Annotated in this window: 38 protein-coding genes and 1 pseudogene; 18 read left to right on the plus strand and 21 right to left on the minus strand. The window is 60.2% G+C overall.

All coding sequences use genetic code 11. The features are described from left to right. Positions 1-211: 211 nt before the first annotated feature. Together OKC30_RS03770 and OKC30_RS03775 are read left to right on the plus strand one after the other, a co-directional pair. The gene (locus OKC30_RS03770) at positions 212-772 is read left to right on the plus strand and encodes a recombinase family protein (RefSeq protein WP_001161490.1); all 561 of its coding nucleotides are present in this window, start codon (positions 212-214) and stop codon (positions 770-772) included. Positions 773-775: 3 nt separating this feature from the next. After that, positions 776-3,742, plus strand: coding sequence for a Tn3-like element TnAs1 family transposase (locus tag OKC30_RS03775; protein WP_001138014.1), 2,967 nt, complete (start codon positions 776-778; stop codon positions 3,740-3,742). A 241-nt stretch (positions 3,743-3,983) separates the two neighbouring features. On the opposite strand, the gene rsmF is transcribed toward OKC30_RS03775, so the two are convergent. The 4 genes from rsmF to OKC30_RS03795 form a co-directional block, all read right to left on the minus strand. Continuing rightward, positions 3,984-5,414 (minus strand): 16S rRNA (cytosine(1407)-C(5))-methyltransferase RsmF, encoded by a 1,431-nt coding sequence (rsmF, locus tag OKC30_RS03780; RefSeq protein ID WP_041205785.1) that lies wholly within the window; start codon positions 5,412-5,414, stop codon positions 3,984-3,986. Between the two features lie 129 nt (positions 5,415-5,543). After that, on the minus strand, positions 5,544-8,096 hold the full coding sequence (locus OKC30_RS03785; protein ID WP_270663942.1) for an MlaD family protein: 2,553 nt from the start codon (positions 8,094-8,096) through the stop codon (positions 5,544-5,546). 51 nt (positions 8,097-8,147) lie between these two features. Next, positions 8,148-8,756: a paraquat-inducible protein A gene (locus OKC30_RS03790; protein ID WP_041205789.1), complete on the minus strand. Its 609-nt coding sequence runs from the start codon at positions 8,754-8,756 to the stop codon at positions 8,148-8,150. Next, entirely contained in the window at positions 8,734-9,378 is a 645-nt protein-coding gene (locus OKC30_RS03795) for a paraquat-inducible protein A (protein ID WP_010674754.1), read from the minus strand. Before OKC30_RS03795 ends, OKC30_RS03790 begins: the two co-directional genes overlap by 23 nt. A 220-nt stretch (positions 9,379-9,598) precedes the next feature. On the opposite strand from OKC30_RS03795, the gene OKC30_RS03800 reads away from it, so the two are divergent. From OKC30_RS03800 to fabA, 4 genes are all read left to right on the plus strand, one after another. Beyond that, the gene (locus OKC30_RS03800; RefSeq protein ID WP_005329584.1) at positions 9,599-9,904 is read left to right on the plus strand and encodes a YebG family protein; all 306 of its coding nucleotides are present in this window, start codon (positions 9,599-9,601) and stop codon (positions 9,902-9,904) included. A gap of 280 nt (positions 9,905-10,184) precedes the next feature. Next, positions 10,185-11,480 (plus strand): tyrosine-type recombinase/integrase, encoded by a 1,296-nt coding sequence (locus OKC30_RS03805; RefSeq protein WP_041205791.1) that lies wholly within the window; start codon positions 10,185-10,187, stop codon positions 11,478-11,480. A gap of 206 nt (positions 11,481-11,686) precedes the next feature. Continuing rightward, positions 11,687-13,666 carry a Lon protease family protein gene (locus OKC30_RS03810; RefSeq protein WP_102948504.1) on the plus strand — a complete coding sequence of 660 codons (1,980 nt, stop codon included), beginning with the start codon at positions 11,687-11,689 and terminating at the stop codon, positions 13,664-13,666. A 78-nt stretch (positions 13,667-13,744) separates the two neighbouring features. Further along, positions 13,745-14,305 carry a 3-hydroxyacyl-[acyl-carrier-protein] dehydratase FabA gene (fabA, locus tag OKC30_RS03815; RefSeq protein WP_010674758.1) on the plus strand — a complete coding sequence of 187 codons (561 nt, stop codon included), beginning with the start codon at positions 13,745-13,747 and terminating at the stop codon, positions 14,303-14,305. A gap of 80 nt (positions 14,306-14,385) precedes the next feature. Here fabA and rmf read toward each other — a convergent pair whose 3' ends face one another. From rmf to OKC30_RS03885, 14 genes are all read right to left on the minus strand, one after another. Beyond that, the gene (gene rmf, locus OKC30_RS03820; RefSeq protein WP_005315693.1) at positions 14,386-14,565 is read right to left on the minus strand and encodes a ribosome modulation factor; all 180 of its coding nucleotides are present in this window, start codon (positions 14,563-14,565) and stop codon (positions 14,386-14,388) included. Positions 14,566-14,722: 157 nt separating this feature from the next. Beyond that, positions 14,723-16,372: a DUF3466 family protein gene (locus OKC30_RS03825; protein WP_010674760.1), complete on the minus strand. Its 1,650-nt coding sequence runs from the start codon at positions 16,370-16,372 to the stop codon at positions 14,723-14,725. Between the two features lie 8 nt (positions 16,373-16,380). After that, positions 16,381-18,291, minus strand: a complete 1,911-nt coding sequence (uup, locus tag OKC30_RS03830; protein WP_270665178.1) for an ATP-binding cassette ATPase Uup — start codon at positions 18,289-18,291, stop codon at positions 16,381-16,383. Positions 18,292-18,363: 72 nt separating this feature from the next. Further along, on the minus strand, positions 18,364-18,591 hold the full coding sequence (locus OKC30_RS03835; RefSeq protein ID WP_102948506.1) for a glutaredoxin family protein: 228 nt from the start codon (positions 18,589-18,591) through the stop codon (positions 18,364-18,366). Beyond that, positions 18,591-20,762 (minus strand): bifunctional 23S rRNA (guanine(2069)-N(7))-methyltransferase RlmK/23S rRNA (guanine(2445)-N(2))-methyltransferase RlmL, encoded by a 2,172-nt coding sequence (rlmKL, locus tag OKC30_RS03840; RefSeq protein ID WP_052814621.1) that lies wholly within the window; start codon positions 20,760-20,762, stop codon positions 18,591-18,593. Before rlmKL ends, OKC30_RS03835 begins: the two co-directional genes overlap by 1 nt. Positions 20,763-21,070: 308 nt before the next feature. Then, positions 21,071-21,607 carry a cell division protein ZapC gene (locus OKC30_RS03845; protein ID WP_041211431.1) on the minus strand — a complete coding sequence of 179 codons (537 nt, stop codon included), beginning with the start codon at positions 21,605-21,607 and terminating at the stop codon, positions 21,071-21,073. 85 nt (positions 21,608-21,692) lie between these two features. Further along, on the minus strand, positions 21,693-22,703 hold the full coding sequence (pyrD, locus tag OKC30_RS03850; RefSeq protein ID WP_039040791.1) for a quinone-dependent dihydroorotate dehydrogenase: 1,011 nt from the start codon (positions 22,701-22,703) through the stop codon (positions 21,693-21,695). Positions 22,704-22,750: 47 nt separating this feature from the next. Next, complete coding sequence (locus OKC30_RS03855) at positions 22,751-27,592, minus strand: NAD-glutamate dehydrogenase (protein WP_270663745.1); 4,842 nt, start codon at positions 27,590-27,592, stop codon at positions 22,751-22,753. Positions 27,593-27,866: 274 nt separating this feature from the next. Further along, on the minus strand, positions 27,867-28,088 hold the full coding sequence (locus OKC30_RS03860) for a DUF2835 family protein (RefSeq protein WP_010674767.1): 222 nt from the start codon (positions 28,086-28,088) through the stop codon (positions 27,867-27,869). A gap of 67 nt (positions 28,089-28,155) precedes the next feature. Continuing rightward, positions 28,156-30,780 (minus strand): aminopeptidase N, encoded by a 2,625-nt coding sequence (gene pepN / locus OKC30_RS03865; protein WP_270663743.1) that lies wholly within the window; start codon positions 30,778-30,780, stop codon positions 28,156-28,158. Positions 30,781-30,909: 129 nt separating this feature from the next. Next, the gene (gene prc, locus OKC30_RS03870) at positions 30,910-32,925 is read right to left on the minus strand and encodes a carboxy terminal-processing peptidase (protein ID WP_270663741.1); all 2,016 of its coding nucleotides are present in this window, start codon (positions 32,923-32,925) and stop codon (positions 30,910-30,912) included. An 8-nt stretch (positions 32,926-32,933) separates the two neighbouring features. Continuing rightward, entirely contained in the window at positions 32,934-33,578 is a 645-nt protein-coding gene (gene proQ / locus OKC30_RS03875) for an RNA chaperone ProQ (RefSeq protein ID WP_010674770.1), read from the minus strand. Positions 33,579-33,679: 101 nt separating this feature from the next. Beyond that, the gene (locus tag OKC30_RS03880) at positions 33,680-34,138 is read right to left on the minus strand and encodes a GAF domain-containing protein (protein ID WP_010674771.1); all 459 of its coding nucleotides are present in this window, start codon (positions 34,136-34,138) and stop codon (positions 33,680-33,682) included. Positions 34,139-34,246: 108 nt separating this feature from the next. Further along, positions 34,247-34,705 (minus strand): hypothetical protein, encoded by a 459-nt coding sequence (locus OKC30_RS03885; RefSeq protein WP_270663739.1) that lies wholly within the window; start codon positions 34,703-34,705, stop codon positions 34,247-34,249. Between the two features lie 41 nt (positions 34,706-34,746). On the opposite strand from OKC30_RS03885, the gene OKC30_RS03890 reads away from it, so the two are divergent. The 12 genes from OKC30_RS03890 (at position 34,747) to ttcA (ending at position 45,152) form a co-directional block, all read left to right on the plus strand. Then, positions 34,747-35,010, plus strand: coding sequence for a hypothetical protein (locus tag OKC30_RS03890; protein ID WP_270663737.1), 264 nt, complete (start codon positions 34,747-34,749; stop codon positions 35,008-35,010). Beyond that, on the plus strand, positions 34,985-36,409 hold the full coding sequence (gene ccoN, locus OKC30_RS03895) for a cytochrome-c oxidase, cbb3-type subunit I (RefSeq protein ID WP_010674773.1): 1,425 nt from the start codon (positions 34,985-34,987) through the stop codon (positions 36,407-36,409). The genes OKC30_RS03890 and ccoN overlap by 26 nt, the downstream gene beginning before the upstream one ends. An 18-nt stretch (positions 36,410-36,427) precedes the next feature. Further along, positions 36,428-37,042: a cytochrome-c oxidase, cbb3-type subunit II gene (ccoO, locus tag OKC30_RS03900; protein WP_010674774.1), complete on the plus strand. Its 615-nt coding sequence runs from the start codon at positions 36,428-36,430 to the stop codon at positions 37,040-37,042. An 11-nt stretch (positions 37,043-37,053) separates the two neighbouring features. Further along, the gene (locus tag OKC30_RS03905; protein ID WP_010674775.1) at positions 37,054-37,233 is read left to right on the plus strand and encodes a CcoQ/FixQ family Cbb3-type cytochrome c oxidase assembly chaperone; all 180 of its coding nucleotides are present in this window, start codon (positions 37,054-37,056) and stop codon (positions 37,231-37,233) included. Then, positions 37,233-38,222, plus strand: coding sequence for a cytochrome-c oxidase, cbb3-type subunit III (ccoP, locus tag OKC30_RS03910; RefSeq protein ID WP_270663732.1), 990 nt, complete (start codon positions 37,233-37,235; stop codon positions 38,220-38,222). The genes OKC30_RS03905 and ccoP overlap by 1 nt, the downstream gene beginning before the upstream one ends. A gap of 113 nt (positions 38,223-38,335) precedes the next feature. After that, positions 38,336-38,824 carry a FixH family protein gene (locus tag OKC30_RS03915; RefSeq protein ID WP_010674777.1) on the plus strand — a complete coding sequence of 163 codons (489 nt, stop codon included), beginning with the start codon at positions 38,336-38,338 and terminating at the stop codon, positions 38,822-38,824. Between the two features lie 88 nt (positions 38,825-38,912). Further along, the gene (locus OKC30_RS03920) at positions 38,913-41,309 is read left to right on the plus strand and encodes a heavy metal translocating P-type ATPase (protein ID WP_270663731.1); all 2,397 of its coding nucleotides are present in this window, start codon (positions 38,913-38,915) and stop codon (positions 41,307-41,309) included. 82 nt (positions 41,310-41,391) lie between these two features. Then, positions 41,392-41,598, plus strand: a complete 207-nt coding sequence (ccoS, locus tag OKC30_RS03925) for a cbb3-type cytochrome oxidase assembly protein CcoS (RefSeq protein WP_041211434.1) — start codon at positions 41,392-41,394, stop codon at positions 41,596-41,598. Next, complete coding sequence (locus OKC30_RS03930) at positions 41,582-42,268, plus strand: sulfite exporter TauE/SafE family protein (protein ID WP_010674780.1); 687 nt, start codon at positions 41,582-41,584, stop codon at positions 42,266-42,268. Before ccoS ends, OKC30_RS03930 begins: the two co-directional genes overlap by 17 nt. Before the next feature lie 68 nt (positions 42,269-42,336). Further along, positions 42,337-43,092, plus strand: coding sequence for an FNR family transcription factor (locus OKC30_RS03935; RefSeq protein ID WP_010674781.1), 756 nt, complete (start codon positions 42,337-42,339; stop codon positions 43,090-43,092). 136 nt (positions 43,093-43,228) lie between these two features. Next, positions 43,229-44,176, plus strand: a complete 948-nt coding sequence (uspE, locus tag OKC30_RS03940) for a universal stress protein UspE (RefSeq protein ID WP_039040780.1) — start codon at positions 43,229-43,231, stop codon at positions 44,174-44,176. 67 nt (positions 44,177-44,243) lie between these two features. Beyond that, on the plus strand, positions 44,244-45,152 hold the full coding sequence (ttcA, locus tag OKC30_RS03945; RefSeq protein WP_052814627.1) for a tRNA 2-thiocytidine(32) synthetase TtcA: 909 nt from the start codon (positions 44,244-44,246) through the stop codon (positions 45,150-45,152). A 71-nt stretch (positions 45,153-45,223) separates the two neighbouring features. Here ttcA and OKC30_RS03950 read toward each other — a convergent pair whose 3' ends face one another. The 3 genes and pseudogenes from OKC30_RS03950 to OKC30_RS03960 all read right to left on the minus strand — a co-directional run. Further along, the gene (locus OKC30_RS03950) at positions 45,224-45,886 is read right to left on the minus strand and encodes a DUF2987 domain-containing protein (RefSeq protein ID WP_041211435.1); all 663 of its coding nucleotides are present in this window, start codon (positions 45,884-45,886) and stop codon (positions 45,224-45,226) included. A gap of 60 nt (positions 45,887-45,946) precedes the next feature. Then, entirely contained in the window at positions 45,947-46,702 is a 756-nt protein-coding gene (locus OKC30_RS03955; protein ID WP_052815447.1) for a hypothetical protein, read from the minus strand. A gap of 271 nt (positions 46,703-46,973) precedes the next feature. Further along, positions 46,974-47,297, minus strand: a pseudogene (locus OKC30_RS03960) (IS4 family transposase); the annotation flags it as partial.

Raw genomic sequence — 47,297 nt, forward strand, 5'->3', positions numbered from 1 at the left:
CTGATGGATCCAACCCCTCCGCTGCTATAGTGCAGTCGGCTTCTGACGTTCAGTGCAGCCGTCTTCTGAAAACGACAGTCAGAATAGAGTCTGCTTTCCCATTTTTTGACACATGCCCGCGAAGGTTATAGATTTCAGCCTGACAGAAATGGGCTTTGAGGCACAACGGAACAGAAAGTGCACTTAAGCCGCCTTCAACCAAGGAGACATCGTGCAGGGGCACCGCATCGGCTACGTCCGGGTCAGCAGCTTTGACCAGAACCCGGAACGCCAGCTGGAACAAACCCAGGTGAGCAAGGTGTTCACCGACAAGGCATCGGGCAAGGACACCCAGCGCCCCCAGCTCGAAGCGCTGCTGAGCTTCGTCCGCGAAGGCGATACAGTGGTGGTGCACAGCATGGATCGGCTGGCCCGCAACCTCGATGACCTGCGTCGCTTGGTACAGAAGCTGACTCAGCGCGGCGTGCGCATCGAGTTCCTGAAGGAGGGCCTGGTGTTCACTGGCGAGGACTCGCCGATGGCCAACCTGATGCTGTCGGTGATGGGGGCCTTCGCTGAGTTCGAGCGCGCCCTGATCCGCGAGCGGCAGCGTGAGGGCATCGCCTTGGCCAAGCAGCGTGGCGCGTACCGGGGCCGCAAGAAAGCCCTGTCCGATGAGCAGGCTGCTACCCTGCGGCAGCGAGCGACGGCCGGCGAGCCCAAGGCGCAGCTTGCCCGCGAGTTCAACATCAGCCGGGAAACCCTCTACCAGTACCTCCGCACGGACGACTGACACATGCCGCGTCGCTTGATCCTCTCGGCCACGGAGCGGGACACCCTGCTTGCGCTGCCGGAAAGCCAGGATGACCTGATCCGCTACTACACCTTCAACGACTCCGACCTGTCGCTGATCCGCCAGCGACGCGGCGACGCCAACCGCCTCGGCTTCGCCGTGCAGCTCTGCCTGCTGCGCTACCCCGGTTACGCGCTGGGAACCGACAGCGAGCTGCCCGAGCCGGTCATCCTGTGGGTGGCGAAGCAAGTCCAGGCCGAGCCGGCGAGCTGGGCAAAGTACGGCGAGCGCGACGTGACCCGTCGCGAGCATGCCCAGGAACTGCGCACCTACCTGCAACTGGCCCCGTTCGGCCTGTCCGACTTCCGCGCCCTGGTGCGCGAGCTAACCGAGCTGGCCCAGCAGACCGACAAAGGCTTGCTGCTGGCCGGTCAGGCCCTGGAGAGCCTACGGCAGAAACGACGCATCCTGCCGGCGCTGAGCGTGATTGACCGGGCCTGCTCGGAAGCCATTGCGCGAGCCAATCGGCGGGTCTACCGCGCCCTGGTCGAACCACTCACGGACTCGCATCGGGCCAAGCTGGACGAGCTGTTGAAGCTCAAGGCCGGCAGCAGCATCACCTGGTTGACCTGGCTGCGCCAGGCACCGCTGAAACCCAACTCTCGGCACATGCTGGAACACATCGAGCGGCTGAAGACATTTCAGTTGGTGGACTTGCCCGAAGGCCTGGGCCGGCACATCCACCAGAACCGCCTGCTCAAGCTGGCCCGCGAGGGTGGGCAGATGACGCCCAAAGACCTCGGTAAGTTCGAGCCGCAGCGCCGCTACGCGACCCTGGCCGCCGTGGTGCTGGAGAGCACCGCGACCGTGATCGATGAGCTGGTCGATCTGCATGACCGCATCCTGGTCAAGCTGTTCAGCGGCGCGAAGCACAAGCATCAGCAGCAGTTCCAGAAGCAGGGCAAGGCGATCAACGACAAGGTGCGCCTGTACTCCAGGATCGGCCAGGCGCTGCTGGAAGCGAAGGAAAGCGGCAGCGACCCCTATGCCGCCATCGAGGCGGTGATTCCCTGGGACGAGTTCACCGAGAGCGTCAGCGAGGCCGAGCTGCTGGCCCGGCCGGAAGGCTTCGACCACCTGCACCTGGTCGGCGAGAACTTCGCCACCCTGCGCCGTTACACGCCGGCCTTGCTGGAGGTGCTGGAACTGCGCGCCGCGCCGGCCGCGCAAGGCGTGCTGGCAGCCGTGCAGACCCTGCGTGAGATGAACGCCGACAACCTGCGCAAGGTGCCGGCCGATGCACCCACGGCCTTCATCAAGCCGCGCTGGAAGCCGCTGGTGATCACCCCGGAAGGCCTCGACCGGAAATTCTACGAAATCTGCGCCCTGTCCGAGCTGAAGAACGCCCTGCGCTCCGGCGACATCTGGGTCAAGGGCTCGCGGCAGTTCCGCGACTTCGACGACTACCTGCTGCCGGCCGAGAAGTTCGCCGCACTCAAGCGCGAGCAGGCCCTGCCCCTGGCGATCAACCCGAACAGCGACCAGTACCTGGAAGAGCGTTTGCAGCTGCTGGACGAGCAGTTGGCCACCGTCACCCGCCTGGCCAAGGACAACGAGCTGCCCGATGCCATCCTCACCGAGTCAGGGCTGAAAATCACCCCGCTGGATGCGGCGGTGCCGGATCGGGCGCAGGCGCTGATCGACCAAACCAGCCAGTTACTGCCGCGCATCAAGATCACCGAACTGCTGATGGACGTGGACGACTGGACGGGCTTCAGCCGCCACTTCACCCACTTGAAGGACGGGGCCGAGGCCAAAGACAGGACGTTGCTGCTGTCCGCAATCCTCGGTGATGCGATCAACCTCGGGCTGACCAAGATGGCCGAGTCGAGCCCCGGCCTGACCTACGCCAAGCTGTCCTGGCTGCAAGCCTGGCACATCCGCGACGAAACCTATTCGGCGGCCTTGGCCGAGCTGGTCAACCACCAGTATCGCCACGCCTTTGCCGCCCACTGGGGCGACGGCACGACCTCATCCTCCGATGGCCAGCGCTTCCGCGCGGGTGGCCGGGGCGAGAGCACCGGGCACGTCAACCCGAAGTACGGTAGCGAGCCGGGACGGCTGTTCTATACCCATATCTCCGACCAGTACGCGCCGTTCAGCACCCGCGTGGTGAATGTCGGCGTCCGCGATTCCACCTATGTGCTCGACGGCCTGCTGTACCACGAGTCCGACCTGCGGATCGAGGAGCACTACACCGACACGGCCGGCTTCACCGATCACGTCTTTGCCCTGATGCACCTGCTAGGCTTCCGCTTCGCGCCGCGCATCCGCGACCTCGGCGAAACCAAGCTGTACGTGCCGCAGGGCGTGCAAGCCTACCCGACGTTGCGCCCGCTGATCGGCGGCACCCTGAACATCAAGCACGTGCGTGCCCACTGGGACGACATCCTGCGCCTGGCCAGCTCGATCAAGCAGGGCACCGTCACCGCCTCGCTGATGCTGCGCAAGCTCGGCAGCTACCCGCGCCAGAACGGACTGGCCGTGGCCCTGCGCGAGCTGGGCCGGATCGAGCGCACGCTGTTCATCCTGGACTGGCTGCAAAGTGTTGAACTGCGCCGCCGCGTGCATGCCGGCCTGAACAAAGGTGAGGCGCGCAACTCGCTGGCCAGGGCGGTGTTCTTCAACCGCCTTGGGGAAATCAGGGATCGGAGCTTCGAGCAGCAGCGCTACCGGGCCAGCGGCCTCAACCTGGTGACGGCGGCTATCGTGCTGTGGAACACGGTGTACCTGGAACGCGCCACCCAGGGGTTGGTCGAGGCCGGCAAGCCGGTGGACGGCGAGCTGCTGCAATTCCTGTCGCCGCTGGGCTGGGAGCACATCAACCTAACCGGCGATTACGTCTGGCGGCAGAGCCGCAGACTGGAAGACGGGAAGTTTCGGCCCTTACGGATGCCCGGAAAACCTTAGCGTACGATTTTTTCCGAATTCTGCGGGCTCCCCAAAAAGGAAGACAAAAAAAGCCAGGTACGAATTCCTTGTACCTGGCATAGGGGAATTGGCTCCTTGCAGAGCCGTGCGCTAACTGGTATGCGGATAGCCTTAAGCTTAGACAAGGCTCTAGGCATTTCAAGAACCGGATAAAAGTTGAACCAGAGTGGGGGTTTTTCAGACTCGAACAGGCGCTGTTTTTGCTCGAGCGACCCCACTCTCACGCATTGAACAGGTTGTTATCCCGTACCAGCTCCCGGGGCAGGGCATTCTTGATGCGACTCCCCACCCATTTCCCCATGCCGAGCGGGTGCCCCTGGTAACGAACGATCACTTCCCCAGTCCCGGCATCCTGCTCTGGCCAGACATCTCGTCCCATCATGAATTCACGGGCATTGGAGGCATCCAGCTCGACGCATCCCTTACTCGCCTCATGGCCGTAAGCCAGAGCCCATTCATGGGTCAATCGATATCCCTTCTTGAAGGTCTCAGCCAGCTTGATGCCGATGCGATCGAAGCGCAGCTTCCCCTGTACCTGCTCGAAGGCGTGAGGGAAGAGCCAGATCTCGTCATTGCGGCCAAACAGTTGGCCATGGGGCACGATGCCAAAATTCCCTTCAATCTCCCGCAGCATGGGGCCAGCCTCTTTCTCTGGCAGCGGCGAGAAGGGGAACTTGCCGAGCTTGCCCGGTTTGAACATGGTGTTGGGCACGGAGTGATGCTTGCGCAACCGGGCGACGAAAAATCCTTCACTGTCGAAGATCTGGGGCCAAACGTGCAAGTATCCCTCCGGTGTACAGGCTTTCTCCGCTCCCGGAAAGAGATCGGCCAACGAGTCAAAGCTGAAGGCATCACCGAACTTCTCCTGCAACGACTGACAGACGGCCTGATTCTCTTGCAGGCTCAGGGTGCAGGTGGAGTAGACCAGTACGCCGCCGGGTTTGAGGGCGTGAAAAGCGCTCTCCAGCAGGCCACGCTGCACCGCGGCAATCTCGTCGATGCTCTCGAGACTCCAGTTGCGCAGCGCGTCTTCATCTTTTCGCACCGTCCCCTCGCCGGAGCAGGGGGCGTCGAGCAGGATGGCGTCGAAGGTTTCAGGCAGCCATTGGCCAAAGACCTTGGCATCGAAATGGGTCATGCCGACGTTGGTCACACCGCAGCGCTGGATATTGGCGCTCAGCACTTTCAACCTGCTGCTGGAAAACTCGTTGGCGATCAGCATGCCGCGGTTTTCCATCAGCGCCGCGATCTGGGTAGTCTTGGAGCCAGGGGCGGCGGCCGCGTCCAGCAACATGCCATCCCCTCGGGTTTGCTCACTGGCAAAGAGCGCCATCACCGGCAACATGGAGCTCGCTTCCTGGATATAGAAGAGGCCGCACAAATGCTCGGCCGTGTTGCCAAGGGGAACGCTCTCATCGCTGCGGGTGAGCCAGAAGCCGGCTGCACACCAGGGCACGGGATCCAGCTGCCAACCAAGCGGCGCCATACGGGCGACAAACTCGGATACCGTGATCTTGAGGGTGTTGACCCTGATGCTGCGCCGCAGCGGCTGCCGGCAACTCGCCACGAATGCCTCCATGGAGAGATGGGATGGCATGAACTCCGCAATGTGACGCAGGAAGTGATCGGGGAGGTAGGTGTTGTCGTGCACGGCGCAATCTCGCTGACCCAAAATAAGGGGCGACATCTTACCACAGTGCGCGGCCCTTCTTGATGGGGGAGTCCATGAGGCCATAAAAAAACCGGCACAAGGCCGGTTTTTGACGAACAGGGGAATAACTCAGGGCAAGATGCGGGGGCTCCACTCCAGCCACTCTTTCTCTGCATTGGCATGAAGCGGATAACGATGGCCCGCCTTGACGGTCGCGCCCATTTCCCGCTCCGGCGTATTGAAGGCAATCCCGCCTGCCAGCAGGCTTTGCACCGTTTCGACCTCGATGGTGCCACCGGTCAGCCCGATATCGGCCTTGACCCCGGAGACATTCCAGAAGCGGCTATTGGCGCGTATCAGATGGGCGTACTGTCCATCCACATTCACATCGATCAGTACCTCGCTGCCATCCCGGGCCAGGGTCACGCCGGTGACGCTGCCCACCACCATCTTGCGAAACAGCAGGGGGCTGCCCACGCTGATGCCATCGACGGAGGGGCTCTTGAGGGTCAGGGCAAGACCGGCGGGGCCACTCTGACTCAAGGGGAAGGTCTCCTTGCCAGCCCCCCGGCCCGGCGTCGCCTCCACAAAGGCCCCCTTGATCAGGGTATCGAGGTGGGCAACCCCCCCCAGCCCGACCTTGGCCTGCACCAGGGCATAGCGTGCCCCGGATTGCAGGAAACGCGCGGCATATTGCTCATTCAGCTCGGCCTTGAAGCTTACCTGGCCCAGGGTCGGGTCCAGTTCCACCTGCTCTACCTTGCCGATGTCCACTCCGCGATAGCGGATGGGGCTGCCAACCCCGAGACCCGGGTTGTGATCCGCCGTGAGCGTGAGGGTGCGCACCTGGGAGCTTGCCTGCTCCTTGCTGTCAAAGAGCTGATGACTGCTGCGACCTGTCCCCAGCTTGTCGAATTCGATGGCACCACGCAGCAGGGTGGCGAGGTTCCCCATCTTGACCTGCACGCCGTCGAGCCGGATCTTGCCGTCGATGGCGGCCTTCTTCCAGAACTGGGGTTGCTGCTTGAGCAAAGGAGCATAGATGGCATCGATCTCCAGGGTGATGGCCACCCCGCGATCATCGGCATCCAGCGCCTTGACCTTGCCCGCTTCCAGTCCTAGGTAGAGGACGGGGGAGCCCACACCGATACCATCAGCCTGAGCGGCACGCAGCGTCCAGCTGACCGCTTTGGCATGGCGGCTCCCAAGCAGGGCCAGCTCCTGGCTGGGGTAGAGGCGGTCAATCCTGTCACCCTTCGCAGCCTGTACCAGCTTGATGCCCCCCGCCAACCAGGCACTGGCCGGGCTGGTCTCCACCTTGATACCGCTGAGGTCCGCCTCCACCTGCAAGGGGGCGGCGCGATAGAAGCGAGCCCGTTGCAGCAGATGGCGATAACGCTCGTTCACCAGCAACTCGACACTGGCATTGCCGCCGGCATCCAGGGTCAGTGCCCCGAGCTGACCTATCTGCAACCCCTTGAACCAGAGCGGAGCCCCTTCGCTCAAACCGGCGAGATCCTCTGCCTGCAGGGTCAGCTTGATGCCGCCGCGCTGTGCCTGGCTCTCCAGGGTCATGGTGTTGACCCGTTTACCGGGTTCATAGTCCAGACGAATGGCGGGCCCGGCCAGCAGGCGATCCGCATGCTTGATCCCGGCAGGGGAGAGAGAGACCGTCTCCCACACCAGACGACTCTTGCCGGTCACCCGGAACGCCTGTTCGGGGTTGATGAGGGCCGTCACGCTCCGTCCCTGTTCGGTGAGGCGAATAGGGTCGACTCGTCCAATCTCGATGCCCTCATAGAGAATGGGCATCCCTTCCTTGATGGGCAGAGTCCCCGCCTGGATGGTGATGCGCTCACCCCGGGCGGCCTCGGCCAACCCCTTGTAGAGGATGAAGTTGACCCCCTTTTGCGCCACGGGAGAATCCTTGGGGGAGTCAAACGCAATGCCGCCGCTCAGAATGGAGGTGAGACTGCCCGCTTCCACGCTGACGCCAGCCAGGCTGAAGGAGCCTTTGATGCCGCTGATGTTCCAGAATCGGGTATCCGCCTTGACGAGGTGCTCGAAGCGCGGCTCGATCACCAGATCCAGGATCACGTTCTGGTTCTCTTCCCCAAGACGGGTGTTGATGACACTGCCCACCTCCAGCCCGCGGAAATAGATCTTGGCGCCGATGCCCACCGACCCCAGAGAATCGGCTGTCAGGTGCAGGGTTCGCCCCTGGGCCTGATAACCGGGGGGAGGGCCATCCAGGGCATCGAACTCATCCTCCAGCGGGTTGTTCTCCCGTCCGGGTTGCAGGTTGATGTAGTTGCCTGACACCAGGGTGTCCAGGCCGGAGATCTCGGTCAGTGACGCCTTCGGACTCACCAGCCAGAAGTCGGAGCCCTTGCGTATGAGGGAGCGGGCACGGCTGTCCACCTTGGCCAGCACCGCAATCTTGCGACCATCCTGTGCCAGTTCCAGCTCCTGGACCACGCCGATGGCGACCCCCTGATAGCGCAACTGGGTCTTGCCCGGCAAGATACCGTTGCCCTGGGCAAAGTTGATGCGAATGAGTTGACCACTGCTCGTCCACTGCTGGTAGAGAAAGCCTCCCGCCAGCAAGAGGGCGATGAAGGGCAGCAACCAGACCGGTGATAACCAGCGGTGCTTCTCAATGACGGGCTCAGCCCCGACCATACCGACTCCTTACATTGGCTGTGATGCACAGCGCGTTCGACACAAAAAACATTAACGGGCCGCCTTGTCCCACAACAGGCGGGTATCGAGCATCCTGGCCGACATCATGGTGAGCACCACCACGCCGGCGAACGCCGTCGCCCCGGGGCCGGCACGCACGTTGAGCAGCACGCCGCGATCCACCAGGGCCACCATCAGCGAGATGACGAACAGGTCCAGCATGGACCAGCGTCCGATGAAATCGATGATGCGGTACATGACGAGTTGGCGTTTGCGGCGCACCGGCTTGCTGCGCTGCAACTGCCAGCAGATCCAGCCAAGACCCAGGATCTTGCCGATGGGCACGATGATGCTCGCGGTCAGCACTATGGTGGCGATGCCGGACATCTTGCTGCGATAGAGCGCCATGATACCGCTGAAAATGGTATCGGACTGCAATAATCCCTTGTTGTAGAAGTGGGTGATGGGCAGCAGATTCGCAGGCAACAACATGAAGGTGGCCAGCGCCAACAGGCCCCATGACCAGGCGAGGGAATGGGGGATGCGCATCTGCAAGGGGGTGTGACAACGAGGGCAGCTCATGCCGTGTTGATGGCGCACCAGCAACCCGCAGGTATGGCAGCGGCAAAGCCCCAGTTCACGGGCGCTGATCGGGAACATGGTCCGGCTCCCGGGAGGCATGTTGCAGCGGAATCCGCTCCCAGTAAGGGGCAGGATCAAAGAGGATCAGCAGCGTCATGTTGAGCAGCATCAGACAACCCAAGCTCAGCAGACCGCCTCCCAGGCGCACGTCGGCGATGTCGATAAGTTTGAACAGGGCGACCAGCAGGCTGACGATGTACACCTCCAGCATGGCCCAGTGGCGAAATACCTCGACCGCTTTGAGGGTCCACGCCAGCAGATGCCAGCGCTTGGCTAGGCCGGAGGCGAGGGCAAAGATCCCGAGCAGCAGCCCGGTCGGCGCCAGCACGGCGCACCAGAGCACCAGTGTTGCCACCCAGAGCTCGCTCTCGGCATACAGCATCATAATTCCCTTGATCAGGTTGGCGTCCGAGTTCACGCCCGCCAGACGAAGATAGATCAAAGGCTCAAAAAACGCGGAAGGCAGCAACAGGAATCCGGTGATGGTCAGCGCCATCAACTGGGAAGGGCGAAAGGCATAGCGCCCATACAGATGCTGATGACAGCGGGGGCAATGGGCGTGACGGCGCAGCGGCAGCAACTTGCGTTCGATCAGCAAGTCACAGGCCGGACAGACAATCACCGAGTGCGGATCCGACATACGATTCAACCTGTTGAAGGAATTGATGAAATTTACCTTAAAACGCCTGCCCTGTCTTGCCGCGCTGCACACCCCCCTTTGAAAAGACGTGTTTTCCGCTGTGAACTGGCCGCCGCCAGCCAAGCAGGGGCTGGCGATGCATGCCGACATGCTGAGGGTATTTGCAATACTGTATATACGTACATATACTTGCAATCACAATCATCAGGAGGGCGCCGCGATGGCCGTTGAGATCAAGTATGTTGTGGTACGTGGGGGAGTGGAGAAGATGACCTTTGCCAGCAAGAAAGAGGCGGATGCCTATGACAAACTGCTGGACACCGCCGATGAGCTGATGACACTGCTGGCGGGTGCGCCGGTCTCGCTTGCACCGGAGCAGCAGGAGAGTCTGGCCTTTTATCTGGCCGAGCAGCGGGATCAGTTGCAGCAGGTATTGCGCGGTGGAAAAGGGCAGGGGAATCCACCCAAAGAAGACAAGCTGGATACTGAACTGCCAAAGGGGAAGCCCCTGAAGAGTGTGGCTTGAGACGAAAGGGCGGGGAAGGGGATGTGAGGCAGAAGCCGCTCTCTCATTCATGAAAAGTGCAACTTAAGTCATTATCGCGGCTATTTTCCCCGAGAATTTTCCAACCACACTGCATATTCATTGAATATGCCGATTGCTCGTGATCATGGGGTATCACAGCAAGATGCCTCAGGTCGTTGCCCCCAAGGCGCACTGCAAGCCCTGATGCCGATAACCCCATTTATCGGCATCAGGGGGTTACGGCCCCGTTCAAAACATTCAACCGACATCACACACCATCATGACTCATCCAGCACTTCCACCCGCCATGCCACTGTTCGATAGCGTGGACCACCTTGAAGCGGGCAATCCCCAGGTCAACCAGTACCTCGCCACCCTGAGTCTTGGCAAGGTCCCCGACGCGGGGATCGTGTATGAGCTGGCCGTCGACTGGCTGCTGGAGCAGCGCCACAGCGAAAACAACTACAAGACCTATCGCAGTGAGCTGACCACTTTTTTGCACTGGTGTTTTTGCGAGGTGGCCATCAGCCCCAGGGATCTCACCAGGCGCATCATGATGCGCTATCTCGACTATTGCCAGGCGCCACCGTCCGGACTGATTGCCTATCGCAACGTCGCCCAGTTCGTGCTCGACAAGGAGTGGGGGGAACGGTTGCCAAACCCCCTGTGGCGTCCGTTTCTTGGCAAGCGGGAACTGGGCCGGGAGCTGCCGTATCGACTGAGTGAGCAGGCGATGAAGACAAAACTCGCCATTTTGTCCGCCTTCTTCCAGTTTCTCATCCAGGAGGAGTACATGGATCGCAATCCGGCTCTCCTGCTGCAGCGGGTTAAACGTGCGGGCCCCCAGGAGGCTGGTGAAGACGCGCAATCCTTCACCGAACTGCAATGGTCCTATGTGATGCAAGCCGCCGAACAGCTCGCTGCCGAATGCCCGGCACAACATGAGCGCAGCCGCTTTCTCATCTGTCTGATGTATGCCTGTTATCTGCGGATTTCCGAGGTGGCGGCCAGGCCGGGTTTCAGCCCCGTCATGGGCCAGTTTCGACGTGACGCCAAAACGGGCGTCTGGGGTTATGACATTCCCCGCAGCAAAGGCGGTAAACGTCGCACCGTGGCCGTTTCTCAGGCTCTGCTCGAAGCCCTGGCTCGCTATCGTACCTTTCTTGGACTTTCGCCACTGCCGGCCCCCGGAGAGCAAACCCCGCTGTTCGTACGCCACAAGGCGGCGGCCCATGGCCGCGAACAAGGTGAACTCAATGCCAATCTGGGTATCCGCCAGCTACGAGACCTGGTAATGGCGGTATTTGAACAGGCCGCAAGCCTCGCCGAACAAGACGGTTTTGATCAGGATGCCGCTGAAATGCGAACCCTGACGCCGCACTCCATTCGCCACACCGGTATCACCCATGACATCAATCTGCACGGCCGGCCTTTATCCCACGTACAAGCCGATGCGGGACACGATAGCATCGACACCACCTCCAAGTACCTGCACACCAGCAACCGGGAACGTCACGAGAGTGCCAGCCGCAAGCCGCTGGACCACTTGCTCGACCAGGACCGTACATATGATTGATAACCAGTGGTGAACAATAAAACTGCACTCATAACCAAGACGCGGGACCTAAAGACAATCCTTGATTGACCATGCCCTGGGACTCATAAACTCGACACCGCGCATAATGTATATTATGTTAAATGATATATCTTGGTATTCTGTCACCCTCAACCGAACTGTGTATAATGGTGGCAATTGATCCTATCCCCGACCGGATGTCTTAAGTGGCTGAATTAACATCAGAACAATTAAAACCCGCTTTCTCGATTGAGCAGTTCCCCACACTTGGCGAACTCGACCCCATGCCGTTTGCCGCCCTGCAACCCAGAGCGATTTCGGGTATCAAACGGCTGGCCAGTTTTGATGGTGACTGCCCGGTCATGATCCTCAACGGTTTCCCCGGTGCAGATTACGAGAATGTCTGCCAGACCCTGATCGCCTCTTCGAATGGCAAGGATGGCGACCTGTTCGATCTCTGTTATACCGAGAATCTCAACAACCCTTTCAAGCCCATCTGGCTGCGCCTGCAACCGGGCTCGGGTTTCGAGTTCTGCGAAATGGTCGGTGAGCTGCTCAAGCTGATGAGCCACCATCTCGACGCCGAGCGGCTGGTCACCCGGATCATCCGCAAACAGAACAACGACCCCAAGATCGTGGATTTCCTCTCCGATCTGGCCGCCCATGTCGCCCAGGGCCTCGAGTTCCAGCACCCGGTGCTAATCAACCTGCTGATCCATCATGAGGATCAGCAAGCCCCTGTCGTCTACGGCCGTGACCTGAACTGGGATACCTTGTTCGGCTCCATCAACTATCAGACGGAACAAGGCTCCGTTTACGCCAACCAGCACCTTTTGGAACCTGGTCTGCTGCGGGAAGCCAACGGTGGTTACCTGATACTTCAGCTCGATGAGCTGCTGGATCAGCCTCATCTCTGGTTCAAGCTCAAAAACGCCATGCAAAAAGGCGAGCTGGACTGGAATGCCTATCAGGAAGGCAAGACGCTGACGCCGTTCTTCACCCCGGAAGCGACCCCCATCCGGTTCAAGTTGATCCTGGTCGGTGACAGGCTGGACGTGGCGGAATTCCAGATGCTGGACAGGGACATGGCGGAGCGCATCTTCCTGCGTGCCGATCTGGTCTCCGAAGTGAACATCGAGGAAGATCTCCCCGCCTTCCTGCAATATCTCGCCTGGCTGCGAGCGCGCTGGGCGCTGCTGGATTTCACGCCAAGTGCCCTCCTCGCCCTCTGTCGCCATGCCAGCCGCCTGTGTGACCACCAGGAGTGGCTATCCCTCTCCGAGGTACAGCTCGGCGCCATCATGCGCATGGCCGACAGCCTGGCCCGCGAGCTGGAAGCGACCTGCGTCACTGACGAACATATCCTGCTCGCCCTGGAAGAGCAGGATTACCGCCTCAACTATCTGGTGGAGCAATCGGATCAGGGTGTCATCGACGGCCAGATCCTGCTGCAGACCGACGGTGAAGAGGTTGGCCAGATCAACGGCCTTTCCGTCATCCAGGTGGCCGGCCATCCCTATGACTTCGGGGAGCCGGTACGCCTCACCGCGACCGTCCACCTCGGGGATGGCGATGTGGCTGACATCGAGCGCAAGGCGGAGCTCGCCGGTCACATTCACGCCAAGGCCATGATGATCATCCACGGCTACCTCTCCAACAAGTTCGGTGCAGAGAACCCCTCGCCGCTCTCGGCCAACCTGGTGTTCGAGCAGTCATACCACGAGATCGATGGTGACAGCGCCTCCCTGACCGGCCTGTGTGCCCTCCTCTCCGCCCTCGCCCGCCAGCCCATCTATCAGCACTTCGCCGTGACCGGTGCGGTCGACCAGTTCGGCAATGTGCAGGCCGTTGGCGGCGTGAACGAGAAGATTGAGGGCTTCTTCCGGGTGTGCAAGATCCACGGTCTCACCGGCAAGCAAGGCATTCTGCTGCCCGGCACCAACGCCCAGCAGCTCAACCTCTCTGATGAAGTGATCGCGGCAGTAGAGGCCGGCCAGTTCCACATCCACCCGGTGGATCACGTGGAAGAGGCTATCGAGCTGCTCACCGGCTGCGTTGCTGGCGAACCGGACATGCCGGATACCCTGTTTGGTCGCATCCAGGAGAGACTTGACGAACTCAATGGCACGGCAACCAAGAGTGGCGGCCTGCTGCGCAGCCTGCTGGATCGGCTGCTTGGCCGTTAAATGAAGTGATCGGAGTTGTTTAGCGAACAGCTGTAAGCTAAATTGGCCCGGCTTTGACCCATATGAAGGATAAACAGCGTGACCCTAGATAACGACACCACTGATCCCCGCCTCTCCCTGTGCGAACAAGGCAAAGAGTCCTTTACCCGTGAAGAGCTGCTTGCCTGCAGCCGTGGCGAATTATTTGGTGAAGGTAACAGCCAGCTGCCCGCCCCCAACATGCTGATGATGGATCGCATCGTCAAGATCAACGACCATGGCGGCGAGCACGGCAAGGGTGAAATCCTGGCTGAACTCGATATTACGCCGGATCTCTGGTTCTTCGACTGCCACTTCCCCGGCGATCCCGTCATGCCCGGCTGCCTGGGCCTGGATGCCATGTGGCAACTGGTCGGCTTCTTCCTGGGCTGGAAAGGGGGTCCTGGCAAAGGACGTGCGCTGGGTGTCGGTGAAGTCAAGTTCACCGGCCAGATCCTGCCGACGGCCAAGAAGGTCACCTACAAGATCACCTTCAAGCGCGTCATCAACCGCAAACTGGTCATGGGCATTGCCGATGGCGTCGTGGAAGTGGATGGTCGCCCCATCTACAGCGCCACCGATCTGAAAGTGGGCCTGTTCAAAGACACCACCGCATTCTGATCCTGCTCCTGGGTGAGCAGAGACAACGTAAAGGGGCCACGATGGCCCCTTTCCTTTTGTAATGAGTGATGAAGTATCGGTTACTTCATGAAGAGGCCTGAGCCTCGCCCTTCCATGGCATCGCGCCAACCACCAAGCCAATGGCCCCTTGCATCCAGGCACTGGTACGGACACGCTTCTTTCTGTTTGCCGACTACGCCAGCCTGATAACCACGAGCGCGAGCTCTCTCCAGACGGTCCCGTTTCTGTCTTTTCATCATCTACGACCCTCTTCGTGGAACAAAAAAAGCGACCAGTTTTTCACCGGTCGCCTTCATCTTTACCCCAGGGGGGAGGCAGGGTCAAACAAAAAATTCCATGCTATTCAGGGGTTGTGACACAAGATACTGAACTGCATTAATTTTTGATGACACTTATTTATCGCTGATAGCGACGCAGCCAGGCAAAGGGCAGCGCCAGCAGAGTCAACCAGAACAGGCTGCCGCCACCGCCCTCGCCACCATCCTGACCGGTCTGGTTGTTGACCGGCGCATTGCTGACCACATAGCTGGCCGGGGCATTGCCCTGATAATCCGCCACGGCCGGCGTCAGTTTGACGGCGACCACGGTGGCGTTGGCGCGTTTGTTGAGGTCGCTCTCGCTGTCATAGCGATACGCCGTCGCGGCAATGGTGCCGTCGCTGCTGATGCCGCTGGCGTAAGCGATGTGATAGTACTTGCCGTTCTGGGCACACTGCTTGTTGCCGGCGTCATCCTTGCCACAGATGAGATCGTTCAGATACCAGCTGTTGGCCGGGGCGGCCGCGTTCAGCAGGAAGGCTTCCTGCATGCGGTTGGTACCATTGACCACCGGTTGGGTCTGATGGCGGGAGTCGCGCCAGCCGACCACCATGTTGTGCTCGTTGATGGCGGCCGCTTCCGAGCCTGCCCCCGAGACCGGCTTGTCCTGGAGAGGAAGGCTGGCCGCCGTACCCGGCTTGCTCAGGTTGAACAGGAACATCTCCACCGGGCGGTTCTGTCCCTTGTTGATGCGATAGCGCTGGTTGCCGATCACGTAGCCGTTGTCGTTGACGGCCACGGCCCAGCTGTGTTGCAGCTTGGCATCGTCCTTGCCAGGCTCGCCATCCGGCAGCGGGATGATCTTGGTGGTGCCCACGGTGCCGGCAGCCGTATCCAGGGTCCAGTAGCTGGCGAGGTTGCGACCATCCAGATCACCGGTGCCCACCTCGCCGGTGGAGCTGTAGCCCACGCCGTAGAGGGTGCCGTTGTACTTGGCCACGCCCAGTGCAGAGGCGGTTTGCAGCACCTCGTCACGCTGATGGCCATAGGTACCGGCCTGCATCAGCTTGTTGAACCCGCCCGAGCTGTTGAGCAGCCAGAAGCTCGCCTGGGTATCGACCCCGGGGCAGTAGCGGAAGTCACCGTACTGGCTGTCATTGCCCGTCTCGAAACACCACTTGTAGAAGTCACCGCCCACCTTGTGGCGATACTTGTCGCTGGCCGCGGTACCGGTCACCAGATACTGACCGTTGTCCAGCTTCTTGATGGAGGTGGGTACGCTCAGGCCGTGGGTGCTGGCCGCATCCTTGAGCTCGACCGGGTTGCCGTCATTGACCACGGCAAAGGCGGTGCGCAGCTTGCCATTCATCTTGTAACCGACCCGATCCTCCGGGACATCCCCGAGGGCCGTCACCAGGCCATCGACCTCGGAGCTGGTCACGTAGCCCAGGTTGCTGCGTTGATCCACCTTGTCCAGGAAGTCGCGACGCCACTGGTAGGCAAAGCCCGAGTTGTCGCTCCAGAAGGAGTTGCAGACCGAGTTGGAGAGCATGCAACCCTGCTCGAAACGGAAACGATCGACCAGGAAGTCGGCAAACCGCACGGTGGAGAAGTATTCCGCCATGTTGTTCTTGGTGTTGAGCCCGATGAGGCCGTTGGCATCGCCGCTGATCCCGCTGGCATAGCCTTTGACTTCGTCATCGACGATGGTGAAAAAGGAGCTTTGTGCCGCCTGCGCGTTGAGGCTGGCGCCGACCAGGATGGCCAGCATGGATAATTGCTTTTTCATCTACTTCCTTAGTCTTGATGTTTCAACGCTTCCAACTCCTCCCAACGGGAGAAGGCGTGTTCCAATGCGGCCTCTGCCGCATTCAATGCATCCAGTTTGGGCTGGGTCTGCTCTGCTGGCAGAGAGAAGAAACCGGGGTGGTTAATCTCGGCCTGCAGGGCATCGAGTTCCATTTCCAACTGTTCCAGCCGGGCTGGCAGATTATCCAGCTCCAGTTGCAACTTGTAAGAGAGTTTTCGTGTTTTTTTCGCAGGCTCCGCTGCCGACGCGACAGGCTCTGCCACCTTGTTCTGGGTCGCCTTGGCCGTCTGTTGGGCGGCCTGCAGGGCTCGTGTGGCCATCATGTCGGCGTAGCCCCCGACATAATCGCTGATCCGTCCATCCCCTTCAAACAGCCAGCAGCCGGTCACGGTATTGTCGATGAAACGGCGATCGTGGCTGACCAGCAGCAGGGTGCCCGGGTAATCGGTGAGCAGCTCTTCCAGCAATTCCAGCGTTTCGACATCCAGGTCGTTGGTTGGTTCATCCAGAATCAACAAGTTACTGGGCTTGAGGAAGAGTTTGGCCAACAGTAGACGGTTTTTCTCGCCCCCTGACAAGGCCTTGACCGGGGTGCGCGCCCGCTTGGGCTCGAACAGGAAGTCCTGCAGGTAGCCGAGGATGTGGCGGGAGCGGCCGCGAACCATTACCTCCTGCTTGCCCTCCCCCACGTTGTCCACCACCGTCTTCTCGGGGTCGAGCTGCTCACGATATTGATCGAAGTAGGCCACTTCCAGGTTGGTCCCCTGGCGCACCGAGCCACGGCTCGCCTCGAGCTGACCCATCAGCAGCTTGATCAGGGTCGACTTGCCGCAGCCGTTGGGGCCCACCAGAGCAATCTTGTCCCCGCGCAGCACCTGCAGATCCAGTCCCTGGAACAGGGTGCGATCACCAAAGTCCAGCCCCAGCCCCTCGGTCTCGAACACCAGCTTGCCGGAGCGGCCCGCCTCGTCCAGTTGCAGCTTGGCCTTGCCCTGCAGTTCCCGGCGCTGGGTGCGCTCCATGCGCATCGCCTTGAGGGCCCGCACCCGTCCCTCGTTGCGGGTACGACGCGCCTTGATCCCCTGGCGCACCCATACCTCTTCCTGGGCCAGCTTGCGGTCGAACTCGGCGTTTTTCAGCTCCTCGACCCGCAGCCACTCCTCCTTGCCTTGCAGATATTCGTCGTAGTTGCCGGGCCAGGAGGTGAGCACGCCGCGATCGAGATCGATGATCCGGGTCGCCAGCTTGTGGATGAACTCCCGGTCGTGGGAGATGAAGACGATGGCGCCGCGAAAGTCCTTGAGGAACTCTTCCAGCCAGTTGATGGCATCGATGTCCAGGTGGTTGGTCGGCTCGTCCAGCAGCAACAGATCCGGGTCACACGCCAGGGCGCGGGCCAGAGCCACCTTGCGCAGCCAGCCGCCAGACAGACTGTCGAGCGTCACATCAGGGTCGAGATCAAGCAGGGTCAGCACCTGATTGATGCGGGTCTCGTACTGCCAGCCGTTCTGATAGTCGAGCTGCTCCTGCAACTGGCTCATGGTGCGAATGTTGGCATCGGAAGGGTCGTGCGCCAGGGCGTGGGAGACATGGTGGTACTGCTTGAGCAGCTCCCCTACCCCGGCCAGCCCTTCTGCGGCGTAATCGAACACGGTGATCTCGCTCGAGGCGGGCGGATCCTGCTCGAGGCGGGTCACTTTCAAATCTTGTTGCAACACCAGACGGCCGTCGTCCAGCGGCAGTTCGCTGGCAATCACCTTCATCAGGGTAGACTTGCCCGCCCCGTTGCGACCCACCAGACAGAGGCGCTCGCCCCGCTCTATGGTGAGCTCGGCATGGTCGAGCAGCGGAAAATCACTGAACGACAGGGACGCGCCGTGCAATGTCAAAAGAGCCATGTTTGTTCCTTGTTGCTTATGAAAAAACGGGCGGCAGCGTGAGTCTGCCCCCGTTTTGTCGTCAAATCCTGCTCACCCCTGTACCAGCCAGCCTTGCAGCTCCCCCAGGGTAAAAGGCCAGCCCAGCTCCCGGCCGGCACTGTCTTGCAGCACCGGGATGCGCACCCGGTAAGCCTCGAGCCAGGCCTCCTCCTCCAGGATGTCGCAACGGCGGGTCTGCGCGGCCATCCCGGCCTGTTCCACCAGCGTCCACGCCTGTTCGCACAGGTGGCAGCCGTCGGTGTGAAACAGGGTCAGCATCAGCCTTGTGCCTCGGCGTGGGTGATGATCCAGCAGTTGTGGATATGCTGGTTGCGCTCGAAGTCCTTGGGCCGGGTCTTGTTCGTGATGTTCTGCGCCTTGAGACCGATGGCGTCAAGGCCGGCCAAGTCCATCTTGAAGTGGCGCTTGTTGTTGGAGAAGACCAGGGTGCCGTCCGCCGCGAGCAGGCGCTTGAGGTGCTGCATCAACAGCAGGTGATCCCGCTGCACGTCGAAGCTCTCGTCCATCCGCTTGGAGTTGGAGAAGGTGGGCGGATCGATGAAGATGAGGTCGTACTGTTCGTCCGCCTCGGAGAGCCACTTCAGGCAGTCCGCCTGCACGAACTTGTGCTCGCGGCCCACCAGCGAGTTGAGGCGCATGTTGTCCTGGGCCCAGTTGAGGTAGGTGCGCGACATGTCCACCGTGGTGGTTTCGCGGGCGCCGCCGAGCCCCGCGTGCACGGTGGCACTGCCGGTGTAGGCGAAGAGGTTCAGGAAGCGCTTGCCCCGAGCCATCTGGCCCAGCATGCGGCGGGTCTGGCGATGGTCGAGGAAGAGGCCGGTGTCCAGATAGTCGTAGAGGTTGACCCAGAGGCGTGCACCGTACTCCTGAACCTCCATCCGGTGCTGCTCTTCGGAGAGCTTCTGGTACTGCTGTTTGCCTTCCTGGCGCTCGCGCACCTTCAGGATCACCTTCTCGCCGTCCATGCCGGTCACCTTGATGGCGGCCTGCACCATGTCCAGCAGACGCTGGCGGGTCTTCTGGGCGGGAATGTCCTTGGGCGCCGCGTACTCCTGTACCACCAGATAATCCTGATAGCGGTCGATGGCAGCGTTGTACTCCGGCAAGTCCGCGTCATAGAGGCGGTAGCAATCGAGGTTCTCCTTGCTCGCCCATTTCTCGAGGGTCTTCAGATTCTTGCGCAGACGGTTGGCAAAGTCCTGGGCCACCTCTTTCTGGGAAGCGACGGCATCGAGGGCGATCTGATAGTTGCGCAGCTGGCACTCGAGGGCGCCGTTGAACAGGCGATACTGCTTGTCGGCACGCAAGCGCAGGCAGCTCAGGAGTTCGGGAGAGGCGGAGAGAATGGTGACCTTCCACCCCTGGAAGCCGCGGCGCAGGGCATCGCCAAGGGCCTGATGCACTTCCAGCAACGCCGGGAATTCACCGAGACGCTCGCCATAGGGCGGGTTGGAGATGAGCATGCCGACCTGACGGCTCTCTCCTTCCACAGCCGGCATCGGCAGCGGATTTTCCAGCTTGGTGACATCGGCCTGCTTGAAGGTAATGAGATGGGCCACGCCGGCGGCCTTGGCGTTGTCACGGGCCTTCATCAGGACCCGGGTATCCGCATCGCAACCGAACAGTTTCACCTCGCAGCGCTGCATGCCGCGCTTGGCACGCACCTGGGCTTCCATCATCAGACTCTGCCACAGTTCACCATCGTGTTGCAGCCAGCGATCGAAACCGAAGCGCTCACGGCGCAGCGCAGGCGCCATGTCGGCAGCGATGAAGGCCGCTTCAATCAGCAGGGTACCGGAGCCGCACATGGGGTCCATCATGGGCTCGCCAGCCCAGCCGCTGCGGGCAATCATGGCCGCAGCCAGGTTCTCTTTGAGGGGCGCCTCGCCGGTGCCCTGGCGATAGAAGCGCTGGTGCAGCGCCGGGCCTGACAAGTCCAGCGTGATATTGGCCTTGCCTTTGCCAAGGTGCGCCATGATGCGAATGTCCGGAGACTTCTTGTCCACATCCGGGCGCACGTGGCCGCGCTTGGTGAAGCGATCGACGATGGCGTCCTTGATCTTCAGGGCGCCGTACTGGGTATTGCGAATGGAGGCGTTGGTACCGGTAAAGTCCACCGCGATGGTGGCGGTACCGGAGAAGTGCTCCTCCCAGGGAATGGTATGAGCCCCGAGGTAGAGGTCCAGATCGTCGTTCATCTGGAACTCGGAGAGCACCAGCACGATACGGGAGGCAAAGCGGCTCCACAGACAGGCCTTGTAGCCGATGGCCAGTTCGCCCTTGAAGTGGACGCCGGCCACGGTCTCACGGACCTGCTCCGCACCCAGATTGGTCAGCTCGACGGCCAGCAGGTTTTCCAGCCCCTTGGGGCAGGTTGCAAAAAATTCTTTCATCACGCTCACGGGGATGCCATAAAAATAGTGCCGCATTATACCTTATCGGCCCGCGCTCGGCACTCGAACCTTGGACAAAGGCGCCATATAAACGGCAAGAGGCGCGGCAGACTCTCCCCTCCCCCCTTGCGGGCGACAGGATCCCGCTCTTGGCTGGCAGCTGTCTACCATCACATTCGTAAAGAATTCGAAAATCTTGCCAGGACCAGGCAGAAAATGGTCGTGACGACCAGACGAAGGAAAAAGACAAATAATGGAACAAGAGAGAGACTGAGCGCTTAAATATCAGACTAATATAGCAGGCCTATAACGGACTTATTCGTCGCCATATAACGGCCCCATCGTCAGCCCACTTCCCGATATTGTGTCTGTGCCCGGACTCTGGCTTGCATCCGGTTATTCATCACCTTGATCACTGCAAAGCGCGGCAGCGTCTTGCTGTTGGTCAGCACCAGTTCGTCGGTCAGGTTCAGGCAAACGCTCGCCTGATCGCCGGCTTCGATGACCATGAATTCCCCCCGACCGTGGGGAGTATCCATCCACACCAGGGATCCCATCTCTGGAATAACATGAGCCTGCTGTTCATGAAAGAACCAGCTTTGCGGCATCAGGGGTTTATAAAAACGGCTGACGGCGATGGCATTGAGGACCAGCTGGACCTGGTGGGGCGTACTCCAGTCGAGTTCAGCGGCCTTGTCCATCAACTGGTAATAGAGGGCGGCATCATCCACACAAAAAGGCTGGGTGGTGAAAGAACAGGGAACAAGTTGTCGACCTTTATATTCGGTGGCAAATATCATGCGATCGGACAAATCCAGCATCAGGCGATCATCCTGAGCGTCATAATGCCACTGCCAATTGTCATTGGGTTGAATACACATGGTGGTGCCCTTATCTAAGCCGTCCCTCGACTTTATTCCATGTCGAGAATTTGAGCAACGTTAAATAAGGGCAACCGGTTATTTTTTAAATATGGGTAACGATCTCTTTGACCAGACTCGGCCCTTTATAAATAAAGCCGCTGTAAATCTGGACAAGACTGGCACCCGCTGCCAGTTTTTCCCGAGCCGCCATGGCGCTGTCGATACCACCCACACCGATAATGGGCAGGGCGCCGTCGAGGGCCTTGGCCAGGTGGCGGATCACCTCGGTGCTCTTGTGCTGGAGCGGACGACCGCTGAGCCCGCCAGCCTCTGCGGCATGGGGCATGTCATATATCATCTCCCGCTCCAGAGTGGTATTGGTGGCGATGACACCGTCAATACGGTTCTTGATCAAAGAGGCGGCTACCTGATCTATTTCATCGAGTGACAGATCCGGGGCAATTTTCACGGCCAGCGGCACATACTTTTTATATTTCTCGGCCAGCTCCTGTTGACGCTGTTTCAATGCGGCCAGCAGTTCATCCAGTGCATCGCCATATTGCAATTGACGCAGACCCGGGGTGTTTGGCGAGGAAATATTGACCGCAATATAACCGGCGTGGTCATACACCTTGTCCATGCAGAGAAGGTAATCATCCTTGCCCTGCTCGATGGGGGTGTCCTTGTTCTTGCCGATATTGATGCCGATCACCCCCTGATATTTGGCCTCTTTCACCTTGGCCACTAGGTGATCGACTCCCTTGTTGTTGAATCCCATGCGATTGATGATCCCCTCGGCCGGGATCACCCGGAAGAGACGAGGCTTGTCATTGCCGCTCTGGGGTCTGGGGGTCACGGTACCGACCTCGATGAAACCGAACCCCATGGCGCCGAAGGCATCTATGCACTCCCCGTCTTTATCCAGACCGGCGGCCAACCCCACCGGATTGGCAAAATTAAGCCCCATGACGGTGACGGGGCGTTTGGGCAGAGAGTGGCGGAAGAAACAATCAAGCGGGGTACCAAGAAGGCGGGGCAAATATTTGATGGAGAGATCGTGAGCCTGCTCCGGATTGAGTTTGAACAGGAAATGCCTGGCGAGTGGGTACAGCATGCTTGCTCCTTAAAAAAAGCCCCGGCAACTGGCCGGGGCTTTTGGGGTTATGCCGAGGTTCGGCAATTCAACTGGAGCAGGTTCAACTCTCGCAAGGCCACCGAGAACTTGGCGAACTCGTGCGTGCTCGTGGTCTTGAAGTCGGCCAACATGTGGGTCCAACGGGACAAGAGTTGCTCATGCTCCGAAATCCAGTCGGCCATTATGGTAGCGCATTCCCCCTGCTCTTTGCACCCTTCCAGTACCACGGAGGTGAGGCTGCGTTGCTGCCAGTCCAGATCTTCGCGGAAGGAGGCCCGCGCCATCGCCTGCCAGTGGTTGCCCACCGGCTGATGGTTGATCTGTTCGAGGAACCAGTGCAGATCCAGCTTGGCGCCCAGGCGGTAGTAGACGTTGGCAACCCGCAGGATGTCGGTCTTGTGCTCCGCAGCAATCTGCGCCAGATCCAGGCAGGAGAAGAGGCTGCTCATGTGGGCCACGCGACGGGCGATGGCCTCCGGCACCTGTTTCTCCACCAGGGCGGCGACCGCCTGGCTGTGTTCGGCCACTTCGCTTTCGTCCATTACCTCATAAAGGTGCTGACTCAGGGTCTCGAAGGCCGGGCGGAAGAAGGCGATGTTCTCGCCGATGCTCCAGCTGCGGTTGCGGGCGCGCAGGAACCAGCGGGTGGCGCGGCGTACGATGCGGCGGCTGTAGAACATCAGCTCGAGCTGGGTCTGGGCATCCACCCCGTTGTCACACCCTTCGATGTCACGCCACAGGGCGCCGAGGCCGAACACTTCCCGGGCCATGGCGAAGCAGCAGGCCACTTCCGCCACCGAGGCACCGGTCTCGTCCTTCATCCGGCTGGCGAAGTTGAGCCCCATGTCGTTGACCAGCATGTTGGCCACCCGGGTCGCGATGATCTCGCCTCGTAGCGGGTGCTGGGCCAGGGCAGCGCCAAATTGCTGCTGCAACTGGGTCGGGAAGCTGGTGACCAGCATGTTGGCGAGGAAGGGCTCCTCGGTCACTTCCGGGCAGTTGAGCTGCTCTTTGAGCACCATCTTGCCATAAGCCACCAGCACCGCCAGCTCGGGTCGGGTCAGCCCCTGCCCTGCCGCCATCCGCTCGGAGAGCTCCTCGTCGGAGGGGAGGAACTCGAGTGCCCGGTCCAGCTTGCCTTCCCGCTCCAGCCCCTGGATGAAGCGCTGCTGCTCTTTCAGCTGCTCGGCACCACGGAAGGCGGTCACCGAGATGGACTGTGACTGGCGATAGGCGTTGGTGATGACCACCTGGGCCACCGCATCCGTCATCTCGTAGAGCATCTGGTTGCGCTGCTTGAGGGTCAGGTCACCGGCCGCCACCAATTGGTTCAGCAGGATCTTGATGTTGACCTCGTTGTCGGAGCAATCCACCCCGCCCACGTTGTCGGTGAAGTCGGTGTTGATGCGACCACCCTGACTTGCATACTCCACCCGGCCAAGCTGGGTGAAGCCAAGATTGCCACCCTCGCCCACGATGCGGGCACGCAGGTCACGACCATTGACCCGCAGCACGTCGTTGCTGCGATCCCCGACGTCGGCGTCGCTCTCGCGGGCGCTCTTCACATAGGTGCCGATGCCGCCGTTCCAGAGCAGGTCGACGTTCAGGCAGAGCAGCGCCTTGATCAGCTCGTTCGGGGCCATGCCGCTCTTGTCGGTGCCGAGCAGGGTCTGCATTTCCGGACTCAGCTTGATGGACTTGGCAGAGCGCAGGAAGATGCCGCCCCCCTTGGAGATGAGCTCACGGTTGTAGTCATCCCAGCTGGAGCCGGGCAGCTCGAACAGGCGCTTGCGCTCGACGAAGCTCCTGGCCGCATCCGGGGTCGGGTCGACGAAGATGTGCATGTGGTTGAAGGCGCCCACCAGCTGGATGTGCTCGGAGAGCAGCATGCCGTTGCCGAACACGTCGCCGGCCATGTCGCCTATCCCCACGCACGTGAAGTCGGTGGTCTGGCAGTTGATGCCAATCTCACGGAAGTGGCGCTTGACCGATTCCCAGGCGCCGCGGGCGGTGATGCCCATCTTCTTGTGGTCATAGCCCACCGAGCCGCCGGAGGCAAACGCATCGCCGAGCCAGTGGCCGTATTCGAGGCTTATCTCGTTGGCGATGTCGGAGAAGGTCGCGGTGCCTTTGTCGGCCGCCACTACCAGGTAATAATCATCCTCGTCGTGACGCACCACGGATTTGGGCGGGATCACCTCGCCGCCGATGATGTTGTCGGTCACGTCGAGCAGACCGCGGATGAACAGACGGTAGCAGGCCTTGCCCTCCTCCTGGATGACGGCACGGGGGGCGCCTGCCGGCATCTGCTTGCAATAGAAGCCGCCCTTGGCGCCCACCGGCACGATAACGGTGTTCTTCACCTGCTGGGCTTTCACCAGACCCAGCACTTCGGTGCGGAAGTCCTCCTTGCGATCGGACCAGCGCAGGCCGCCACGGGCCACCTTGCCCCAGCGCAGGTGTACCCCTTCCACTCGCGGGGAGTAGACGAAGATCTCGAACTTCGGCAGCGGCAGCGGCATGTCGGTGATGCTGGAGGGGGCCAGCTTGAAGGAGATGTAGGGCTTGATGTTGCCCGCCTTGTCCAGCTGGTAGTAGTTGGTGCGCAGGGTGGCGTCGATCATCTCCACATAACGGCGAATGATGCGATCGTCATCCAGGTTGGCGACCTGATCCAGCTTGGCCGCAAGCTCCTCGTGCAGCTTGGCCTGCACCTTGGCATCCTGCTTGATGGCCGGATCCAGGCGCTGTTCGAACAGAGTGAACAGCAGTTGGGCGATGTCCGGATAACGGGTCAGGGTCTCCTCGATATAGGACTGGCTGAAGGAGACGCCGGTCTGGCGCATGTATTTGGCATAGGCCCGCAGCACGGATACCTGACGACCGGTGAGGCCGGCACCCAGCACCAGACGGTTGAAGCCGTCATCTTCCAGGGTCTTGCTCCAGATGGCGGCGAAGGCCTGCTGGAAGCGCTGCTGGCTCTGCTCCAGATCGAACGGTTGCTCACCGCGCAGCAGCATGGAGAAATCGAGGATCCAGAACACCTCGCCGGTGGGGGTCCGTACCTGATACGGGGTCTCGCCGATGACGCGCAGCCCCATGTTTTCCAGCATGGGCAGGACGTCGGAGAGGTGGATGGGTTCGCTTCGGTGGAACAGCTTGAGGCGTACCCGGCGATCGTTCTCCTCCTCCTGGGCGCGGTAGAACAGCATGCCAAGCGGCTCGGCCTCGCTCAATCCATCCAGGGCCATGATGTCCGCGACGGCAGAGCCCGGCAGCACATCTTCCTTGTAGGCACGGGGGAAGGCGGTGCTGAAACGGCGGCGCAGCTCGTTACCGCGGGCCTCGCCATAGTGGGAAAGCAGCACGGAATCCAGGCGGTCATCCCAGCTGCGGGCCGCTTCAATCAGGTTGTTCTGTACTTCGTTCACATCCACATCCACGTTGTTGTTGTTGACCCGCACTATGTAGTGGGTCCGTGCCAGCACGCCCTCGGTGAAGTAGACGTTGAACTCCACATCGATGCTGCTGCCAAAATATTTCTGCAAAATCTGCTGGGTCTTGACTCGCAGCGCCGTGTTGTAGCGCTCCTTGGTGACATAGACCATGCAGGAGAAGAAGCGGCCGTAGACATCGCGGCGCACGAACAGGCGCAGCATGTCCCGCTCCTGCATCTCCAGCACCCCGAGACCGGTGGCCAGCAGCTCCTCTTCACGGGCCTGGATCAGCTCGTCGCGCGGGTAGGTTTCCAGCACGTTCAGCAGCGCTTTGTAGGCATGAGAGCCCGATTCAAAGCCGGAGGCGGCCATGATGCGCTCGAGGCGGTGGCTGATGAGGGGGATCTGGGTCGCACTGGTGTTGTAGATGGAGGAGGCATACAGGCCGATGAAGCGATCCTCTCCCACCACCTTGCCGTGCTCGTCGAAACGCTTGATGCCGATGTAGTCCACATAGGCCGGACGATGCACCCGGGACTTGCTGTTGGACTTGGTGAGGATCAGCAAGTCGGAACTGAGGGCCGCGTGACGGGCGCTGGCGGGCATGGTGCCGAGGCGCTGGCCTTCGTCCTTGATGGAGTTCTTCATCAGCCCCAGGCTGGACTCGGGCTGCGGCAGGATCTCGTGATCCCCCTCCACCGCCTTGACGTCGTAGCGACGATAACCCATCAGGGTGAAGTTGTGGGCGGCCACCCATTTGAGGAAGGCGACGCAGGAGTCCACCTCGGCCTGGCTGACCGGGTTCTTGCGTTTGGGCAGCTCCTCGATGATCTCGTTCAGGCGCGCCAGCATGGGCTGCCAGTCTCCCACCGCCAGGGCCACTTCCCGCGCCACCGAGTTGAGCTCGGCAGTCAGGGCGTCCATCTCCTCTTCACCGGTCAGGTGATCGATTTCGATGAGGAAGGCTGTTTCCACCGAGGTCTGCTCTGCGGTGTTGTCCAGTTCCAGGATGGCGCCAATCTTGCCGCCTTCGCTGCGGATCAGGTGCAGCGGCTGGTGCAGCATCATGTGGGCGGTGATGTTGAGACGCTTGAGGGCCATGCGGATGGAGTCCACCAGGAAGGGGGAATCCTGCAGGATGATCTCGACGATGGTATGGGGAGACTGCCATCCGTGGCGGGTCAGCTCGGGGTTGTAGACCCGGATATAGGGCTCGATGCCGGTACGGTGGTTGAGGGCATTCCACAGACTGAGGGCGGCGCCATAGAGATCGCTGTCATTGCGGTCATGCAGATCAGTGCTGGCCATGTTGCCGTAGAACTTGGCAACGAAACATTCGACCAGGGAGGCACTGTTTTTCGGCAATTTCTGGTGGATCAGACTGAGAACGTTTTCGAGCAGAACGGATGTAGGGGCGTCTTTCAATGCCATTGCTAGTTTCCTTATCGGACGACATCACAGACACGGCGACATCCACCCAGGATGCGCGCCGGTACAGAGTTGCAGCGAAGTGTAATGGCTTGGATCAAGGAAGGCGAGCAAAGGTGATAACGGGATGTTAAAAACAAGGGACAGATCACGGCTTGGGTTGTGATAAATTTTGCCAAGTTGGCAAAATTCAGAAAATCGCACTGGTTGCCGCGCCATTTACCGGATAGATAGTGACTTAAAGCAGATATTTACCCGGATTGATGTTCAAGTTTTGTTAATTTATGCGTTCCAGGGAAATGAAGCGATGATCGTCCTGGGTTTTCAGTCGAAAGTAGCCGTGAACGCCGCTCTCCGACACAAAACGCCGGATTTTCTCCAACCCCAGCTCCAGGGTCAGACCCTGCTCGGTACGTACCACCAGGCGGTTCACCTGCCCCTGGTACATCAACATGATCTCGTCGCGGCCAAGGGAGAGCCGAAAAGTGTATTGCCTCATGTCACCTCCTGGTCATCCATGAAAAACGGGCAGGAGAGCCAGACTCCCCTGCCCGCCGTCGTGACGCTTATTGTGCCAGCGCCTTGCTCACCTTCTCGAACAGATCCCGCGCCAGCCCGTCCAGGTTGGCCAGGCGGGTCAGCTCGGCGCGAACCAGCGCCTTGCGCCCCTCATCGAGCCGCTTGAACTGGATAAGCGGGGTGATGAGGCGGGACGCCACCTGGGGATTGACCTCGTTGAGCTCGATCAAGAGATCGGTCAGGAAGCGATAGCCGCTGCCATCGGCGGCGTGGAACTGCACCTGGTTGTTCATGGCGAAGCTGCCGATGAGCGCCCGCAGCCGGTTCGGGTTGCGGATGCTGAAGGTCGGGTGCGCCATCGCCTGCTTCACGTCATCGAGCACATCCTTGGCCGGCTTGGCGCCCACCAGCCGCAGCCAGTTGTCCAGTACCAGGCCATCATGGGCCCACTTGCCTTCGAAGTCGGCCAAAAGCGCGGCGCGGCACGGCAGCAGATGGCTGTTGGCCACCTGGAGTGCAGCCAGGGTGTCGGTCATGTTGTCGGCGGCCCCGTACTGCTCGCGCACCAGGGTATCGGCCTTCGCGGCATCCAGCGCCGCCAGATAACCCAGCACCACGCCCTTGAGGGCCCGTTTGGCCATGTCGGCATGGACCACCTGATAAGCCGACAGACGCAGGCTCTCGTAGCACGCCAGCAGGCGGTCGCCGAAGGCGTGGGCCAATGCGGTCTGGATCCCGTTGCGCACCTGGTGGATGGCGTCGATATCGGCCACCTCGAACAGCTCGGCCAGGGTCGCCTCTCCCGGCAGGGCCAGGATCTCTGCCTTGAGGGCGGGATCCAGTGCAGCCTCGTCCAGAATGGCAACAAAGGCCGCCAGCAGGGTGTGGGAGAGTTCAACCCTCTGCCCGTGCTGGACCCGCGCCACCCCGTCGATCACCGCCTTGTTGATCAGCATCTGCGCCGCATCCCAGCGGGCAAACTCGTTGCGGGCATGGCGCATCAGGAAGGCCAGGGCCTCGTCGCTATAGTCATAGTGCAGCTTGACCGGGGCGGAGAAGTCCCGCAGCAGGGAGGGTACCGGTCTGACCGGCACCCGATCGAATTCGAAAGTCTGCTGTGCTTCCAGCACGTCCAGCACATTGCCGATGGCCTTGCCCTGGTATTGCAGCGGGATGACGGCACCCTGTGCATCGTAGAGCTCGATGTCGAGGGGGATATGCAGCGGCAGCTTTTGTGGCTGATCCTGGGTCGGCGGGGTGTGCTGGCTCACGTGCAGACGATAAACACCACTCGTGGCATCGTACTCGTCGGTCACGGTGAGCTCGGGGGTGCCGGACTGGCTGTACCAGCGGCGGAAGCGAGCGAGATCCACCCCGGAGGCATCCTCCATCGCCTGCACGAAGTCGTCGCAGGTGGCGGCAGAGCCGTCGTGACGCTCGAAGTAGAGGCGCATGCCCGCCTGGAAGGCGTCCTCCCCCAGCAGGGTGTGCATCATTCGGATCACTTCAGAGCCCTTCTCGTAGACGGTCAGGGTGTAGAAGTTGTTCATCTCAATCACCACATCCGGGCGGATGGGGTGGGCCATGGGGCCGGCATCTTCGGCAAACTGCGGACCGCGCACGGTGCGCACGTTGTTGATGCGGTTGACGCCGCGCGACCCCAGATCGGAGGAGAACTCCTGATCCCGGAACACCGTCAGCCCCTCTTTGAGGCTTAACTGGAACCAGTCGCGGCAGGTGACACGGTTGCCGGTCCAGTTGTGGAAGTATTCGTGGCCGATCACCCGCTCGATGCCGTGGTAGTCCGCATCGGTGGCAGTGGCCGGGTTGGCCAGCACGAACTTGGAGTTGAAGATGTTGAGCCCCTTGTTCTCCATGGCCCCCATGTTGAAAAAGTCCACCGCCACGATCATGTAGATGTCGAGGTCATACTCAAGGCCGAAACGCTGCTCGTCCCAGCGCATGGAGTTGATGAGGCTCTCCATGGCGAAACCGGCGCGGTCCAGGTTGCCCTTGTCCACGAAGATCTCGAGCGCCACCTGGCGGCCGCTTTTGGTAATGAAGTGGTTGCGTTCCACATCGAAGTCACCGGCAACCAGGGCAAACAGGTAACTCGGTTTGGGGAAGGGATCCTGCCACTGCACGAAGTGGCGACCGTCGTCCAGATCGCCGCTCGCGACCTTGTTGCCATTGGAGAGCAGATAGGGGTACTTGGCCTTGTCGGCGGTGATGCGGGTACTGTAACGGGCCAGGATGTCTGGCCTGTCCATGTAATAGGTGATACGACGAAAGCCCTCGGCCTCGCACTGGGTGCAATAGGCATCGCCGGATTTGTAGAGCCCCTCCAGCGCCGTGTTGGCGGCGGGATCGATGTCGGTGACCACGGTCAGCACGCACTCGGCCGGCAGGTTGAACAGAGTCAGGCTGCTCTCTCCCTGCTCGTATTGCTGATAGGGCACGCCATCCACACTGACGCTGACAAGGTCAAGCCCCTCGCCGTCCAGCACCAGGGGTTCGTTGTGATCGCCGCTGCGACGCAAACGGGAGATGGCGGTGACCCGGGTCAGGGGCTCTTGCAGCTGAAAATCGAGATCCAGACTGTCACACCAATAGAGGGGAGCCTGGTAATCCTGGCGATATTTGGCCGTCATGGCCTGAGGTTGTTCAGTCATTATTGTGTGCTTCCACGCTTTGTTATTGACGTGTCAGAGGCTGTCACAAGGCTCGGACAGGGTCAAATAGTTTGCATTCAGGCAAAAGAAAGGGCGACCCGAGTCGCCCTTGTCATTTCGTTGCCAGCATCAGCTATTCTTGCTGAGGGTGGCCAGATCCGCCGTGATGTTGGCCGCTTCCACCTGGTATTCGTCAGGTGCCTCGAAATCGGTCGGCAGTTCATCCAGGCTCTTCACCGTCGGCTTGCCAAGACGGGTCAGCCGCTCATTGGCTCGCGCCAGCGCCTTCTCGTCCTGTTTGGCCTGTTCAGCCAGCCGCTCGGCTTCGTTCAGGGAGACCGACTTCTTGTCCTTGTCCGCCTGATACTCCTTGATGTCCTGCAGCACATAGGCAAATTCCGGATCCTTGGTGATCCGTGCCTCGTGGGCCGCTTTCAGCTTGGGCAGCAGGCTGGAGAAGTCCCCCAGTCGCTCGTAGCTGGCCGAGGCAATCTTGTCCCAGGGCAAGGCGTTGAACTCGCGGCTCTCCCCCGTCTCCCCCGGCGCTACCGCAGTCGGGAAGGCGATATCGGGTGCAACGCCCTTGTTCTGGGTGCTGCCGCCATCGATACGGTAGAACTTGGCGATGGTGTACTGCACGTGACCCAGCGGCTGCTCGTAGAAGTCATAGACCTTGGCGAGGCTGCGATGCTGCTGCACCGTCCCCTTGCCGAACGAGTTTTCGCCGAGGATCAGCGCACGACCATAGTCCTGCATGGCGGCAGCGAAGATCTCGGAGGCCGAGGCGCTGTAGCGGTCGATCATCACCGACATGGGGCCACCGTAGTAGACATTGCCGTCGTCGTCGCCATTGACGGTGATGCGACCCATGTGATCACGGATCTGCACCACGGGGCCGCTGGCAAAGAAGAGACCGCTCAGGGCGGAGGCTTCCGTCAGGGCACCGCCACCGTTGCCGCGCAGATCGACGATGAGGCCGTCGATCTTCTGCTTGTTGAGGCTGGAGATCTCCTTGATCACGTCGTCGTGCAGGTTGACGTAGAAGCTCGGGATCTCGAGCACGCCGATCTTCTTGCCCTCGGCGGTGATCACCTTGGACTTGGCGGCTCTGTCTTCCAGACGCACCTTGTCACGCACCAGCTCCACCAGCTCGGTCTTGGCGGTCGCGCCCTTGCCGCGCTGGATCTCCAGCTTCACCTTGCTGCCCTTGGGCCCCTTGATGAGCTCGACCACGTCGTCAAGACGCCAGCCTATGACATCCACAATCTTGCCGTCGTCCTGCCCCACCCCGGTGATCTTGTCATCGGGTTTCAGGTGATTGGACTTGGCCGCCGGGCCGCCTGGCACCAGGGAGCGGATGACGGTGAAGTCATCTTCCGCCTGCAGCACGGCACCAATCCCCTCCAGCGAGAGGTTCATCTCGGTGTTGAACCGATCGGCGCTGCGCGGAGACAGATAGCTGGTGTGCGGTTCAATGGCGCGGGCGAAGGAGTTCATGAAGAGCTGGAACACGTCCTCGCTCTCGGTCTGGGACATCCGCTTGATGGCGTTGTTGTAACGCTTGCCAAGCAGCTCCTTGATCTCGGGCCACTCCTTGCCGCTGAGCTTGAGGCTCAGGGCATCGAACTTGACCCGCTGACGCCACAGCTCGTTGAGCTCGGCTTCATCCTTGGGCCAGAGAGCCCCTTCCCGATCGAAGACGTAATTGTCTTTCTGGGTAAAATCGAAGGGAGTGTCGAGCAGTTTGAGGGCGTATTCGAACCGCTCGTACCGCCGCTGCTGACTCAGGTTGAACATCTCGTAGGCCGGAGCCAGTCGCCCTCGCTCGAGGTCGGTGTCAAAACCGGTACGATATTTCTCAAAACGGCTGATGTCAGAGGCCAGAAACAGGTTGCGGCTGTAGTCCAGATTCTCCAGATACTTGTCAAAGATCACGGAGGAAAAGGCGTCGTCCAGCTTGAACTGTTTGTAGTGGGAGCGGGTAAACAGATTGGCAATTCGCTTGCTGGCCGTAGCATGTTGGCTCTCTTGAGCCAACACAGGCAAATCACTTTCCTTGAGCACCGGTTCGATGGCCTGTGCGAGCCCGGCAAGCGCCAGGCTACAGGCAACGAGTGAAAAACGAATCACGCCATGCTTCAACATTCGTCTCCTTAGAGAACCAGATGCTCGAACTTGACCCGCAACATCATGCCGGTCTGCAATTGAACCTGTACGTCATCCTTGGTCACTTCCTTGATGGTCGCAGGCACAGGGGACTTGCCCAGCACGACGCGAACGCCCTGCTCGACTTTCAGGGTAGCGGCATCCACTTTCACCAGCGGCGCATCGGCGACCGGTGCAGCCTTGGGAGCAGGGGCGGACTTGGGCTTGTCGGAGCGAGGAGCGTCAGCCTTGCGCGGCGCGTTGCGACGCGGCTGCTTGGGCTTGTCTTCCTTCTCCTTGGTGTTGGTGCGGCGGCTGGCAAAGACACGTTCCTTGCTCTCCTTGAGCGCCTGTTTGGCATGCTCGATGTGCTCTTCGGTGAGCAGCTCGCCCGGGTTGCCGTCCAGATCGACACGGGCCTGGCCAGCCTTGAGGCCATGCAGGTAACGCCAGCTGGAGGTGTATTGACGCAGAGCAGAGCGCAGCATGGTCTTGGAGACTCTCTCGTCATCAGCAAGACGCGCGGCCAGATCCTGGAAGATGCCAATCTTGAGTGGCTTGGCCTCTCCTTCAGCGATGAAGCAGGCCGGGAATTTCTCGACCAGGTAGGCGACGATCTCTTTACTGTTCTTCAGCTTTTCAGTGTTTTCCATGTATAACCTTGGCTTTCATATAGACGCACGGGCATGCCCGAACACAACAAAGGCCCCATTATAGAGAGCTTGGGACCTTTTGCGAACCATCTAGCAATGACTTAGAGCATGCTTTCCAAAATTTGCACCGTTTCTTCGAGGCCAATCCGGTCCTGCTCGTCAAAGCGGTTAAAGATTGGACTGTCGATGTCCAGCACCCCGATGATCTCCCCGCCACGGCGCAGCGGGATCACGATTTCCGAGTTGCTGGCACCGTCGCACGCAATGTGCCCCGCGAACTGGTGCACGTCGTCCACCAGCTGGGTCTTGCCCTCGGCCACCGCTGTGCCACAGACGCCGCGCCCGACCGGGATGCGCACACAGGCCGGCTTGCCCTGGAACGGGCCGAGAACCAGGGTCTCGCCCTGCAGCAGGTAGAAACCAACCCAGTTGATGTCAGCCAGTTCCTGATTGAGCAAGGCAGACAGGTTTGCCAGGGTGGCGATCATGTCGGGTTCGCCCTCCAGCAATGCCTGGGCCTGCTGGTTGAGCGTGCGATAAAATGCTTGTTTTTCAATCATGATTAAATGAACTTCACTCCTTGATAATCAATGCAAGGTACCGTCCTGCCTGAAAATTTCAAATCAATTTTCAATTATCCCCCCTCCTGGGGCTCGATGAGAGTCCGTTCAACGTGCCGCGCCCAACGTCAGTTGATGGCGCTGGCCATTGCTCCACTCGATGGTCAGGAGCCAGTCCATCGCCTCGGTCGTACAACTTCCCACCTGGGTCACCCCTCGCCACCCCGCATCGCTGGCTTCAAACAGCACGGGGATGAGCCCCATGAACATCTCCTTGCCCTCGAGCCAGGCCTTGACCGGCGTGATGGCCGGCACACCCCCTTGAAGGCGCAGGACAAAGTCATGTTCAGGGCGGATCGGCAAGCCATCGATGCTGACCGTCAGCGGGCGATCCCCGACGATGAGGCGGCAGGGGCTGTGGGACAGATCACAAATCTGAACATTGGTGTCCTCTTCATGATCGCTTCCAGTGCCTGAAAACCAGGTACGATAGGCCATCAGGGAGAGCAAAATGACCAGCACCATGGACAGGTGGACGATTTTGCGTGAAGTGAGTCTCTCTTTCATGAAAAAACAGCTCTGTAAGGTACTTTGAAAATGTAATTTTCGTGATCTGGCGCAAGGTAAAAACTGGCGGACATGAGGCCCGCTGGAGCCAAATATATCACTGTTTGTACTGTTATTTTACCGGTCATTTCAGTATCATTCTCAATGAATTTTCATTTAACCACCTTTTGCTTTTCCTTTTATTAACAGATGTTAACGAGAGGATTTTGCAAAACCGGGGTGAAAATGGCCAAGGACACCGGGCAACACAAACAACAGCATCGGAAGCGGAATACAACGATGAGCCATACAACAAACCACCCTGAGTACAACTACACCGTTGTGCGCCAGTTCACCGTCATGACGATTGTCTGGGGTATCGTCGGCATGTCGGTGGGTGTATTGATTGCAGCCCAGCTGATCTGGCCTGCCCTCAACTTCGACACCCCCTGGCTGACGTACAGCCGTCTGCGTCCCCTGCATACCAATGCGGTCATCTTCGCATTTGGTTGCAGCGCCCTGATGGCCACCTCCTTCTACGTGGTGCAACGCACCTGTCAGGTCCGGCTGTTTGGTGGTCCCCTCGCCTCCTTCGTGTTCTGGGGCTGGCAGGCGATCATTCTGTCTGCAGCCATCTCGCTGCCGCTGGGGTACACCACCTCCAAAGAGTACGCCGAGCTGGAGTGGCCCATCGACATCGCCATCGCCGTGGTCTGGGTGAGCTATGCCATCGTCTTCTTCGGCACCTTGGTCAAGCGCACCACCTCCCACATCTATGTGGCGAACTGGTTCTTCGGTGCCTTCATCATCACGGTGGCCGTGCTGCACATCGTCAACAACATGGAAGTGCCCCTCTCCGGCATGAAGTCCTACTCCATGTACTCCGGTGCCATGGATGCCATGGTGCAGTGGTGGTATGGCCACAACGCGGTGGGCTTCCTGCTGACGGCGGGCTTCCTTGGCATGATGTACTATTTCGTGCCCAAGCAGGCGGGTCGCCCCGTCTACTCCTACCGCCTCTCTATCGTGCACTTCTGGGCGCTGATCTCCCTCTATATCTGGGCCGGTCCGCACCACCTGCACTATACCGCCCTGCCTGACTGGGCTCAGTCGCTGGGCATGGTGATGTCCCTCATCCTGTTCGTGCCCTCCTGGGGCGGCATGATCAACGGCATCATGACCCTCTCGGGTGCCTGGCACAAGCTGCGTTATGACCCCATCCTGCGCTTCCTGATCGTCTCCCTGTCGTTCTACGGCATGTCGACCTTCGAAGGCCCCATGATGGCGATCAAGACCGTCAACGCCCTATCCCACTACACCGACTGGACTATCGGTCACGTTCACTCCGGTGCCCTGGGCTGGGTTGCCATGGTGTCCATCGGTGCCGTCTACCACCTGATCCCGAACCTGTTCGGGCAGGGGCGCATGTACAGTATCAAGCTCATCAACGTCCACTTCTGGCTGGCCACCGTGGGCACCGTGCTCTATATCGTCGCCATGTGGATTTCCGGTGTGATGCAGGGACTGATGTGGCGTGCGGTCAACGACGACGGCACCCTGACCTACAGCTTCGTGGAGGCGCTGCAAGCTTCCTATCCCTTCTACTTCGTGCGCTTCCTGGGTGGCTGCTTCTTCGTCACCGGCATGCTGCTGATGGCCTACAACGCCTATCGCACCGTCACTGCGCCCAAGGGTTCCCTGGAACCCGTCGCACAGCCAGCCTGATTTGAAGGGGTTTAAAGCATGAGCAACAACAACCGTCACGAGATTTTTGAAAAAAGCGTCCCCATGCTGGTCATTGGCATCATCTTCGCCATCAGCCTGGGGGGCCTGGTGGAAATCACCCCCCTGTTCTTCCAGAAGCAGACCAACGAGCCGGTGGAGGGCCTCAAACCCTACACCGCCCTGCAGATGGAAGGACGCGACATCTACATCCGCGAAGGCTGCACCGTCTGCCACAGCCAGATGATCCGCCCGTTCCGCGCCGAGACCGAACGCTACGGCCACTACTCAGTTGCCGGCGAGAGCGTCTGGGAGCACCCCTTCCTGTGGGGCTCCAAGCGTACCGGTCCGGATCTGGCCCGGGTCGGCGGCCGCTACTCCGATGACTGGCATCGCGCCCACCTCATCAACCCGCGTGATGTGGTGCCCGAGTCCAACATGCCGGCCTTCCCCTGGCTCGAGACCAATGTGCTGAGCGGCGAGCTGACTGGCAAGAAGCTGGCTCTGTTCCGGGATCACTTCGGCGTGCCCTATACCGATGCCGACATCGCTGGCGCCGGTGAGGCCGTCAAGGGCAAGACCGAGCTGGATGCGCTGATCGCCTATCTGCAATCACTGGGCCATGCCCTGAAATAAGGAGTCGGGATATGGATTACGGCACATTTCGCGGCCTGTACACCCTGCTGCTGATGGTCATCATGATTGGCATCATCGTCTGGGCCTACAGCAAGCGCCGCAAGGCTTCTTTCGACGAGGCCGCCAACCTGGTTTTTGCCGATGACGAGCAACCCAGTGCTGATAACAAGAACGCAGGAGCGAAGCAATAATGAGCACTCTGTTTAGCATTTTTGTGACCGTCATAAGCCTTGGCACCATTCTCGGCTGCTTCCTGCTGCTGGCCTGGTGCATGAAGGACAAGATGGGAGCCGAAGAGGGCAAACCCATGGGTCACACCTTCGACGGCATCGAGGAGATCAACAATCCCCTGCCGAAGTGGTGGTCCTATATGTTCCTCTTCTTCATCGTCACCGGGCTCATCTACCTGCTCGCCTTTCCGGGCCTTGGCAACTTCAAGGGTCTGCTGGGCTGGCAAAGCTCCAACCAGGATGTGCGTTCCTTGGCCGAGTCCAAGGCGGCGGCCGAGTCTGCCAAGGCCGAAGGACGCGCGGTGGAATACGACCGGGAACTCGCCAAGGCCGACGAGATCTACGGCGCCAAGTTCCGCGAGCTGACCTATCAGGCTGACGGCAAGAGCTACAAGGAGATCACCGAGATCGCCAAGGATCCGGAAGCCTTTAAGGTGGGTCAGCGCCTGTTCCTGCAAAACTGTTCCCAGTGTCATGGCTCCGATGCCCGCGGTGGCCGCGGTTTCCCGAACCTGACCGACAGCGAATGGCAGTGGGGCGGTGCCCCCGACCAGATCAAGACCACCATCATGGGCGGTCGTCAGGGGATCATGGCCGCCTGGGGCGATATCCTGGGTCAGGACGGGGTGAAGGAGGTTGCCTCCTATGTGCTGAGCCTCTCCGGTCGCAAGGTTGATCTGGTGGAAGCCAAGAAAGGGGAGGCACGCTTTGCCATGTGCGCCGCCTGCCACGGTCCGGATGCCAAGGGCGGCATCGCCTTCGGCGCACCGGATCTCACCAACAACATCTGGCTCTATGGCGGCTCCCGTCAGGTGGTCGAACAGACCATCACCCACGGGCGCCACGGCGTGATGCCGGCCTGGAAGGACATTCTGGGGGAAGACAAGGTACATCTGCTCGCTTCCTACGTTTACAGCTTGTCCCACAACGATCGGCAAAATCAGCAGTAACATGTGATAAGCACGTGATTAATCAGCAAAAAGCCTCGACTCTTCGAGGCTTTTTGTTATCTTGTGTCGGCTGAATTACCGCCATTTCGTTAACCATTTGTTTCGGTAGCATCATGACTCAACCCTGGTATCGCCAATTCTGGCCCTGGTTCATCATCGCCCTCCCCTGCGCCGCCGTGGTAGGCAGCATCGCCACCGCCATCATTGCCAGCAAGGATGGGGTCAACCTGGTGGCGGAGGACTACTACAAGCAGGGCAAGGAGATTAACCAGGATCTCAGCAAGTTCGATCGCGCCGAGGCGCTCGGCATCCGTATCGCCCTCAATGTCAGCGACAAGGAGCTGACGTTAAATCCACTGTCCGGGGATTTCCCCCTCGGGCAGGCACTGCACCTCTCCCTGTTTCATCCCACGTTGGCGGGCCTGGACAGCGAACATCTGCTGACGGCCGATGGCAAGGGAGTCTATCGCCTGATGCTCGACAAGCCCCTCACCGGCAAGTGGCACGTGCGGGTCGATGCCTTCAACCATGAATGGCGCCTCCAGGAGACGGCACAACTGCCGACTCAGGCAGCGATTGAGCTCGATCCCAAGGGACGTTGAATCACGAAGGCAGGGTGATCGGCACGCCGGTCAGCCGCCCTTCTCCCCGACCCGGCCTGCAGGGCTGCATCAAAGAGGGATGATCACCATGACCGGCTGTTTTCACTGTGGTGAACCGGTTCCCACTGGCAGTAACTTTACTCTCGAGATCAAAGGCATCGTTCAGCCGATGTGTTGCCCTGGCTGTCAGGCCGTGGCACAGACCATTCTCGAATGCGGCCTCGCCAGTTATTACGAACACCGCACCGCTCCCGGCATCAAGGGGGAACTGGTGCCCGAAGAGCTCGCCGCCCTCACCCACTACGATCTGGCGGAGGTGCAGCAGGAGTTCGTCACCGACACCGGTACGGGTCGCGAAACTACGCGCGAGATCCAACTGACGGTGGAAGGTTTGACCTGCGCCGCCTGTGCCTGGCTCATCGAGCGGCACCTGATGACCCTGCGCGGTCTGCGTTACATCAACGTCAATACCACCACCCATCGCGCCCGCATCAAGTGGGATCCGGCCCAGCTCTCTTTGAGCGACATTCTCAAGGGCTTTGCCAGGGTCGGCTATCGCGCCTATCCCTTCCAGACTCATCAGCAGGAAGCGCTCTACGCCAAAGAGGTGCGCAGCTACATGTTCCGCATGGCGCTGGCCGGCCTTGGCTCCATGCAGGTGATGATGTGCGCCGTGGCACTCTACATGGACCTCTTCATCAGCGTGGAAGAGGAGTTCATGATCTACTTCAAGTGGATAAGCCTTCTGCTCTCCACCCCCATCATGATCTACTCGGCCCAGCCTTTTTACGTGGGGGCATGGCGCAGCCTGAAGCAGGGGCACCTCTCCATGGATGTTTCGGTGTCGCTGGCACTGATCGGCGCCTTCGTCGCCTCCATCTGGGCCACGGTCTTCAACACGGGTGAGGTCTATTACGACTCCATCACCATGTTCGTCTTTTTCCTGCTGTTGGGCCGTCTGCTGGAACTACGAGCGAGGCGCAAGGCGTCGGAGTCGAGCTCCAACCTGGCGCGTCTGGTGCCCATCATGGCGACCCGCATCGATGATGACGGCGAACACGAGGTGGCCGCCAAGACGCTGCGAGTCGGAGACAGGGTGCGGGTACTCGCGGGGGCCACCCTGCCGGCAGACGGCATCGTCACCTTGGGCCAGGCCAGCCTCAACGAATCCATGCTGACTGGCGAACAGTTGCCTCTGCTCAAGCAGGCCGGGGATCCCGTCTATGCAGGCACCATCAATACCGATGCCCCCCTGGAGATCCGGGTCAGCCATCCCATTGAAGAGTCGCGTCTGGCCCAGATCATGCGCCTGCAGGATCATGCTCTGGACGACAAGCCCGCCATCGCCCAACTGGCGGACGTGCTGTCGCGCCACTTTATCCTGGTGCTCCTGATCATTGCGTCCGCGGTCTGGACCTTCTGGCATTTTCATCAGCCCGAGCGGGCCTTCTGGGTCACCCTGGCGGTGCTGGTGGCGACCTGTCCCTGCGCCCTCTCGCTGGCCACCCCGACCGCACTGACCTCGGCCACTGCCAACCTGACCCGCAGCGGCATCCTGCTGCGCCGCGGCCACGTGCTGGACATTCTGACCCGGGCCAACCGCATCGTGATGGACAAGACGGGAACCCTGACCACGGGCAACATCAGCCTGGTGAGCACCCAGCCCCTCGGCGAGCTCGACGCAGCCCGCTGCCTCGCACTCGCCCATGCCCTGGAGACCTACTCCGAGCACCCCATCGCCCGTGCGTTTCGAAGCAAACCACTGGCGGACGGGGTGCCGCTCGCCGCCAGCGACGTCACCCCCGTCATCGGCCACGGCGTGCAGGGAGTAATTGAGGGCAAGCATTACCGCATCGGCAGTGCACGCTGGCTCGAACTGGCGCAAGAAGAGAATGCCGCTCAAGGGCTGACCATCTATCTGGCCGATGAACACGGACTGCTGGCCCGTTTCATCCTGGCCGACACGCTGCGCCCCGATGCCGGTGCACTGATCCAGGCCTTCAAGGAGGCAGGCCTGCAAACCACCATTCTCACCGGCGACGGTTCGGACCAGGCGGACATGCTGGCCCGCGAGCTGGGGGTCGATGAGCTGGTAAAAGGGGTCACCCCGGACGGCAAGCTGGCCTATCTCAAGGCCCGGGAAGCGGCCGGGGATATCAGCATCATGGTGGGAGATGGCATCAACGACGCCCCTGTGCTGGCCGGCGCCCACGCGTCCTTTGCCATGGCGGGGGGCACGGATCTGGCCAAGAACAGTGCCGACGCCATCCTGCTGGCCGACGATCTCTCCCGTCTGCTGGCCGCCCGGGCCCAGGCCCTGCGCACTCGCAAGATCATCAAGGAGAACTTTGCCTGGTCCATCGGCTACAACCTGCTTGTGCTGCCGCTGGCGGCAAGTGGCTGGCTCCCCCCTTATCTGGCGGCTGCTGGCATGTCCCTGAGCTCCCTCATCGTGGTCACCAACTCCATGCGGCTCAACCGGTGAGCAGCCATCTGGCATCCTCCCGGGTGGCGGCACCTCTTGCCTCGCCGGGTTATCATCCCCCTTTCACCACAGGGTCCGCGCCATGAACATTATCTTCGTCCTCATCCCCATCGCCATCCTGTTCGTTGTCATTGCCGGCGCCGTCTTCTTCTGGGCCATCCGCTCCGAGCAGTTCGAGGATCTCGACAGGCAGGGCTCCAACATCCTGTTTGACGAGGAGCAGCGCCCCTTGCCCCCCTCTGAACAACAAGCAGAACAGGAAAACAGGCCCCATGACCAGCAGCCTTGACCTCATGGGCGCCCTGCTGGTCGGGCTTGCCGGTGCCGGCCACTGTATCGGCATGTGTGGCGGCGTGTCCGCAGCGCTCTCCATGGCCATACCTGCAGAGAAGCAGCATTTTTGGGGCAGGCTCGGTTATCTGCTCAACTACAACCTGGGGCGCATCCTGAGCTATGTGCTGGCGGGCGCGCTGGTGGGCGGCTTGCTCGCCACCACCACGGAGATAGGCGCTGGCAAACACGCCCTGGCAGGGCTTCGCCTCATCGCCGCCCTGCTGATGATAGCGCTCGGCCTCTACTTGGCTGGCTGGTGGCATGGCGTCTTGCTGCTCGAGCGCATCGGTGCGAAGTTCTGGCCTCTCATCAAGCCGCTGGCAGGCAGGTTTCTCCCGTTTACATCAGCCAGGCAGGCCCTCCCCTTTGGCATGATATGGGGCTGGCTCCCTTGCGGCCTCGTCTACTCCATGCTGACCTGGAGCGCTGCCGCAGGCTCCGCGAGTGGCGGGGCACTCATCATGCTCTTTTTCGGCCTCGGCACCCTGCCGACCCTGTTTGCGCTAGGGGGGCTGGCAGACCGATTGCGCTACTGGCTCACCCTGCGCAGCCTGCGCCTTGGGGGCGCCTTGCTGCTTATTGCCTACGGGATCCACACCCTCTGGATCGGGATGGCGTCCTTTTGAAACCCTATCCAAAACGGATGAGATGGTGGTAAACTTGTTTGATATAAATCAATTATTCATTTGAGCCTATGATCCCGGACAAGAAACCTGGCAGACGTATTCAGAGCGGTGGCTGTGCAATTCATTGCCAGGATTGCAGCATCAGCCAGCTCTGCATCCCCTTCACCCTGAACGATAACGAGCTCGATCAGCTCGACAGCATCATCGAGCGCAAAAAGCCGTTCCAGAAGGGTGAAGAGTTGTTCAAGGCCGGCGATGAGCTCAAGTCGCTCTATGCCATACGTTCCGGGACCATCAAGTCATACACCATCACCGAACAGGGTGACGAACAGATCACCGCCTTCCACCTCGCCGGTGATCTGGTCGGTTTCGACGCCATCCACAAGCAGGCCCACCCCTCCTTCGCCCAGGCGCTGGAAACCGCCATGGTGTGCGAAATACCGTTCGATGTGCTCGACGACCTCTCTGGCAAGATGCCCAAACTGCGCCAGCAGATCATGCGGCTGATGAGCAACGAGATCATGGGCGACCAGGAGATGATACTGCTGCTCTCCAAAAAGAACGCCGAAGAGCGCCTCGCTGCCTTCCTGCACAATCTCTCGGTTCGTTTCTCCGAGCGCGGCTTCTCCGCCAAGGAGTTCCGCCTCTCCATGACCCGTGGAGACATCGGCAACTACCTCGGTCTCACCGTCGAGACCATCAGCCGCCTGCTGGGCCGTTTCCAGAAATCCGGTCTCATCAGCGTCAAAGGCAAATACATTACTGTACTGGACAACGTTGCCTTGGGCGTCATGGCCGGAGCCACTCGTCCTCCCTGCGGTTAATCCCCGTTTATTCCCTTTTTTGCCGGATCGGATCACCCTGAAATTTGATCCGGCACACCTTCCCGTCTCCCCCCTTGGACTAAGCTGTAATAGCTAAAGAGTTGCCATCATTGGCCTTTTTGCTAAGGAGGAGAACATGGTCAAGTACCGAAACATTCTGGTGGTGATCAATCCCGAGGAGGAGCGCCAGATCGCGCTCGAGCGCGCGGTCAAGGTCGCCGAGCTGGATGAGGGTGCCCAGCTGACCCTGCTCCTGACGATTTACGACTTCTCTTACGAGATGACCGCCATGCTCTCGGCAGACGAGCGGGAAGAGATGCGCCATGGTGTCATCGCCCAGCGTCGGGAGTGGCTCGACGAGATCCTCACTCCCTATCGGGCCAGAGGGCTGGAATGCGAAGTGAAAGTGCTTTGGCACAACCGTCCCTTCGAGTGCGTCATTCAGGAAGTGCTGGAACAGCGTCACGATCTGGTCGTCAAGGCTACTCACAAACACTCCTTCCTGCAAACCTTCATCTTCACCCCCACCGACTGGCACCTGCTGCGCAAATGCCCCTGTCCGGTTCTGCTGGTAAAAGAAGGGCACTGGCAACGGGGGGGCAACCTGATTGCCGCCATCAACTGCTCGAGCGATGACAAGGAGCAGAAGGTGCTTAACGAGCGGATCACCCGCGAGGGGATCGCCATCGCCGAGCTGCTTGGTGCCAGTCTCTATCTGGTCAACACCTACCCGGGCACCCCGGTCAATGTCGCCATCGAACTGCCAGAGTTCGATCCCAACGCCTACAACGATGCCATTCGCAAACACCATGAAGATCTGCTGCGGGAACATGCCGATCAATTCGGCATCAACCACATGTGGACCAAGGTGGCGGAAGGCTTGCCGGAGGAGGTGCTGCCGGACATGGCGGACGATCTGAATGCCACCCTGATGATCATGGGATGCGTCGGCCGTACCGGCCTCTCTGCCGCCCTGCTTGGCAACACCGCCGAGCACGTGGTGGACAGGCTCAACTGCGACATTCTCATCCTCAAACCCGACGATTACAGCTGCCCTGTGGATGACAGGCGTCATCCTGCATAAGCGTTTCTTGCCCTCCCCCGGGACATGGCTATAATAAGCCGCTTATTTTTGTCCCGGGTTTGAGGCCATGCTAGAAGAGCTTAACGCCAAAGAGAAATACAGTTTCAACAAGCTGCAGAAACGTCTGCGGCGCAACGTGGGCCAGGCCATCGCCGACTTCAACATGATTGAAGAGGGTGACAAGATCATGGTCTGCCTGTCTGGCGGCAAGGACAGCTTTGCCATGCTCGACATCCTGATGAGCCTGAAGGCCAGCGCCCCCATCCATTTCGATCTGGTGGCCGTCAACCTGGATCAGAAGCAACCCGGCTTCCCCGAGCACGTGCTGCCCGAATACCTGAGCACTCTCGGCATCGACTTCAAGATCGTGGAAGAAGATACCTATTCCATCGTCAAGGAGAAGGTACCGGAGGGCAAGACTACCTGCGCGCTCTGCTCCCGCCTGCGCCGCGGCATTCTGTATCGCACCGCCCAGGAGCTGGGCTGTACCAAGATCGCCCTTGGCCATCACCGTGACGACATCCTCGAGACCCTGTTCCTCAACATGTTTTACGGTGGCAAGCTCAAATCCATGCCCCCCAAGCTGGTGAGCGACGATGGCAAGAACGTGGTGATCCGCCCCCTGGCCTACTGCAAGGAGAAAGATCTGGTGCGCTATGCCGAGGTCAAGGCCTTCCCCATCATCCCCTGCAACCTGTGCGGCTCCCAGGAGAACCTGCAGCGCCAGGCCATCAAGCAGATGATGCAGGAGTGGGATCGCCGCTTCCCAGGCCGTCTCGAGACCATGTTCACCGCCATTCAGGACGTGATCCCGAGCCACCTGCTCGATCACCAGCTGTTTGACTTCAAGAGCATCAATCGCGACTCCGGCATCATCGACGGTGGCGACAAGGCATTTGATCCGCCCGAGCTGCCCAAGGTGCCGCTGCTGGACATCGACGAGATGGACATGCTGGACGTGATTGAGGTGCGCTAAGCCCCGTCACCCACAAAAAAGGAGCGCCAGGCGCTCCTTTTTTCATTCTGGCAATCTGCGGACTCGGGTCGCTACTCCTTGTGTAGCCAGGGGGTCAGGCGCAGGATCTCCCCTTGCAGTTGCAGCTTGCCCTGGGCAAACCCCTTCAGCTGCGCATTGCTGAGCAGCAGTTGCCCCTGCTGCCAGGAGACGGCCTCCTGACGGGCACCCTCCACAAGGTAGGCTGTGCCTGCGGGCGCCACCATGGAGATCCGCACCCCTTCCATCTTGGGCAGGAAATACTGGCCGACCATGCCGGCCATCTTGTCGAGCAATCGCTGCATCTGCTGCTGACGCGAGACAAGTTCGGCCAGCGGCACCTCGGGTGTGGCGGGGGCGTCAGCCATCACCTGTACCGACAGATCACAGGCGGCGTGGGCCTCGGTGAGCCCCACCACCACGATCGCCTTGTCGAGGTTGAGATCATCGTCATAGGGCAGACGCAGTTCGCCATCCACCGTGACCTCGGCGGGCACATCCCTGTCCGGGGTCGAGACCCGGGCCGAGGTGAGCCCGCAGCGCCGACCGTTCTGTTGACTGGCCAGATAAAAGCCCAGTCTGGCGTGGCCAAATTCCCCCTTGGCGAAGGTCTTCATCTGGCTGTAGAAGGTGCCGTAGTCGAGTTCAAGGGACGGCTCAGCCTGTCCCAGCATGGGCATCAGCAGGAGCGCCGCCATCCCGTATCGCTTGTTCATATGCCATCCTTTTGCATCATGCTCCGGGCGGGTCGACACCGGCTGACCCCTGGTATTCCATTATGCGTTGAAATGATCCGGGCCCTGCCCGTTGTTGCCACTGGCAACCTCGGTCACTTCGACTGCCACCCCACACAGATCCCGGTAGAGAATGCCCTTGCAGTTGAAGTAGAGCGGCGCCACCCAGATAAGTCCCAGCCCCATGGGGATGAGCGCCAGGAAGAAGAGTGCCAGCATGACCCCGTGCAGCAGCACTATGCTGGGCCAGCCCCGGGCAAAGAGCTTGAGGGAGACCAGAATGGCCTGAGCCGGGGAAAGACCGCGCTCCAGCACCAGAGGTACGGTAAACACCAGCCCCATGCCCACCAGGGCGGAAGGGATGAAGGCCAGCATCACAGGCACACCCAGCAGCTCGAACAGGGGTCCAAACAGGCTGGTGATGAGGCTGCCGAGCAGACTCAGGCTGCCCAGGCGCAGGAAGTGGCGGAAGAAGTCGAACACCTGGCTCGGCCGGGCGCGTACCCCCACCGACTGCTGCAACCCCAGCATGTCGAGGGAGGAGGTCATGGGTGACATGATCACCGTGACCAGCAGGCTCAGGATCAGGGCCATATCCATATCCCCTCCTTCACGGGCGACATAGGGCGTCAGCAAGGTATTGCTCAGCAGGATCCAGATTGCCATGACCCCGGCGATGGCCAGCGCCAATCCGAAACCGGTGCGACGAGTCTGTTGCCACCCCTCTTTCAACACCCCTTGCAGGTCCAGACGATATCCCTGGCTGAGGGACTGTTCGAGGGTTCCACCGATCCGCATTCTATTACTCAATTGACTGTCCAACATTCACTGACGACTGATCCAAGGTGGCACATTATAGCGGTTTGAACCGGCATGCGTAGCCGTTTTTCCTGTTATCTTCCGTTCAGAAAGCCATTGATACCAAAGGCCTTGCAGCCCTACTTGATGAAGTTCCCCTCACCCTTGGCCCCTCTGTCCAACGGGAGTAGGATGTTGACATCCTCCCCCACCTTAGCGCTTCGCGTCACAGGAGGGGGATTCCCATTACTGGGTGATCATGTACAGAACCTTAAGCGGCAAGCGAATTAATAATACCGTCTAACGTGTTGTTTTGCTTGGATTTTCTCTGCCTACTCTTTTTGCCGTTTTTGGATAAATACACCATTGCCCACTCCAACTTCTCTGTTATTTCCTGCCACGCACCATGGATGATGCTCGCCAATATCGGCATTAACCAAAGCGCGCTGTTTTTGGCAATCTTCAGCATCGATAACTCCGCGCTGCCAATCAGCGTCAGCGCCAGCCGACGTTTGACCAGCAAGGCCAGCAAACTAGCCCAGATCAAGCCTTCCGCTATCGCTTTTTGTCGTGTCGCGAACGCCTTCAACCGGTT

The sequence above is a fragment of the Aeromonas sp. QDB18 genome (genome assembly GCF_027705325.1).
Classification (GTDB): Bacteria; Pseudomonadota; Gammaproteobacteria; order Enterobacterales; family Aeromonadaceae; genus Aeromonas; species Aeromonas caviae.

Bases quoted from the DNA above. Each gene is read 5' to 3' on its own strand.
- OKC30_RS03775 (WP_001138014.1), top strand. From the start codon at position 776: ATGCCGCGTCGCTTGATCCTCTCGGCCACGGAGCGGGACACCCTGCTT.
- OKC30_RS03785 (WP_270663942.1), bottom strand. From the start codon at position 8,096: ATGGTCGGGGCTGAGCCCGTCATTGAGAAGCACCGCTGGTTATCACCG.
- OKC30_RS03790 (WP_041205789.1), bottom strand. From the start codon at position 8,756: ATGTTCCCGATCAGCGCCCGTGAACTGGGGCTTTGCCGCTGCCATACC.
- OKC30_RS03795 (WP_010674754.1), bottom strand. From the start codon at position 9,378: ATGTCGGATCCGCACTCGGTGATTGTCTGTCCGGCCTGTGACTTGCTG.
- OKC30_RS03800 (WP_005329584.1), top strand. From the start codon at position 9,599: ATGGCCGTTGAGATCAAGTATGTTGTGGTACGTGGGGGAGTGGAGAAG.
- OKC30_RS03805 (WP_041205791.1), top strand. From the start codon at position 10,185: ATGACTCATCCAGCACTTCCACCCGCCATGCCACTGTTCGATAGCGTG.
- rmf (WP_005315693.1), bottom strand. From the start codon at position 14,565: ATGATGAAAAGACAGAAACGGGACCGTCTGGAGAGAGCTCGCGCTCGT.
- OKC30_RS03825 (WP_010674760.1), bottom strand. From the start codon at position 16,372: ATGAAAAAGCAATTATCCATGCTGGCCATCCTGGTCGGCGCCAGCCTC.
- uup (WP_270665178.1), bottom strand. From the start codon at position 18,291: ATGGCTCTTTTGACATTGCACGGCGCGTCCCTGTCGTTCAGTGATTTT.
- OKC30_RS03835 (WP_102948506.1), bottom strand. From the start codon at position 18,591: ATGCTGACCCTGTTTCACACCGACGGCTGCCACCTGTGCGAACAGGCG.
- rlmKL (WP_052814621.1), bottom strand. From the start codon at position 20,762: ATGCGGCACTATTTTTATGGCATCCCCGTGAGCGTGATGAAAGAATTT.
- OKC30_RS03845 (WP_041211431.1), bottom strand. From the start codon at position 21,607: ATGTGTATTCAACCCAATGACAATTGGCAGTGGCATTATGACGCTCAG.
- pyrD (WP_039040791.1), bottom strand. From the start codon at position 22,703: ATGCTGTACCCACTCGCCAGGCATTTCCTGTTCAAACTCAATCCGGAG.
- OKC30_RS03855 (WP_270663745.1), bottom strand. From the start codon at position 27,592: ATGGCATTGAAAGACGCCCCTACATCCGTTCTGCTCGAAAACGTTCTC.
- OKC30_RS03860 (WP_010674767.1), bottom strand. From the start codon at position 28,088: ATGAGGCAATACACTTTTCGGCTCTCCCTTGGCCGCGACGAGATCATG.
- pepN (WP_270663743.1), bottom strand. From the start codon at position 30,780: ATGACTGAACAACCTCAGGCCATGACGGCCAAATATCGCCAGGATTAC.
- prc (WP_270663741.1), bottom strand. From the start codon at position 32,925: ATGTTGAAGCATGGCGTGATTCGTTTTTCACTCGTTGCCTGTAGCCTG.
- proQ (WP_010674770.1), bottom strand. From the start codon at position 33,578: ATGGAAAACACTGAAAAGCTGAAGAACAGTAAAGAGATCGTCGCCTAC.
- OKC30_RS03880 (WP_010674771.1), bottom strand. From the start codon at position 34,138: ATGATTGAAAAACAAGCATTTTATCGCACGCTCAACCAGCAGGCCCAG.
- OKC30_RS03885 (WP_270663739.1), bottom strand. From the start codon at position 34,705: ATGAAAGAGAGACTCACTTCACGCAAAATCGTCCACCTGTCCATGGTG.
- ccoN (WP_010674773.1), top strand. From the start codon at position 34,985: ATGAGCCATACAACAAACCACCCTGAGTACAACTACACCGTTGTGCGC.
- ccoO (WP_010674774.1), top strand. From the start codon at position 36,428: ATGAGCAACAACAACCGTCACGAGATTTTTGAAAAAAGCGTCCCCATG.
- OKC30_RS03905 (WP_010674775.1), top strand. From the start codon at position 37,054: ATGGATTACGGCACATTTCGCGGCCTGTACACCCTGCTGCTGATGGTC.
- ccoP (WP_270663732.1), top strand. From the start codon at position 37,233: ATGAGCACTCTGTTTAGCATTTTTGTGACCGTCATAAGCCTTGGCACC.
- OKC30_RS03915 (WP_010674777.1), top strand. From the start codon at position 38,336: ATGACTCAACCCTGGTATCGCCAATTCTGGCCCTGGTTCATCATCGCC.
- OKC30_RS03920 (WP_270663731.1), top strand. From the start codon at position 38,913: ATGACCGGCTGTTTTCACTGTGGTGAACCGGTTCCCACTGGCAGTAAC.
- ccoS (WP_041211434.1), top strand. From the start codon at position 41,392: ATGAACATTATCTTCGTCCTCATCCCCATCGCCATCCTGTTCGTTGTC.
- OKC30_RS03930 (WP_010674780.1), top strand. From the start codon at position 41,582: ATGACCAGCAGCCTTGACCTCATGGGCGCCCTGCTGGTCGGGCTTGCC.
- OKC30_RS03935 (WP_010674781.1), top strand. From the start codon at position 42,337: ATGATCCCGGACAAGAAACCTGGCAGACGTATTCAGAGCGGTGGCTGT.
- uspE (WP_039040780.1), top strand. From the start codon at position 43,229: ATGGTCAAGTACCGAAACATTCTGGTGGTGATCAATCCCGAGGAGGAG.
- ttcA (WP_052814627.1), top strand. From the start codon at position 44,244: ATGCTAGAAGAGCTTAACGCCAAAGAGAAATACAGTTTCAACAAGCTG.
- OKC30_RS03950 (WP_041211435.1), bottom strand. From the start codon at position 45,886: ATGAACAAGCGATACGGGATGGCGGCGCTCCTGCTGATGCCCATGCTG.
- OKC30_RS03955 (WP_052815447.1), bottom strand. From the start codon at position 46,702: ATGCGGATCGGTGGAACCCTCGAACAGTCCCTCAGCCAGGGATATCGT.